At 45.7% G+C, this 57,671-nt stretch carries 47 protein-coding genes, 2 tRNA genes, 3 rRNA genes and 1 pseudogene (1 of these 53 only partly in view); 4 read left to right on the forward strand and 49 right to left on the reverse strand.

The window, feature by feature from the left end; genetic code table 11:
- From HMPREF9960_RS08620 to HMPREF9960_RS08685, 15 genes are all read right to left on the reverse strand, one after another.
- On the reverse strand, nucleotides 1-972 hold the 5' portion of the coding sequence (locus tag HMPREF9960_RS08620; RefSeq protein WP_005591239.1) for a hypothetical protein. It extends 105 nt beyond the left edge of the window; only the first 972 of its 1,077 coding nucleotides appear in the window; it begins with the start codon at nucleotides 970-972; its stop codon lies beyond the left edge, outside the window.
- Nucleotides 959-3,442, reverse strand: coding sequence for a phosphoenolpyruvate synthase (locus HMPREF9960_RS08625; RefSeq protein ID WP_005591240.1), 2,484 nt, complete (start codon nucleotides 3,440-3,442; stop codon nucleotides 959-961). The genes HMPREF9960_RS08620 and HMPREF9960_RS08625 overlap by 14 nt, the downstream gene beginning before the upstream one ends.
- Nucleotides 3,442-4,341, reverse strand: a complete 900-nt coding sequence (locus HMPREF9960_RS08630; RefSeq protein WP_005591241.1) for a UbiA family prenyltransferase — start codon at nucleotides 4,339-4,341, stop codon at nucleotides 3,442-3,444. Before HMPREF9960_RS08630 ends, HMPREF9960_RS08625 begins: the two co-directional genes overlap by 1 nt.
- Entirely contained in the window at nucleotides 4,326-5,198 is an 873-nt protein-coding gene (locus HMPREF9960_RS08635; RefSeq protein WP_005591242.1) for a phosphatidylserine decarboxylase, read from the reverse strand. The genes HMPREF9960_RS08630 and HMPREF9960_RS08635 overlap by 16 nt, the downstream gene beginning before the upstream one ends.
- Nucleotides 5,191-5,823 carry a CDP-alcohol phosphatidyltransferase family protein gene (locus HMPREF9960_RS08640; RefSeq protein WP_005591243.1) on the reverse strand — a complete coding sequence of 211 codons (633 nt, stop codon included), beginning with the start codon at nucleotides 5,821-5,823 and terminating at the stop codon, nucleotides 5,191-5,193. The genes HMPREF9960_RS08635 and HMPREF9960_RS08640 overlap by 8 nt, the downstream gene beginning before the upstream one ends.
- Nucleotides 5,810-8,305, reverse strand: coding sequence for a PEP/pyruvate-binding domain-containing protein (locus HMPREF9960_RS08645; RefSeq protein WP_005592447.1), 2,496 nt, complete (start codon nucleotides 8,303-8,305; stop codon nucleotides 5,810-5,812). The genes HMPREF9960_RS08640 and HMPREF9960_RS08645 overlap by 14 nt, the downstream gene beginning before the upstream one ends.
- A gap of 14 nt (nucleotides 8,306-8,319) precedes the next feature.
- Nucleotides 8,320-8,910, reverse strand: a complete 591-nt coding sequence (locus tag HMPREF9960_RS08650; protein ID WP_005592451.1) for a CDP-archaeol synthase — start codon at nucleotides 8,908-8,910, stop codon at nucleotides 8,320-8,322.
- 357 nt (nucleotides 8,911-9,267) lie between these two features.
- On the reverse strand, nucleotides 9,268-9,711 hold the full coding sequence (dtd, locus tag HMPREF9960_RS08655) for a D-aminoacyl-tRNA deacylase (RefSeq protein WP_005591246.1): 444 nt from the start codon (nucleotides 9,709-9,711) through the stop codon (nucleotides 9,268-9,270).
- A gap of 47 nt (nucleotides 9,712-9,758) precedes the next feature.
- Nucleotides 9,759-11,978 (reverse strand): RelA/SpoT family protein, encoded by a 2,220-nt coding sequence (locus HMPREF9960_RS08660; protein WP_005592469.1) that lies wholly within the window; start codon nucleotides 11,976-11,978, stop codon nucleotides 9,759-9,761.
- A 273-nt stretch (nucleotides 11,979-12,251) separates the two neighbouring features.
- A complete protein-coding gene (locus tag HMPREF9960_RS10685) occupies nucleotides 12,252-12,392 on the reverse strand; it encodes a hypothetical protein (protein ID WP_005591248.1) in 141 nt (46 codons plus the stop codon).
- Between the two features lie 293 nt (nucleotides 12,393-12,685).
- A complete protein-coding gene (locus HMPREF9960_RS08665; RefSeq protein WP_005591249.1) occupies nucleotides 12,686-13,081 on the reverse strand; it encodes a single-stranded DNA-binding protein in 396 nt (131 codons plus the stop codon).
- Nucleotides 13,082-13,158: 77 nt separating this feature from the next.
- The gene (locus tag HMPREF9960_RS08670) at nucleotides 13,159-13,920 is read right to left on the reverse strand and encodes an SDR family NAD(P)-dependent oxidoreductase (RefSeq protein WP_037586376.1); all 762 of its coding nucleotides are present in this window, start codon (nucleotides 13,918-13,920) and stop codon (nucleotides 13,159-13,161) included.
- A gap of 41 nt (nucleotides 13,921-13,961) precedes the next feature.
- A complete protein-coding gene (gene ytpR, locus HMPREF9960_RS08675; protein ID WP_005591251.1) occupies nucleotides 13,962-14,588 on the reverse strand; it encodes a YtpR family tRNA-binding protein in 627 nt (208 codons plus the stop codon).
- Nucleotides 14,589-14,618: 30 nt separating this feature from the next.
- Nucleotides 14,619-14,933 carry a thioredoxin family protein gene (locus HMPREF9960_RS08680; RefSeq protein ID WP_005591252.1) on the reverse strand — a complete coding sequence of 105 codons (315 nt, stop codon included), beginning with the start codon at nucleotides 14,931-14,933 and terminating at the stop codon, nucleotides 14,619-14,621.
- The gene (locus HMPREF9960_RS08685; protein WP_005591253.1) at nucleotides 14,933-15,217 is read right to left on the reverse strand and encodes a DUF4651 domain-containing protein; all 285 of its coding nucleotides are present in this window, start codon (nucleotides 15,215-15,217) and stop codon (nucleotides 14,933-14,935) included. The genes HMPREF9960_RS08680 and HMPREF9960_RS08685 overlap by 1 nt, the downstream gene beginning before the upstream one ends.
- A gap of 126 nt (nucleotides 15,218-15,343) precedes the next feature.
- On the opposite strand from HMPREF9960_RS08685, the gene pepA reads away from it, so the two are divergent.
- Together pepA and HMPREF9960_RS08695 are read left to right on the forward strand one after the other, a co-directional pair.
- Nucleotides 15,344-16,408 carry a glutamyl aminopeptidase gene (gene pepA, locus HMPREF9960_RS08690; protein WP_005591254.1) on the forward strand — a complete coding sequence of 355 codons (1,065 nt, stop codon included), beginning with the start codon at nucleotides 15,344-15,346 and terminating at the stop codon, nucleotides 16,406-16,408.
- A gap of 119 nt (nucleotides 16,409-16,527) precedes the next feature.
- Nucleotides 16,528-18,012, forward strand: a complete 1,485-nt coding sequence (locus HMPREF9960_RS08695) for a DUF1846 domain-containing protein (protein WP_005591255.1) — start codon at nucleotides 16,528-16,530, stop codon at nucleotides 18,010-18,012.
- A gap of 54 nt (nucleotides 18,013-18,066) precedes the next feature.
- Here the strand turns inward: HMPREF9960_RS08695 and HMPREF9960_RS08700 are convergent, their stop codons facing one another.
- From HMPREF9960_RS08700 to pbp1b, 18 genes and pseudogenes are all read right to left on the reverse strand, one after another.
- A complete protein-coding gene (locus tag HMPREF9960_RS08700) occupies nucleotides 18,067-18,501 on the reverse strand; it encodes a DUF2178 domain-containing protein (protein WP_005591256.1) in 435 nt (144 codons plus the stop codon).
- Between the two features lie 9 nt (nucleotides 18,502-18,510).
- Complete coding sequence (locus tag HMPREF9960_RS10615) at nucleotides 18,511-18,675, reverse strand: hypothetical protein (RefSeq protein WP_005591257.1); 165 nt, start codon at nucleotides 18,673-18,675, stop codon at nucleotides 18,511-18,513.
- Nucleotides 18,672-18,873, reverse strand: a pseudogene (locus HMPREF9960_RS08705) (helix-turn-helix transcriptional regulator). The gene HMPREF9960_RS10615 and the pseudogene HMPREF9960_RS08705 overlap by 4 nt, the downstream one beginning before the upstream one ends.
- Before the next feature lie 296 nt (nucleotides 18,874-19,169).
- A complete protein-coding gene (locus tag HMPREF9960_RS08710) occupies nucleotides 19,170-20,207 on the reverse strand; it encodes a sensor histidine kinase (RefSeq protein WP_005591259.1) in 1,038 nt (345 codons plus the stop codon).
- Nucleotides 20,174-20,872 carry a response regulator transcription factor gene (locus tag HMPREF9960_RS08715; RefSeq protein ID WP_005591260.1) on the reverse strand — a complete coding sequence of 233 codons (699 nt, stop codon included), beginning with the start codon at nucleotides 20,870-20,872 and terminating at the stop codon, nucleotides 20,174-20,176. Before HMPREF9960_RS08715 ends, HMPREF9960_RS08710 begins: the two co-directional genes overlap by 34 nt.
- 12 nt (nucleotides 20,873-20,884) lie before the next feature.
- The gene (locus tag HMPREF9960_RS08720) at nucleotides 20,885-21,607 is read right to left on the reverse strand and encodes a hypothetical protein (protein WP_005591261.1); all 723 of its coding nucleotides are present in this window, start codon (nucleotides 21,605-21,607) and stop codon (nucleotides 20,885-20,887) included.
- Nucleotides 21,607-22,395: a lantibiotic ABC transporter permease gene (locus HMPREF9960_RS08725; RefSeq protein ID WP_005591262.1), complete on the reverse strand. Its 789-nt coding sequence runs from the start codon at nucleotides 22,393-22,395 to the stop codon at nucleotides 21,607-21,609. Before HMPREF9960_RS08725 ends, HMPREF9960_RS08720 begins: the two co-directional genes overlap by 1 nt.
- A gap of 1 nt (nucleotide 22,396) precedes the next feature.
- Complete coding sequence (locus tag HMPREF9960_RS08730; RefSeq protein WP_005591263.1) at nucleotides 22,397-23,104, reverse strand: ABC transporter ATP-binding protein; 708 nt, start codon at nucleotides 23,102-23,104, stop codon at nucleotides 22,397-22,399.
- 93 nt (nucleotides 23,105-23,197) lie between these two features.
- A complete protein-coding gene (folK, locus tag HMPREF9960_RS08735; RefSeq protein WP_005591264.1) occupies nucleotides 23,198-24,010 on the reverse strand; it encodes a 2-amino-4-hydroxy-6-hydroxymethyldihydropteridine diphosphokinase in 813 nt (270 codons plus the stop codon).
- 87 nt (nucleotides 24,011-24,097) lie between these two features.
- The gene (gene folE, locus HMPREF9960_RS08740) at nucleotides 24,098-24,652 is read right to left on the reverse strand and encodes a GTP cyclohydrolase I FolE (RefSeq protein WP_005591265.1); all 555 of its coding nucleotides are present in this window, start codon (nucleotides 24,650-24,652) and stop codon (nucleotides 24,098-24,100) included.
- Nucleotides 24,633-25,976 carry a bifunctional folylpolyglutamate synthase/dihydrofolate synthase gene (locus tag HMPREF9960_RS08745; protein ID WP_005591266.1) on the reverse strand — a complete coding sequence of 448 codons (1,344 nt, stop codon included), beginning with the start codon at nucleotides 25,974-25,976 and terminating at the stop codon, nucleotides 24,633-24,635. The genes folE and HMPREF9960_RS08745 overlap by 20 nt, the downstream gene beginning before the upstream one ends.
- Before the next feature lie 2 nt (nucleotides 25,977-25,978).
- Nucleotides 25,979-26,929 carry a dihydropteroate synthase gene (gene folP / locus HMPREF9960_RS08750; RefSeq protein ID WP_037586379.1) on the reverse strand — a complete coding sequence of 317 codons (951 nt, stop codon included), beginning with the start codon at nucleotides 26,927-26,929 and terminating at the stop codon, nucleotides 25,979-25,981.
- A 186-nt stretch (nucleotides 26,930-27,115) separates the two neighbouring features.
- Nucleotides 27,116-27,745, reverse strand: coding sequence for a hypothetical protein (locus HMPREF9960_RS08755; protein ID WP_005591268.1), 630 nt, complete (start codon nucleotides 27,743-27,745; stop codon nucleotides 27,116-27,118).
- Nucleotides 27,746-27,891: 146 nt separating this feature from the next.
- Nucleotides 27,892-28,266, reverse strand: coding sequence for a CPBP family intramembrane glutamic endopeptidase (locus HMPREF9960_RS10875; RefSeq protein ID WP_005592459.1), 375 nt, complete (start codon nucleotides 28,264-28,266; stop codon nucleotides 27,892-27,894).
- A gap of 68 nt (nucleotides 28,267-28,334) precedes the next feature.
- Complete coding sequence (locus tag HMPREF9960_RS10880; RefSeq protein WP_005592454.1) at nucleotides 28,335-28,562, reverse strand: hypothetical protein; 228 nt, start codon at nucleotides 28,560-28,562, stop codon at nucleotides 28,335-28,337.
- Between the two features lie 254 nt (nucleotides 28,563-28,816).
- Nucleotides 28,817-32,461: a DNA-directed RNA polymerase subunit beta' gene (rpoC, locus tag HMPREF9960_RS08765; RefSeq protein ID WP_015604273.1), complete on the reverse strand. Its 3,645-nt coding sequence runs from the start codon at nucleotides 32,459-32,461 to the stop codon at nucleotides 28,817-28,819.
- A 38-nt stretch (nucleotides 32,462-32,499) separates the two neighbouring features.
- Entirely contained in the window at nucleotides 32,500-36,072 is a 3,573-nt protein-coding gene (gene rpoB, locus HMPREF9960_RS08770; protein ID WP_005591272.1) for a DNA-directed RNA polymerase subunit beta, read from the reverse strand.
- A 415-nt stretch (nucleotides 36,073-36,487) separates the two neighbouring features.
- On the reverse strand, nucleotides 36,488-38,908 hold the full coding sequence (gene pbp1b, locus HMPREF9960_RS08775) for a penicillin-binding protein PBP1B (protein WP_005591273.1): 2,421 nt from the start codon (nucleotides 38,906-38,908) through the stop codon (nucleotides 36,488-36,490).
- 196 nt (nucleotides 38,909-39,104) lie between these two features.
- Here pbp1b and tyrS point away from each other — a divergent pair, with 196 nt between their 5' ends.
- Nucleotides 39,105-40,361: a tyrosine--tRNA ligase gene (gene tyrS / locus HMPREF9960_RS08780; protein ID WP_005591274.1), complete on the forward strand. Its 1,257-nt coding sequence runs from the start codon at nucleotides 39,105-39,107 to the stop codon at nucleotides 40,359-40,361.
- A gap of 73 nt (nucleotides 40,362-40,434) precedes the next feature.
- Here tyrS and HMPREF9960_RS08785 read toward each other — a convergent pair whose 3' ends face one another.
- Together HMPREF9960_RS08785 and HMPREF9960_RS08790 are read right to left on the reverse strand one after the other, a co-directional pair.
- Complete coding sequence (locus HMPREF9960_RS08785; RefSeq protein ID WP_005591275.1) at nucleotides 40,435-42,513, reverse strand: heavy metal translocating P-type ATPase; 2,079 nt, start codon at nucleotides 42,511-42,513, stop codon at nucleotides 40,435-40,437.
- A 1-nt stretch (nucleotide 42,514) separates the two neighbouring features.
- Nucleotides 42,515-42,793, reverse strand: a complete 279-nt coding sequence (locus HMPREF9960_RS08790; protein WP_000910910.1) for a DUF6110 family protein — start codon at nucleotides 42,791-42,793, stop codon at nucleotides 42,515-42,517.
- A 151-nt stretch (nucleotides 42,794-42,944) separates the two neighbouring features.
- Here HMPREF9960_RS08790 and HMPREF9960_RS08795 point away from each other — a divergent pair, with 151 nt between their 5' ends.
- Nucleotides 42,945-43,793, forward strand: a complete 849-nt coding sequence (locus tag HMPREF9960_RS08795) for a methyltransferase domain-containing protein (protein ID WP_005591276.1) — start codon at nucleotides 42,945-42,947, stop codon at nucleotides 43,791-43,793.
- Nucleotides 43,794-43,862: 69 nt separating this feature from the next.
- On the opposite strand, the gene HMPREF9960_RS08800 is transcribed toward HMPREF9960_RS08795, so the two are convergent.
- From HMPREF9960_RS08800 to HMPREF9960_RS08865, 14 genes are all read right to left on the reverse strand, one after another.
- Entirely contained in the window at nucleotides 43,863-44,993 is a 1,131-nt protein-coding gene (locus HMPREF9960_RS08800) for an ABC transporter ATP-binding protein (RefSeq protein ID WP_005591277.1), read from the reverse strand.
- Between the two features lie 198 nt (nucleotides 44,994-45,191).
- The gene (locus HMPREF9960_RS08805) at nucleotides 45,192-45,758 is read right to left on the reverse strand and encodes a DUF6287 domain-containing protein (RefSeq protein WP_005592462.1); all 567 of its coding nucleotides are present in this window, start codon (nucleotides 45,756-45,758) and stop codon (nucleotides 45,192-45,194) included.
- Between the two features lie 68 nt (nucleotides 45,759-45,826).
- Nucleotides 45,827-46,042: a heavy-metal-associated domain-containing protein gene (locus HMPREF9960_RS08810; RefSeq protein WP_005591279.1), complete on the reverse strand. Its 216-nt coding sequence runs from the start codon at nucleotides 46,040-46,042 to the stop codon at nucleotides 45,827-45,829.
- 29 nt (nucleotides 46,043-46,071) lie between these two features.
- Nucleotides 46,072-48,315 carry a heavy metal translocating P-type ATPase gene (locus HMPREF9960_RS08815; protein ID WP_005591280.1) on the reverse strand — a complete coding sequence of 748 codons (2,244 nt, stop codon included), beginning with the start codon at nucleotides 48,313-48,315 and terminating at the stop codon, nucleotides 46,072-46,074.
- Nucleotides 48,315-48,758 (reverse strand): CopY/TcrY family copper transport repressor, encoded by a 444-nt coding sequence (locus HMPREF9960_RS08820; protein ID WP_002923005.1) that lies wholly within the window; start codon nucleotides 48,756-48,758, stop codon nucleotides 48,315-48,317. The genes HMPREF9960_RS08815 and HMPREF9960_RS08820 overlap by 1 nt, the downstream gene beginning before the upstream one ends.
- Nucleotides 48,759-48,904: 146 nt before the next feature.
- Nucleotides 48,905-50,407 (reverse strand): zinc ABC transporter substrate-binding protein AdcA, encoded by a 1,503-nt coding sequence (locus HMPREF9960_RS08825; RefSeq protein WP_005591281.1) that lies wholly within the window; start codon nucleotides 50,405-50,407, stop codon nucleotides 48,905-48,907.
- Nucleotides 50,408-50,416: 9 nt separating this feature from the next.
- Complete coding sequence (locus HMPREF9960_RS08830) at nucleotides 50,417-51,223, reverse strand: metal ABC transporter permease (RefSeq protein WP_005591282.1); 807 nt, start codon at nucleotides 51,221-51,223, stop codon at nucleotides 50,417-50,419.
- Nucleotides 51,216-51,926 (reverse strand): metal ABC transporter ATP-binding protein, encoded by a 711-nt coding sequence (locus HMPREF9960_RS08835; RefSeq protein ID WP_005591283.1) that lies wholly within the window; start codon nucleotides 51,924-51,926, stop codon nucleotides 51,216-51,218. Before HMPREF9960_RS08835 ends, HMPREF9960_RS08830 begins: the two co-directional genes overlap by 8 nt.
- Nucleotides 51,923-52,366 carry a zinc-dependent MarR family transcriptional regulator gene (locus HMPREF9960_RS08840; RefSeq protein ID WP_005591284.1) on the reverse strand — a complete coding sequence of 148 codons (444 nt, stop codon included), beginning with the start codon at nucleotides 52,364-52,366 and terminating at the stop codon, nucleotides 51,923-51,925. Before HMPREF9960_RS08840 ends, HMPREF9960_RS08835 begins: the two co-directional genes overlap by 4 nt.
- Nucleotides 52,367-52,534: 168 nt before the next feature.
- Nucleotides 52,535-52,608: transfer RNA gene (locus tag HMPREF9960_RS08845), tRNA-Asn, on the reverse strand.
- A 5-nt stretch (nucleotides 52,609-52,613) separates the two neighbouring features.
- Nucleotides 52,614-52,729 (reverse strand): 5S ribosomal RNA (gene rrf, locus HMPREF9960_RS08850).
- Between the two features lie 100 nt (nucleotides 52,730-52,829).
- A 23S ribosomal RNA gene (locus HMPREF9960_RS08855) occupies nucleotides 52,830-55,725 on the reverse strand.
- A gap of 126 nt (nucleotides 55,726-55,851) precedes the next feature.
- A tRNA-Ala gene (locus HMPREF9960_RS08860) sits at nucleotides 55,852-55,924 on the reverse strand.
- A 53-nt stretch (nucleotides 55,925-55,977) separates the two neighbouring features.
- Nucleotides 55,978-57,524: ribosomal RNA gene (locus HMPREF9960_RS08865) — 16S ribosomal RNA — on the reverse strand.
- Together the 16S, 23S and 5S rRNA genes with 2 tRNA genes alongside form the textbook arrangement of a ribosomal RNA operon.
- Nucleotides 57,525-57,671 lie beyond the last annotated feature (147 nt).

Genomic DNA, 57,671 nt, shown 5'->3' on the forward strand with positions numbered 1-57,671 from the left:
AATAGCTGAAGCCTGTCGCTTCTGTGCTTCTTTAAAAATCGGATAGGCCAAGGCAGAGCCCAAGCCCAAGAATTGTTCATCTACTCCTAGATACATAATCGTATAACGTTTGGGAAAACGCTTGGTCCAAAAAAGCTTGGCTAGGTTAAAAGGGGTCAGCCTTTGATAGACCAGAGAGCCATAGTCTGGCATGGCAATCAGAAAACCTGCTAGCTTGCTCTCCTTATAGGCCAGCTTAACCATTGAAAAATCAAGAATATACTGGTATTTTTGAAAAATCTGACTGAACTGCTGACTGGAAATTGATCGATAAATCGGAAAATCTTGATAGAGGCGATTGAGGAGCTCAAAAACCTGCAGCGAAGCTTTTTCCCACTCCTGCTTCTTTGGAGAGCAAATAGTGAATCCCGCTTCTTCAAAAGACTCAAAGCGATGAGCCAACTTGTCCTGATGAGTTTGATTGCTTACCTTGGGATAAAAATTGGACAGATAGCGCTCCTTGAGCTCAAAACCTGCAGCCTGCCATAGCTCAGAATAATAGGCTGGATTATGAGGTTCTCCAGTAAAAGGAAACTCCTCTGTTCCAGTCAGCTGCATTCGATAGCCCAGCCAAAAACTTGCCTGTACGGGACCGATTATCTTAATCGCTCCGAGACTGCGGGCGAAACCTGCTAAATGCTCGATAAAAGCAGATGCAAGCTGTTGGTCATGGATTGACTCGAAAAATCCCAAGTAAGCAGCCTCATCACCTGGATAGAAGGTCAGAAGTCCGCGAATACAAGGTCGACTGTCCTTATAGCCAACAAAGGCATAGGTTTCTAGGTCAGAACTCAGCGGGTGACTGCCTTCAATCAAAGCCTGCTCTTCCTCTTCCGACTGCATGAGGTGGTCTGGCTGGTAAATCTGCTTGGGCAGAGCTAGAAAATCGGCCAGCTCTGCAGTATTGGGTTTGACAGGTTTAATTTGCAGCATGGTCTTCCTCCTTGATCAGTCGAATCTTGCCAGTAAGGCCATCCATCTCAATCCAGTCGCCATTCCGCAGCTGACTGCAGGCGCCTCTGACATTGACAATGGAGGGAATCCCCAACTCGCGGGAAATAATAGCTGTGTGAGAGAGCAGAGACCCCTGCTCTGCAATGACTCCCTTGGCTTGGGTCAAAAGATAGACCCAGCCCGGATCGGTCATCTTGGTCACGATAATCCGGTCCTGAGCAGACTCAATTTCCTGCACATCCTCCACGACCAAAACCTGAGCCTTGACGCAGCCAGGCGAGCAGCCAATCCCTTGTAAGGCTTGATTACCCGTATTATGACTGCTGGTGCGGTTTTGCGGTTTCAGATATTTCTCAAAGACCTGTCCAACAAAAACATAGCGACTAAAGGTTGGCAGTTCTTTATCAGCCTCCAACTTCTCTCGACGCTCGTCTATCAAGCCACTAACATCTCTGGGCGTTCTGGTCAGCTCAAACAATTCTTCCTTTGTCAGATAAAAAACATCATCTGTTGCACCCAGCAGCCCTTGCTCGACTAATTGCTGCCCAAGCGTTCGAAAAATCTGCCGCATCATGCCATAGATCCGTGTACGGTTTAAGCGGGAACTTTCCCGATATTTAACACCCGTCATGGCTCGCTTGCGAAGAAAATTCGTCCACCAGCCTGATTTTTGCTCAGCTTCTTCAAATTTCCGAGGAGCCAGCTTCTTCTCCTCTTGCTGGCACATTTGCAACAGGAGCTTGAGCAGACGCTCTGGGTGCGTTCGGAAGGTTGGTGTTTCTAACTTCAACTCTTCCGGAGCTCGATCACCAAATTCATGGATAAAATGGGCAATTTCTTGGACCAAAGGGTGCTGGCGACTTAGAAAGACTGCTGGACTTTCACTTGCCATGGCCTGTCTAATCTCTGCATTTTCTTCTGCTTTCAGCTGAACTGTTAAAGCCTGCAGAGCCAAAGCCGGCCTCATACTTTCAATCTGCTCAATTCCCGCAATCTCAGCCTGAACAGCCCCACCTCGGCGCGACTTCTTTAAGAGACCAGTATAGACAAAAGCATAGAGGTCATTAACCAGCGTAATGTCCCAGTTAGCCAGAATATCCTCTTTCAGCTTACTGACCAAGCCAATCAAAGTCTCTGCATCTGCGTCGGGAGAAAAGCTCGCTTCGTATTCGCGCTGAATCTGGGCAAACTGCTCTTCCAATTGCCGCATTTGCTTGGGTGCCGTCCAAAACTCTCGGATGATTCGAAGCATGATTTGCAGACGTTTGAAAGTAGACAAGTGCACTGGCATCTGAGGCACCTCTGTCTCTCTCACTCCCAGCATATCCTGCCAGATAGGAATGATTTTCTTCGAAAAAGGCAAAAGCTGCAAGAGCTGATACCAACTCTGAATCTGGTAATAAACCCGGCTATTGACCGGCTGCAGCATATTTTGAAAAGTGTCTTCATAGGCAGCTAACTCAGGGGCATCCTTGCCAACCAAGCGCTGGGCAAGACTGCGGAAAATGCTGGCATAAGCCTCTTGAATAAAGCTAGTAGTCAGAGGGCTGGAAACGCCAGGATAGCTCTCGACAATGTTGCTGTTATCCAGAATAATCCGCTGTCCTTCAGGCAAGGTGGTAATAGGTCGTGCCTGCAAGAGATAGAGCTGCCCATTTGCGAAGGTAAACTCCATATCCATGTAAGGTCCGAAAAGCTGACTTACTTGACCAGCCATGGCCTGTAAGTCCTCAAGTAGTTCCTGCGATAAGTCTGGCGAGTCCTCCGTCTGCTCTGTATAAAAGAGCTGGTCCTTGGGATGGAGCGTCACCATGGTTGTAGGAATCTTATCCTCAACAACCTTGTTGCCCAAGCCCCGACCGATGACAATGATGTGCTCGTTCAGAATGCCCTTGGGATTAGCTGTGAAGTAAATCCCAGACAAGTCTCCCTCCTGCATGACCTGCACAAGGCAAATCATCTGTGCCTGCTTCAAAGATAGGCCTTGCTCAAACAGATAACTAAGAGCCGACTCCTGATAAAGAGAGAGCAAGGTCGCTTGGATGGCTTCTTTAAGTCCTTCTGGCTTCACATTGAGCTGACTCTCAAACTGACCGGCAAATGATGAAGCCTTCCCATCCTCAATGGTTGCTGATGAGCGGACTGCAAAGCGACAGTCTTTCTGAAAAAACTCCTGCCGAATCCAGTTTTCTGCCGCTGTCAAATCTTCTTGAACAAACTGTTCTTTAGCCCAGTCCTGAAGTTGCTGACTGAGCTGGGACAAGTCCAACTCTCCAGACCGATAGGCTGCTTCCATCCGCTCCAAGTCAGCAGAGCTAGCAGATTTTTGAAAAAAGTCAAAAGCAAACACTGCAAAGTCAGGAATCGGCAAGCCAGCAGCCTGCATTTTCAGCAAATGATAGGCCTTGCCTCCGACCTGGTCAAGCCCTGTCTGCTTGATTCTTTTCATCAAAGTACCCCCATCAAGAGATAAACAGCAACGGACAGAACCATGGTCGTCTCCGTGATATAGGTATAGCGTTCCACCCGCTCTCGGATATTAAAGCGAGTCGGATCCTTGATAAACTGCTCAAACTGGATGGTCATCCAGATGACATTCAGCACCAAGACCACTACTCCGACATGGGAAATATTCCAGAGAAGGGCGAAATTGGTCAAGATATCCAGCAGAGTCACCACCTCGATAAAGCGAGTGGCTTTTTTGTAACCAAAAAGCTTAGAATAGGTCACATACTCTGTCTCGTCTTTTGGCGCCCGAATCTTGCGGCAGACTTCCCAGATCAGACTTGGGAAATACATGGTAAAGGCCAGCAAGACAGTCGGCAAGGACAAGAGAGGCAGATTGTACTTGTAGCAGACAAAAGAAATGGTATAGAGATTCAAAATCATCATGACTGGATTATGGGTCACTAGAGCCAGTGGCAGAGAATTTTGAATTTTATCACGCTTGAAGAACCAGAAGGACATGAGAGTTCCGTAGATATAGAGAAAGAGGAACCAGCCGATATTGTTCATAAAGAGAACATTGAGAAGTACAGACACAGCTACGATAAAGCTGAGGGCAATAGCCAAGTCCTTCTTTTTCACCCGGCCAGATGGCAGAGCCCGATGAGGAAAGAGCCGTCTATCGGTCTCGTAGTCCTTGAAATCATCTGCGATCCGCAGAATCATCAGAAAGACGAAAATGGTAAAAATTCCGATCAACTCCTGATGGTCAAAGTGAAAGGTGGTCACTCCGTCATTGAGCAGAAGGACAAAATAAATCTCAAAAAACATGATGGCAGCCACAAAAAAGCGCGGTAGCAAAGGAAACATTTCCTTATAATAAACAGCTAATCGTTTAAACATAGCTTTTCTCCAATCTTTTCCCCCATTTGAATCTGGGTTTCTATTCCGAGGTCTGAGTAAGTCAGGATATCCTGATCCAAGCGAATCGTGCCTGCTGGATAGAGGACAAGAATGGTTGAGCCACCCAGACCAAAGCAACCCTTCTCCTGCCCCCTGACCAAATGGTCCTGACTGTGATTGTATATTCTTCCGACCAAAAGAGCCCCTACTTCCATCTGCAGGACAGGTCCTAGGTCGGTATCTAAAAGACAGTATTCTCTTTTATTTTCTTTGTAAATGAGGCGCCACTTCTGGGCTACCTGTCTGACCGTATGCAGGCGTCCCTTGATTTTTCGTCTTTGGGTAATGCTGCCGGATTCAGCAGCCAGATAGCGGTGCAGGTCTTCCACTCCCAGTCGATAAACCAGCGCTGTTCCGCCACTAAACAGCTGAGCTAACTCTTCATCCAGCAGTAAGTCAGCTAGCCTGTATGTCTGACCCTTAATTGTCAGCCGTAAGTCCTGACTAATGGTAAAAGCCTCTAGCTTGGCATCTGCCACTGCCAATACTTGACTGTCAGGACAGATTGGACGCAAATCAGGCTTGATTTTCCGCTGAAAAAAAGCGGCAAAGCTAGAATAAGGGCCATCCTCATAGTCAGCCAGATCCAGCTGATAATTTTCTACAAAAGTTGCTATTTTCTTGCGAGAAAAAGGAGTGTAGTCTTTCAAAGTCAGAAGATAAGACAGGCTAGGTCGGGTCAAGAAAGGCAATAGGAATCGACCCCAGGCAGTACCATAAAGCTTGTCTAACAGACCCGCCTTGTATTCAATCGGTTCCAATACTTGGCTAGTCTTTCTTTGATAGACCTTAACCATACGGGAGAACCCCCAGACCAATCAGACTTGCAACTGCTAGAATCGCAAAGGCCAGATAGGCCAGCTTATTGGGCTTGGGAATACGGCAGTTGTAGACAAATAGAAAGGTCAGCAAAAGAGACAGGCCCAGCCACACCCAAGCAAAGAAACCAGGCGCCAGCCATTGACAGACCAGATAGGTCAGAGGAAAAAAGAGGGCGCTGTAGGTCACGGGCAAGCCGATAAAATACGAGCCAGATCCTTCATCATGCTTGGCCAAGCGGTTAAAATGCGCCAAGCGAGTAACTGCAGCCAAGACATAGAGGACAGCCAAGATAATATTGGCCGCTCCCAAGGGCAGCTGAGTCATGAGGAGCACCGCCGGAAGAGCCGCAAAGCTAATCATGTCGCAGAGCGAATCAATCTCAATGCCGAAGCGCTTCTGACTTTCAGTCCGCTTCATCCGTCGCGCAACCACACCGTCAAAGAGGTCACAGATACCACTAACGATAAAGGACATCATAGCTAACCGCAGCTGAGACTGAATGACGGCATAGACTGCCAACAGTGCAAAAGCAGCGCCCATATAGGTCAGGATAACAGATTTATCGTATTCACCGATAAACAAAGGTTCATTCTTCTTCATGAATTCTTATTTCTCCTCTTCTTCCATCTAAGGTTACCAGCATGCCAGTTTCTAGCAGCTGAGTTGCATTCTTGGCACAGACCAGAGCTGGAATCCCGCATTCCCGAGCGACAATGGATGCATGGCAGAGAACTCCACCGTACTCTGTCACAAGACCGCCCAGAATACCAAAAACATAACTCCAGCCCGTATCTGTATAGCGAGTAACAAGGATTTCTCCCGGCTCAATCGTCTCAATATCCGCCAAATCCAAGAGGACTCGAACCCGACCGGTCACCTGACCGCTGCTGGCTGGCATTCCCGTCAGCAGGGCCTGACTGTCATGGGCTACCTTTTCCAAGCTCATCTCTTTATTAGTCAAATCACCCGCTGGCTCAAAATTCTGATAGGCTTGGCAGTAATGCTGATTATCAGCTGCTTCTTCTTGGAGCTGGTCAGCAGTCTTTTGCCCTTCCATAAAGGCAGTCAGGCTTTCTTTCTTAATGTAAAAGATATCTTGTTCATTTTTCAGAAAGCCTCGCTTTTCATAGGTTCGGCCGAGTTTGAGGCTAATCTGGCGAATGAGGTGGTAATAGCGCGTGGAAATATCCTTGAACTCCTCCCGCCACCAGAGCAAGTTCCTCAAGTCTTGACTGATTTTTTCTATCTTTTTCTGCTTGGCTCGAGATAGATGAGCAAGATCAAGTTCAGACTCTGAGACAAGACTGAGCGAAGCTCTAGCCGCTTGGTAATACGCTGAATCAGCAACCAACTGTTGGACCGCTGTCAGGACCTGATGAGCATCTTCTTCGTAACTGGCTACTCGCAAGTCCAGCTCCCGAGCCGAGTGGTAGCCAAAGTCCTTTTGGAAATCCTGAATCTTGATAAAATCAGCTCGCTCAGGATATTGTGCAGCCAGTTCCTGCAACTTTTCCACCGATAGCTTCAACCAATCGTCTGTCAGTTTCTCGTCTGCCAAAATAAGATCCGCAGCTTCCAGCATCCGAGCCAAAGGCTTGGTATGCGAAACATTTCCTAACTTAGCTATCAGTTGGAAAAATTCATCGACTGTCAGCCATTTGAGGAGACTGGTCTTTTTCATAGACAGCTGGACCGTATTGATGTAGGCCTGCCAGAAATAAGTTCCCTCACTGTCTAAATAAACCTGATTTAGCACTAACTGCCAAAGATTCTCGACCTGCTGCAGCGGGCTTTGGTCGTTCAGTTCTCGTATTTCTTGATTCAGGTGGGTAAATTGCTGACGCAGCTCTTGCAGCTTGTCTGGTGCCTGATGCAGAAAATTCTTAGTTACTTTTTGCGTTTTCAAGGCTACCCGCAGGAAATTCAAGAGCAAGGCTGGACTTAATTTGCTGGTAAAACCTTGACCTTGGTAGTCTTTATTGACTCCCAGCTCATCATCAAAGTCTCGCTCAATATAACCCGGAATCTGCTCCATACCTTGCTTGACCACGCCTAAGTTCCAGAAAGGCCGAGCATAATGGAGACGCATCAGCGGAGGCATAACTCCTTCAGGCTCTAGGCCAATTGCCAGCAAAAAGCTAGAGAGTGCCTCTTGCCAAGAATGGCGATAAAGGCTCCACATCAGGTTGGGACAGGGCTGAGCCGCCACGCCTCCATCTCGAAAATTTGCTGTTGTCCAGCGGCCACTGTCTATTTTAGTTGGTACTGTTGTAATGGGCCGAGCCTGCAGCAGATAGACTTGCTCTTGGACAGCACACCACTCAATATCCATTGGCTGACCAAAATACGCCACAATCTGTAAAACTTGCTCGTGCAGCTTCTGCAAGACTGCCCGAGGCATTTCAACTTTTTCAAACTGGCTCCAGGTCGGATTGTACCAAGGAAGAGTCAGCTGCTCAGGATTAACTTGGCCACTAACCAAGCTATCAGCCGAGCCTTTTACATACTCCAACAGCATGGTCTGGTCCTGATTAGTTGCCACATCAAGGGAAAAGCAGACGCCACTGAAGTCAGGCTCTATCTGCTCCTGAATCAGCACTGCCATGGCAAAATCCTGCTCAGGCAGCCCTTGACGCTGCCAGTAGGCCAAGGCTTCTGGATTAAAAAGAGAAAGCAGACAAGAGCGAATGCCCTGCTCAATTTCTGACAATGTCCAGCAGTCGCCAATCGAGTCATATTGACCGGCAAATGACATGGCCTGCCCGTCTTCTAAGATGGCACTGCTGCGAACTATATATGCTTGATTTTCCTGACAAAAGGATGCTAACTCCTGTAGCCAAGCTGACTCCAAGGGATATTGCTGCAAACGCTCCGCAATTTCCTCCTTGCCCAAATGAATTAACTCTTTAAGTCCCTCTTTTGAATATTCTGGCAGAGCCGCTCTTAGCCAAGCCATTACTTGGTCCGCTGGCAAAATCAACCCCTTAGGAACCGAAAACCCCAGCTGACAGAGGTTGATTAACTGATTGATTTTACCGCCATAGACGGCCGAAGGCTCTTTTTCCAGCCATAGTTCTTTCATCAAAAACTCCCATCTCACATACGATTTTTTCTAAGCTTAGCCCAGTAGAGCAGGCGGTTGACTCCTAGATGCGTGCCCGCCCCTAGGATTAGAATGCCCAGCATCTGCTGCCAAGACAGAGGGATATAGAAAAGTAAGAAAATAATACAGCCAATCAAGGAATCAATCTGGTCTATCCAGATAAAGGTCCATTTCCAGCCATTCTCCGCCGTCTTGCCCTCTCTGATTTCCAAACGGCGCTTGATAAAGCTATTGGGCAACTCAAACAAAACATAGGCCAGCCCCAAAAGAGCCCCAAGCACTAGATTAAAGAGCACGGTATTTTCGTAGAAGGCATAGACCAAGTGCAGCTTCTCTAGAGTGGGAATACTCTTTAAGAGCAATCCCCAGAGAATCTGAGCCAAAGCTCCCCAGACAATCATGCCAAAGAAACCTTTCCAGGTCTTGTTAGCCCCAAACAGCCTCTTCCCATCCTTTAAAACCAGCCCACCATCCATGGGCCGATAAGTTGCCTCTAGCAGTGAAGACTTGCAAAAGATCATATTCAGTACTCCAGCCAGAATGACCGGCATCAGGGTGACGTACAAGGCAAGAATCGAGCGCATATTATTTCCTATTCTTTTTATGAAAATCAGTTTGAAAAGATTAAGAGACTTCTCAAACTTATATATATCATTATACCATAAGTCGTAAAGCCCTTTTCCAATAAGCCCTACACATCTGTCGCATCTGACAAGGAGCAACCCATGTCTTCCCTTCCGCCCTATCAACTCCAAATCCACCTGCTAGAATAATATCGCCTTTAAACCACACAAAAAGCCTCATAAGAACTTTTAAGGAAATCAGCATGGGCCATTAAAAGTTACTTATGAAGCCTATAAATATGAGTTTTATCTAGAAAAGAAGTAAACTATTTTTTGCTTGGTCTTAAACCACTAACCTTCAAAAGGCGCGCAATTCCTTCACCGATTTTTAGTGTCAAGCAGAATGGTCACTGGGCCATCATTTACCAATTCCACCTGCATATCTGCTCCGAACACGCCCGTCTTGACTGGCACTTGCTCAGCTAACAGCTGGTTAAACTTGTCATAAAAGGAACTAGCCATATCCGGCTTGGCTGCACCTGTAAAGGCTGGCCGATTTCCCTTTTTGGTATCTGCATGGAGCGTAAATTGGGAAATGGAAAGAATCTCCCCTCCGATATCTTGAACAGAAAGATTCATCTTATCCTCAGCATCGGAAAAAATCCGCATATTGACAATTTTCCTGACTGCATAGTCCATATCTTCCTGACTATCATCAGGCCCGACACCTACCAAAAGCAGGAGACCTTGTTCAATGCTGCTATGCAGCTGCTGGGCAATACTGACCTGAGCACGTTTGACACGCTGAATGACAATTTTCATATCTTTTCCTTTATTTCTGACTACTATCTACTCTGACAGGCTCGCACTTAGCCATTGGTTCGCTTGACCGAATACACCTCTGGCACACTCTTGATCTTGTCCACCACCGTCGTCAGCATGGACAGATTGGCAATGCCAAAAGAAACATGGATATTAGCAAATTTCATATCCTTAGTTGGCTGGGCATTAACCGTTGAGATGTTTTTGGTGGTATTAGACAGCACCTGCAACACATCGTTAAGGAGGCCAGACCGATTGAGACCATAAATATCAATGTGAGCCGTGTACTCTTTAGTCGAATTATTTTCTTCCCATTCCACATCAAGCAAGCGCTGTTCGTAATTTTCCTGAGCCTTGAGATTCATACAGTCTTGCCGATGGATGGCCACGCCGCGTCCTTTGGTAATGTAACCTACAATGTCGTCACCAGGCACAGGATTACAGCACTTAGCAATCCGAATGAGGAGACCAGACGCCCCCTGAATGACCACACCGCCTTCGTGCTTGACTTTAAGGGTGTCTTTTTTATTTTCGACCTTAACTTCACCGCCCTTGACCAATTCCTCTGCCTCTGCTTTAGCCTTGGCCCTCTCTTCCTCACGGCGCTCTTTTTCTGTCAAACGATTGAAAATACTAATGGCACCGATCTCACCGAAACCAATTGCCGCAAAAAGCGCTTCTTCAGTCTTATAGCTGGTCTTTTGGAGCACATCTTCCATGTGCTTCTTGTCCATGTACTTATTGGCTACATAACCATTCTCCTGAAATTGAGCCTGCAAGAGCTCTCGCCCTTTAGAAATAGACAGCTCCTTGTCTTGATTTTTAAAGAATTGACGGATTTTATTTCTAGCCTTGCTGGTCTTGACAAGATTAAGCCAGTCACGACTCGGTCCAAAGGAATTGGCATTGGTGATAATTTCCACCTGATCCCCAGTCTTCAGCTTGGTATTGAGCGGCACCATGCGGCCATTAACCTTGGCTCCTGTCGCCTTCTCCCCAACCTTAGTATGGATCTCATAGGCAAAATCAATGGGTCCTGAGTCCTTAGGCAAAGAACGCACTGCTCCATCCGGTGTGAAGACATAGATTTCCTCAGCTAGGTAGCTTTCCTTAACCGAATCAACAAATTCCTTAGCATCACCAGACTGATTCTGCAATTCCATCAATTCCTTGATCCAATTCATCCCGATGGCAGATTCCTTGCCGTCAACTTGACCCTTAATTCCTTTTTTATAGGCCCAGTGAGCCGCGACCCCGTATTCTGCGACTTCGTGCATTTCCTTGGTTCGAATCTGAAACTCAATCGGACCTTTAGGTCCATAAACGGTCGTATGGATGGACTGGTAGCCGTTGGCCTTGCGGTTGGCAATATAGTCCTTGAAACGCCCAGGCATGGGTTTCCAAAGCTCATGGATATAGCCCAGCATGGCATAGACATCACTGTGGGTGCTCAAAATGCAGCGAATAGCAATCAGATCATAAATCTCATCAAACCGCTTCTTCTTGTCCTGCATTTTGCGATAGATGGAGTAAATATGCTTGGGACGACCATAGATCTTCCCATGAAGATTGCGCTCTCCCGCATAGGTTTCAATCTTGTGGACAACTTCCTCTACCAGAGCTTCCCGCTCTCGACGCTTCTCCTTCATCATATGGGAGATTTTATAAAATTCCGTTGGATTGAGATAACGGAAAGATAAGTCTTCCAATTCCCACTTGACACTGGAAATCCCCAAACGATGGGCCAGAGGAGCATAGATTTCCATCGTTTCCTGCGAGATCCGCTCCTGCTTGTCTGGCCGTAAATGATTCAGAGTACGCATATTATGCAGACGGTCAGCCAACTTGACCAAGATCACTCGAAGGTCTTCTGACATGGCCATGAGCATCTTGCGATGATTTTCCGCCAACTGTTCTTCGTGAGACTTGTATTTGACTTTCCCAAGCTTGGTCACACCATCCACAATCACGCGCACATCATGGCCAAATTCCCGCTCCAGATCATCCAAGGTCGCCGCCGTATCCTCTACGACATCATGCAAAAAACCACAGGCTACTGAAACAGCATCCAACTTGAGCTTGGCTAAAATTCCCGCCACTTGAATCGGATGGACAATATAGGGCTCTCCCGACTTACGAGTTTGTCCGCTATGGCATTCCATCGCATAGATCAACGCTTTTTGAACAAAAGCCACATCCTCTGCAGCTAAATATTTTTTTGTTAGGGCTACAACCTGATTCCCCGTTAAATTTTCTTCTTTTGGCATGCATTCTCTCCGCTTTCTTGCCTACTATTTTAACATTTTTAAATCAATATGAAAACCAAGAGGACTAGAATATCAGGGAGGCTCTAGGATAGCACTAAAGTTTCAAACATCCAGCTTGGCTCCCTGTTGCTGAGCTCAGCATTAAAAGCTTTCCCAGACCTTACAAATATTCCTAGCCCCACGAGGTTGCTCGATAATCCATGGCTATTGGGCAAGCAGCTGCAACCTCAAGGATCTCTTTCTAATAAAAAGCGAGGCCGAGACACTTTTGTCTCAACCTCCGTGATGAAAATGATGTACTTTCTCCATATGAGCCACATCTTTTAGAAACTCATAATAGGCATAGATGAGGTAACCAGCAGAGGCCACACCCAAAATAGCTATTGATACTTCAAATAAGGTAGACAAAGACATGATAAACCTCCTCTCCTTATTTCAAACTACAATGTGCAAAGCGACCATCAGCGGCTGTTTCGTTTCCGATTTTTTCCTTTCTAGCCTGCCTCTGGATTCACCTTTATTATACCAAATTTAAGATAGGAAAACAATAAAAATTCCTTTATAAAATACTTTTTCAGGCCTGATGAAGCAAATGATCTGCGTCAGTTGTCTATTTCTCCACCTGCCCTTTAATCAAAAAAAGCTAGGAGCACTTTCCTAACTTTCTTCTCTTTTATCATGAACACTCGAGACCAGAAAAACCACTTTTAAAAAGGGAGTTCCTCCTCTTCCAGCACCAAATCTGCTAGATCTGCTCCAGTATTATTCTCACGGAGTGCTCTCTGGGCTCGGCTTTCTAAAAGCTGAAAACCACTGCAAAGAACTTCTGTCACATAATGAGTGGTTCCATCCTTTTCATAGCGGCGGCTCCGCAATTCTCCGTCCAGAGAAATCAAACTCCCCTTACTAGCGTAACTTGCCAAGGTTTCAGCCAAGCGCCCCCAGACAACAAGGTTGATAAAATCCGCTTCACGCTCTCCATTTTGACTCTTATAACGGCGATTCACCGCCACTGTCGCACGCGCGACCGACTTGTCATTCGCTGTCTTGTGTAACTCTGGTGTAGCCGTCAACCGACCGATCAGAATAACTTTATTATACATATTTTCTTCCTCCTACTTATCTATTCGCAGGAAATCAAAAAAAGTTACAGAAATTTGTAACTTTTCGAAGAAATTTTTTATTTTTTATGCACCATGAAACCTGTCGCCTGTTGATTGGCCATAATGGTCATATCTGTAATCTGAACACGACGGGGCTGACTGGTCACATAAACAACCGTGTCTGCGATATCCTGAGCTTGCAAGGCCTCAATTCCCTGATAGACCGTCGCCGCCCTCTCTTTATCACCGTGGAAACGTACTCTAGAAAAATCTGTTTCGACAATTCCAGGCTGAATAGTTGTCACCTTGATGTCCGTTGCGATGGTATCAATTCGCAGTCCATCTGAAAAAGTCTTAACTGCTGCCTTTGTGGCTGAATAGACAGCTGCACCTGCATAGGCATAGATTCCTGCGGTTGATCCCATGTTGATAATATGACCTTGATTGGCTGCTACCATAGAAGGCAAGAAACAGCGAGTGACTGCCATCAAACCTTTGACATTGGTATCCAACATGGTCAGCATATCCAATTCTTCATAGTCTTGATAGGGAGCCAAGCCAAGAGCTAGTCCAGCGTTATTGACCAAAATATCAATCTGCCTTATCGTTTCCAAAATATCGGAGCAGACAGTCTTGACCATAGCCATATCCGTGACATCCAGTGGAAAAGTCCAAACTGTTTGATTTGGATAGGTTACTGCAAACTCTGATTTGAGGGCTTCCAGTCTGTCTGTCCGTCGCCCTGTTAGAACGACATTCTCCCCCTGCTCCAGATAAGCTCGCGCAATGGCTTCACCGATTCCAGATGTCGCTCCTGTAATCACTACATTTTTTGCCATCTTATCCCCCTCTATCTGGTCTATCAAATACTGACAATTTCCTAGGCAGTCCAGTGTTTGGCTGGGTCAAATGGAGTTCCGACAACTTGGTCTTCTGATAATTCAATAACCCCACGTTTTTGCGGCGCATTTGGCAACTGGAGCTCCCGTGGGCTGCACATCATACCAAAACTCTTTTCGCCGCGGAGTTCTCCTGGAAAGATGAGATTGCCCTTCGGCATCATAGCACCAGGCAAAGCCACGATCGTCTTAAGACCGACACGAGCATTCGGAGCACCAGCCACGATTTGAACGGTCTGATCAGCTGCCACCTGCACTTGGCAGATATTGAGGTGGTCACTATCTGGATGGGCTACCATCTCAAGGATTTCCCCCACAACAAACTTAGGTTCACGATCATTAACCAGCTCGGCTTGGAAGCCTTCTTTGGTCAATTCTTGATTGAGAGTCGCAACCTGCTCATCCGTCAGCTGAACTTGTCCGCGCTCTGTAATTTCAAAAAGATCTGACAGTTCAAAAATGTTCCAAGCTACTGTCTGTACATTATCTTCGCGGTAAACACGCGCAACATTTCCTTTGCGCTCAGCAGCCAACTTAGCTCCCTGATCATCAGCAGCGATGACCATGAGAACATCTCCAACATGCTCTTTGTTATATGTAAAAATCATTTCTTCCTCCAAAAATACTTTTAAAACTTCTTACAAATTTGCTAAAAAATCATTGATTTGACTCTTGGTCTTGCGGTCACGATTGACATAGCGACCAATCTCTCGTCCATCTTCCACGACAACCAGACTAGGTATCCCATAAACATCCCATTTTTGGGCCACAGCCATACACCGATCCCGATCCACCTCGATAAAGATGAAGTCAGGATTTTCAGCTTCTATCTCTGGCAGAAAAGGCTTGATGAAGCGACAGTCTCCGCACCAATCTGCTGTAAAAAAGAAGACAGTCTTCCCCTTATGATCCACATAAGAAGCTAGCTCTTCCATACTTTGCGGCCGAATCATCACTCTTCCTCATAGGTCAGCTGACCATTTTCATATACGAAGGTGAAATGACGGTCGTCTTCTAGGACAACTCCTCCAACAGTGCGGCTGTCGCTTGATTCATAAAGTTCCACATAGACCGTTGCAATCGGTCCCTGGCTGGCAAAAAATTCCCGCACGACCCGAACAATCTCTTCTCTACTGCGCAGTCTTTTCTGTTCCTGTACGACTTTGGCTGCCCCAAAGGCCAGCGCTCCAGCCCCCAAAAGAGCTGTTGTTGTTAGAATGATTTTTTTAGCTTTCATGTAGAATATTTTAACACAAAAGCGCAGAGGCGACAAACAATATTACAGATTTCTCAGCTTCTTTTAGTTCATCCTGTTCTTCCCTCTAAAAAAGTGATAAAATAGAATCAGAAAGAAGGTAAACTTATGTCCGATTTATTTTCAAAAATCAAGGAAGTGACTGAGCTCTCAGCAATCTCCGGTCACGAGGCACCTGTCCGCAGCTATCTGCGCGAAAAAATCACTCCTCACGTTGATGAGGTCGTTACCGACGGCCTAGGCGGCATCTTCGGGGTTCGGCATTCCCAAGCTGAAAATGCTCCCCGCGTTCTGGTTGCGGCTCACATGGACGAGGTTGGCTTCATGGTCAGCGAGATCAAGCCCGACGGGACTTTCCGTGTAGTAGAAATCGGTGGCTGGAATCCATTGGTCGTGAGCAGTCAACGCTTCAAACTCTTTACCCGCGAAGGACGAGAAATCCCTGTCATCTCAGGCTCTGTCCCTCCTCATCTGACACGTGGCTCTGGCGGACCAGTTATGCCACAGATTGCGGACATTGTCTTTGACGGCGGCTTTGCGGACAAGGCAGAAGCTGAAAGCTACGGCATCCGTCCGGGAGATACCATCGTTCCAGACAGTTCTGCCATTCTCACAGCTAACGGTAAAAATGTCATCTCTAAAGCCTGGGACAACCGCTACGGCGTCCTTATGGTCGGCGAATTGGCTCAAGCCTTGTCTGGTCAAAAACTAGGCAGCCAACTCTATGTCGGTGCCAATGTTCAAGAAGAGGTTGGCCTGCGTGGTGCCCATGCTTCAACGACAAAATTCGCTCCTGAGGTCTTCCTGGCTGTTGACTGCTCCCCAGCAGGTGACATCTACGGCGGTCAAGGAGCCATCGGTGATGGAACGTTGATTCGCTTCTTTGACCCGGGTCATCTCATGCTGCCAGCTATGAAGGACTTCCTCTTGACAACTGCTGAGGAAGCCGGCATCAAGTATCAATATTACTGCGGCAAGGGCGGAACGGATGCTGGTGCTGCCCATCTCCAAAGCGGTGGCGTACCATCTACCACCATTGGTGTCTGCGCCCGCTACATTCATTCCCACCAAACTCTCTATGCCATGGACGATTTCCTGCAGGCCCAAGCCTTCCTGCAAGCGCTGGTCAAAAAGCTGGATCGCTCAACCGTGGACACGATTACCAACTACTAATTTCGAGAAGCAGTCCGTTCTTCATTCGGGCTGCTATCTATTTTATCTAATATAATCTCTTTTAATTTTCCAATTTGAAGAAAATTTTGTTATAATGCTTAGCAGAGGTGAAACTATACATGAAAAAAATTGCTTTTGATTCAGAAAAATACTTAAACCTGCAGCGCGACCATATCTTGGAGCGCATTAATCAATTTGAGGGCAAATTGTATATGGAATTCGGCGGTAAAATGCTGGAAGACTTCCATGCTGCCCGTGTCCTGCCAGGTTATGAACCGGACAATAAAATTAGACTGCTCAAAGAGCTCAAGGACCAAGTAGAGATTGTCATTGCTATCAATGCCAATAACATCGAACACTCTAAAGCACGTGGGGACTTGGGTATTTCCTATGACCAAGAAGTTCTGCGCCTAATCGATACCTTTAATGAGCTGGATATTTATGTAGGCTCAGTGGTCATTACCCAGTATTCTGGCCAGCCAGCAGCTGATCTCTTCCGCGCTCAGCTAGAAAAGAACGGAATCGACTCCTACATCCACTATCCAATCAAGGGCTATCCTACTGATATGGACCATATCATCTCACCTGAGGGAATGGGCAAGAACGACTATATTAAGACCAGTCGAAATCTGGTCGTAGTGACTGCGCCTGGTCCTGGTTCTGGTAAATTAGCTACTTGCTTATCCAATATGTACCACGACCAAATCAATGGCATCAAATCAGGCTACGCCAAGTTTGAAACCTTCCCCGTTTGGAATCTGCCCCTGCACCATCCGGTCAATTTGGCTTACGAGGCAGCGACGGCAGACCTCGACGATGTCAACATGATTGACCCTTTCCACCTGCAAACCTACGGCGAAACCACTGTCAACTACAACCGTGATATCGAAATTTTCCCAGTCCTCAAGCGTATGCTGGAGCGCATCCTTGGAAAATCACCTTATGCTTCTCCAACAGACATGGGCGTCAACATGGTCGGCTTTGCCATTGTAGATAATGATGCGGCTATCGAGGCTTCTCAACAGGAAATCATCCGTCGCTACTACCAGACGATTCTAGACTTCAAGGCAGAGCGCGTTTCAGAATCTGCTATCAAGAAAATCGAACTCTTGATGAACGACTTGGGCATCACACCGCTGGATCGTAAAGTAACCGTTGCTGCGCGTGCCAAGGCTGAAAGCACTGGTGAGCCAGCTCTGGCCTTAGAATTGCCAAATGGAGAAATCGTAACCGGTAAGACCTCTGAACTCTTTGGCCCTACGGCAGCTGTATTGATTAATGCCATTAAGAAATTAGCCAATATTGCCAAAGAGACCAAGCTGATCGAGCCTGAGTACGTTAAGCCAATCCAAGGTCTGAAAATCAATCATTTGGGCAGCCGTAATCCGCGCCTCCACTCAAACGAAATCTTGATGGCTCTGGCAATCACAGCCATGGAAAATCAAGACGCTGCCCAAGCCATGCAAGAGCTTGGAAATCTCAAGGGCAGCGAAGCTCATTCAACCGTAATGCTGACAGATGAAGACAAAAATGTCCTACGCAAACTCGGCATCCATGTAACTATGGATCCTGTTCATCAGTATGATCGACTTTATAGAAAATAAAAACAAGCTCTGTTAAAAGCTTGTTGAGAAAGCTGGCTCTGCCAGCTTTTTTTGTTAATAGCGCTTGGACAGGAGAAAACGCAAGAGATAGTAAAGGACCAAAACTAGGATAATGGTCAAGGTCAGAAACTGATTGAGATTTAAAATGATAGGAAAAATCATAGACAGAAGGCTTAGTCCTGCTGCCAGCAGCAAAAGGATGTCAAACAGCAGAGTGCGAGTCTTTTCGTCAATCATCCGATTGCGTTCATCCGTCACCTGAATGTAGAGCCTATTAAAAGCTTCCTCCCGTTTCAAGGCAAGATTATAACGCAGAACCATCAAGGAAAGCCCCAGAAGCAGACCAACCATAATGCCTTCCTCTAAATCATCCAGAGAATGAATGTAGCTCCATCCCAGCCCCAGCCAGAGGACTAGGATTAGGATGCGGCCTATGATAACCTTCCTTTGAAGTTTTTTCCGAAATTCTTGTTTAGTTACTATTTCCATGTCAGCCTCCTATTTTTCATACGCTTGAAAAGTTTTCAAGATCACCACAATCAAGATAAATCCCACAAAAGGCAGGATTTCCTTAGGGATAAAATTGGCTTGCAAATGCAGATAAGATAAGCCAACCACCACCAAAATAGCCAATATCCATTTACTCAAATAAGTCCATTTCATGATTCATCCTCCTCAAAGAGAAAAACTTCTTCAATCCTTAAATTGAAAAAGGATGCAATTTTATGAGCCAAAAGCAGCGAGGCATTGTAGCGGCCCTTTTCCAAAGAAATAATCGTTTGTCTCGTGACCTCTAGCTTTTCAGCCAGCTCCTCCTGGCTGATCTTTTTCTTTTCGTAATTCTTGAATTCGATTTTCCAAGGCTTCCTCCTTTTTATGATGTAAAACAAGCTTTACTTTTCAAGCATAGTATAGTCTCCTTTACATATTTTGTCAAGAAGAAAGCGGCAAAAAAGAGGCTGGGAGAAAAGTCCTAGCCTCTCAATTGTCTTTGGATTGTCGAGCAAGACGCAGTGGTTGAGTGGGCTCTACTACGCTGATTTCATCAGCTTTTACAGCCCTACTCAACTGTGCGGAGGTGGGACGACGAAATCGAATTCTAACGAATTACCGATTTCTGTCCCACTCTCTTTTATCATCTTGATTGATTTCCTTTGTTATTTGCTTTTTAAAGCCACAGTCAACTCGACACAGGCTCCTCCTTGGTCTGGATTGAGTAGAGTCAGACGACCACCATGCAAGAGAGCTACCTGCTTAGAAAAGGCTAAGCCGATACCATGATGGGGATTAGCTGAATTGCGGCTTTGGTCACTCTGGTAAAAGAGTTGATCTGCTCCTAGCAGCATCTCCTCTGAAAATGAAGGGCCGTTGTTCCAGATGGCAAAGACCAACTGGTCCTGCTGCACTGATACCGTTAGCTTGACTTCCTTTTGGTTCTGGTCAGCATGTTCAAGCGCATTCAGTAAAATATTGAGCAAAGCTCGCTTGAGATAGTCCAAATGAATGGACAATCTCAAGCTAAGATCACAATCTTCTTGGAGATAAAAACGATAGCTTTCCTGTTTGCTGAACAGTGCCCAGTCGTCCTGTAGATCAGCCAAAAAATCCTCCAAGGAAAGCTGGCTGAACTGATTAGAATCAATCTGAAAAGTCTTAGCATAATCAATCAAAGAGCCACAATACTCTTCCATCTTGTGACTAGCCTGCAAAATCTCAGCAGCATAGTCTGCCTGTGACTGGCTCAACTGCGCCAACTCCAAGAGCTCGGCATTCCCCTTAATCACAGTTAGGGGCGTCTTCAAATCGTGCGATGTCGCTGATAGCTGTAAAATCAACTCCTGATTATGCTGCTGCTCTCTTTCTAGAAGACGAGTATTTTCTTGGTGGCTGCTCCGTAAATCGCTGTAGACTTCTAGCATTTCCTCAATCCGAAAAAGTTGACTTTGATTTTCTTCTAAAAGCTTCTCGCTCTTTAGCATTTTTATTTCCCTGTCGATTTTTCGGAGCAATTTCAAAATATGATAAAAAGTAATCAGCAGCAAGCTCCCTGCCCAGAAGAACAAGGTGAAAAGGGCATAATCGCTGCCTTGTGTAAATTCATAGCCGATAAGCACAAAAATCAAAACATGGAAAAAGACGATTTTCAAGCTGGTTGTCCAGACTAGGCTTTTGAAATTTCGGGTTCTAATTGCCATCTATAGCCTACTCCTCTCACTGTTGCGATTGCTTGCAGCCCTTCTTGTTTGCATTTTTGACGAATCTGATACACATATTCTGAGATGGAGCGAAGCTGTGTTTCTGAGCTTTCTGGATAAAGCAAGGTATGCAGGCGTTCAGCTGAAAAGGTCTGCTTGGGATTGCTAGCTAGCAAATGCAGCAACTTAAACTCTCGCTCTGAAAATTTCAAGACTTTACCAAAACAGGCAACTTCATAGCGCTCTGGATAAAATTGACAAGAAGCAATTTCAGAATATCGCTCCTCACGTCTTTCCTCCCGCCGAAGATGAGCCCTGACACGCGCCAGCAATTCTTTGGTTCCAAAAGGCTTGACAATATAGTCATCTGCTCCGCGAAAGAGCCCTTCTACTTTGTCCTCCTCCAACTCCTTGGCCGTCAGAAAGATGATTGGACACGAAAAATGAGGACGAATGTAGGAACACAGCTCAAAACCATTAACAGGCTCCATCATCACATCCAGCAGAATCAAGTCATATCCGACAAAATGCGTCAGCTCTAGGTCTTCTATCCGATCAAGCGTCGTCACATCATAAGCGTCGAGCTCTAAGACGTTTTTCACCAACTTCAAAATGCTCTGGTCGTCATCAACCACCAAAATACGATACTGTCTCATGATTTCCATTATAGCATACCTCTAGCGAACATCTCGTTTCAAGGTTAAGAATATAGCAGAGCTCCAAACCAAAGCTAGCCAGAACAGCTGTACCCCCAGACCTGATAAATCTATTGAATGCTGAAGCCCTTCATACTCAAAAAGATTGAGCGTAGCCAGATCGGGCAGGTATTTTGCTTCCTTGATAAAAGTTGCCAATAAACGACTGAGACCAATCAAGAGAGGAAAGAGCACCGACACCGGCACAACCCAAGATTGAAATAGCAAAGCGAGTCCAGCTGTTAAAAAAGCCAGAAAAAGATTGCTGAGAAGACCAAAAGAGCTGTAATAAAGGAATTTCCCCAGTAAGGACCAGCTAAAGTCTAGGTCAAAACGAGCCAGCATAACAAGGAAACAGCTGCCTATCATGACACTGTAGAGAGCCAAGAGCAGCAAGGCCAGAAAAAGGAATTTCCCAGCCAACCAAGCCTTTCTATTTGATACGGTTAGAAAATTCGTTCGCATCCCTGATTTGACAAACTCCTGGGCAAAATATAGGGAAGTAAAGATGACGATGACAGGCTGCGCCAAATAGAGGGCGTGCAAAGCCTCGCTCAGAGCCTTCGTCTGGCCAACTGCTGTCTGACTGTAGTCAAGATTCATCAGAAAAAAAGGAACAACTACCAGAGCCACCAAGGCGGCACCAAGAGCGAGATAGTAAGAACGGAACTTAATCCATTCACTTCTAAGCAGAGCTTTGATCATCAGTAGCGTCCTCCTAAATCCGTCTTCAAAAAGCGCAGAGAGGTCATGCCGCCGATGACTAGCAACCATGCACCAAGTATCAACAGCCCTTGCAAGGGATTGTTGACATATTGGGAAGTTGGCGTTGCAGTGAACAACTCTCCTGCTGGCTGTGGCAAATAAGCTCCCCAACTCGTGTGAGCTGCCAGGTAGTTTCCCAGATTATAGATTTGGGGTACGAGAAAAAGCAGAGGAACTAGCATGGTCCGAGCCAATAAACCTAACAAAAACGAAAGGATTCCCAATAAGGTCAGAGATAAGGTTTTCCACAAAATCAGACTCCAAGCTGCCTGATTGAGCAGAATCGGATCAAGCCCTTCCTTTCCTAAAGCCAGATGCATGGCCATATAACTAAAGTAAATTGATAAAAAGCTACTGGCAAGAGAAAAGCAAGCAAAGGTCATAAGTTTCCCCACAAGTAGCTTCAGGCGGTTATTACAGGATAAAAGACTGGTTCTCAAGCTATGAGACTGAAATTCCATAGCCCCCAAAATTCCAGCTAAGATGACCAAAACCATGCCTGCCATAGAGGCTCCGTTGAGACCCAGATATTCCAGCGGATCAATGGCTTCTGCCAGACCGGGAACCGTCTCAGGTGTGGCATCCAAGCCAATAGACAAATACTGTCGGCCCTCCAGCCAGGATACGGCAGGCACCAATAGTAGCATGAAGGCCATACTCACTCTGAAAGCCTTGGTTGAGCGAATTTTCAACCATTCTGAATGCAATAAGGACATCGTTTCTTTCATCTTAAACCTCCTCTGTCAAATCAAAGAAGAGATCTTCTAGACTGTCTGAATCTTGCAGCACCTCTTCCAATCGTCCCTGCTCAATAATTCGCCCATGATGAATCAAGACCACATCATCTGTCACCATTTGCACCTCTGACAAGATATGGGAAGATAGAAGTACCGTTTTCCCTAAATCAGCCTGCTGACGGATAAACTTTCTAAACCACTTGATCCCACTTGGATCCAGTCCATTGGTCGGCTCATCTAATATAAGAAACTGAGGATCACCCAGCAAAGCTGCTGCCAAACCCAAGCGTTGACCTTCCCCCAGAGACAGGCTTGACAAGAGGTCCTTTCTCTTATGAGCGATTCCAGTCATCTCCAAAACCTCATCGATCCGAGACTTGGAAACGGCATTACTCGCCGCAATAATCCTCAGGTGGTCATAGACCTTTCGATTTGGCAGACCGCCAATGCCGTCAAAGGCTGCACCTACCGTTCTGAGCGGGTAGGTCATTGACTGATAGGTTTGCCCATCAAAAGTCGCCGTCCCAGATGTCGCTCGATCTAACCCCAAGAGAATCCTCAAGGTCGAACTTTTCCCTGCGCCATTTGGGCCTAGAAAAGCTGTAATCCGACCGCTTCTAGCTGTAAAAGAGATATCTTCTAAAATCTGCTTGCTGCCATGCTTCTTGCAGACTCCTTCTATTTTCACTATATGTTCCATACTGAACTCCTTTTGTTTTTTCTTTAGTATACAGGGGCAAGTTCAGAGAAAGTTCAGACAATAAAAAACTTGCCTTGCGACAAGCTTCTTTTCTCATTTTTCAACTGCATCCCAGAGCTGGCGGATGCTTTTTTTCTGCACGGGATCGACAAAGTGTGGGGCGATTTCTACCAGAGATTGCAAGACAAAAGCTCGCTCAGCCACATAAGGATGAGGAACAATCAAATCTGGACTATATATCTCCTCCTGCCCTATGTAAAGGATATCCAGATCAATCACACGAGGTCCCCATTTGATCTCCCGCACGCGCCCTAGATCCGCTTCGATAGCCAAGAGCGTCTGCATTAACTCCTCAGGATTGAGCCAAGTTTCAACTTCAACAACTTGATTGAGAAACGGATCCTGCTCAACCCCACCCCAAGGCTCCGTCTCGATACGACTTGATGCCTGCAAAATTCTTATATTTTGTTCTGCCATTTTTTCCAAAGCCGCATCCAGATTGGCAGCTGGGCTGCCTTGATTGCTTCCCAGAGCGATAAAGGCTTTCCGCTTTTGACGCACTAGCTTGACTGAGCAGGTCTCTAAAGGCAGCGGCACCGGTGCCCAAGGCTTCTTGACCTCCAAGCTGACCTTCTGTACCAAAGGGTGAATTAGAAAAATCCGATCAATCAGCTTGTAAGCCAGCGTCTCAATCAAGTCTTCCTTGCTCTCCTGACACCAGTGGGTCAAATCCTGAGCCAATTCTCCATAGTGGATAGAAGCTGTCAGGTCGCCTGTTTTAGCAGCCCGAGTCATATCATAGTCCAAAATCAGATCCAGCACAAAACGCTGGCCTAACTCCTTCTCCGCTCCAAACAGACCGTGATAAGCATACACTTCCAAATCCTTAATGCGCAGCTGATCCATTCTTTTATCCTTTCTGATTCAAGTTTCTGCATTTTATCCTTGATAAAACAATCTAGCCTTTCCCGACATGCTCCACCACTGATAAGATCAATGTCCCATCAGCTTGTAAGCTTCATTTTTTAGGTCCTTATCCGTCGCTAAAACGCCACGCGCCGCTGTAGTAACCGTTGCAGTGCCAGGCTTTCTGACTCCTCGCATATTCATACACATATGCTCAGCTTCCACCCAGACCAAGGCCCCTTGAGCACCCAGATAGTCCATCAAAGCCTCAGCAATTTCTACGGTCAATCGCTCTTGAATCTGCGGTTTCTTGGCATAGACCTCTACCGTTCGAGCCAGCTTGGACAGGCCTGCTACCCGACCATTAGGCACATAGGCGATATGAACCTTCCCGTAAAATGGCAGGAAGTGGTGCTCACACATGGAATGAAAGAAAATATCCTTTTCCACTACCATATTATTGTCAATAATTTCAAAAGACTTGGATAGATGCTCCTCAGCCGTCTCGCCCAGCCCAGCAAAAATTTCCTGATACATCTTGGCAATGCGCTGGGGCGTCTCCTGCAAGCCTTCGCGGCTTCCGTCTTCGCCAATCGCCTCAATAATCTGGGCAACAGCTGCTTCAATTTTCTTCGTGTCCATATTCACTCCTAGATTCTTTTTCTTTGTCAATGATATAGGCCCTGACCTGAGCCAAAAAATAAAGGGAGCCCGTAATCAGCAAGAGCTCATCGGTCCCATGCTCAGCTTTCAAATGAGCTTCTAAAAATCCCTGCCAATCAGCATAGTCCAAGCCCTGCTCACAGGCCAGCGCCTCCATTTTTTCTTTGGAAAAGCTCCGTGGATCTGCAAAATTGGTCAAAATTAGCTGACTCTTAGGCACCTGCTTGAGCTGACCCACCATTTCCTCCAGAGACTTGGTCTGGATACAGCTGAAAAGGATTTTCTTATCCAAGTCTGGATAATGCTGGCTCAAGGTCCTCGTCAATCTCTCCATGGCATGTGGATTGTGGGCGCCATCAAGCAAAATACGAGGCTGGTGCGAAATCTGCTCCATCCGACCCGGCCAGTTTGTAGCTACTAAAGCGGCGGCTATTTGCTCTTTTGTTAACAGCGGTAGTTGCTTGCTCTGACAATAGAGGTCACAGAGCTCAATCGCCAAACCAGCATTATCTACCTGATGCTGCCCCAACAGAGGCGTCTGGTAATGTTCCACCTCCCGATGGGCATTGGAAAAGCTAAAATGCTCTCCTGAGTCAGTCCCGCCCAAGCTCTGAACTTGATAAGACTGCCCATAAACATAGTGAGGCGCTTGCATTTGATGAGCCTTGCCCTCAATGACCGCTAGAGCTTCTGGCTCAATCCGTCCAGTCACCAAGGGCACATTTGGCTTGATAATCCCCGCCTTCTGCTCGGCAATTGCTGCCAGAGAATGCCCCAGCAGAGCCACATGATCTAAGCCAACAGTCGTAATAGCCGTCAAATCAGATCGGCAGACATTGGTGCTATCCAAGAGGCCACCCATGCCGACCTCCATAATGGCCACATCGACCCGCTCCTGAGCCAAATAATCATAGGCCAAAGCCGTCATGATTTCAAACTCAGTTACTCCCTGCAAAACCTCATCGTTCGCTTGCTCTTCAAAAAAAGCTCGATAAGTTTCTAAAAGGCGCTCTAAATCTTGATTAGAGATAGGCCGACCATTGATGGCGATTTGTTCATTGTAGCTGATCAGATAGGGGGAAGTAAAGATTCCTACACGCAGGCCTCGCATTTCCAATAGGTGACGCAGGTGGGCAATGGTTGAGCCCTTCCCGTTGGTCCCTCCTATATGAATCACTGACAGCTGCAAATGAGGATTTCCCCGCAGCGCCAGCATCCTCTCCATCCGCTCCAAGCCAAAATTAGGACTATCCGTCCGATAGGCTTCCAGCCAGCTTAAATCTGGCAATTCTTCTTTTATCATACTCACTTATACTGCCGTAAATTTAGATCTTCCATTTTCTGAGCCAGTCGAATAGCATCGCCAATCTCGGCTGCCATCCGGTGGGCTCCCACATCATGCACTCGGACAGCCTCAACACCCTGACTAGCTGCAATGCTGGTCAAATGAGCTGAAGCCAGGTCTCTGTTTTGAAAACCAGCTTCCGTCTCTGGGTTGGTCTCAAAACCACTTTCCTCCAAGATATTGACCAAAAAGCGCTTGCGAGAAACCCCCAGAAAAATGGGAAAGCCAGCCCGATGAATACTATTCAGTTCCTGTAAGAGCAAGAGATTTTCCCGCTTGGTCAAGCCAAAACCAATCCCTGGATCCAGCATGATTTGCTCCCGCTCCAACCCAGCTTGCTCAGCTCTTGCCAGTGTTTTTTCAAAAAATGCCCACATGAGCGCCTGAATATCCAGCTGCTCAAAATTTGCTAATTCTGACTCGGTAAAAGTAGGTCCAAAGCCGAAAGTCGGAAAGATTTTCGAGCTAGCATGTTGGGGCCGAGCCATGACTGGGTTGAACATGGCGATAACTGGTGCTCCAGTCTTGGCAGCCACAACTGCCATTCTCTCATCACCTAAGAGTCCTGTGATGTCATTGATGATATTAGCTCCAGCGGCCAAAGCTGCTTCTGCAACTGACGCCTTCCAAGTATCTACAGAAATGAGAATATCAGTCTCCCGACGAAGAGCCTCAATGACTGGTACCACACGCCCTATCTCTGCCTCAATATCCACAAAATGGCTGCCTGGACGAGTCGACTCGCCACCGATGTCTAGCAAATGAGCTCCCTGAGCTATCATCTTATGTGCCTGCTCCAGAGCCTTTTCCACCGTATCATATTTGCCCCCATCCGAAAAGGAATCTGGGGTAACATTGAGGATTCCACAAAGGGCCGTCTTGCCCTCTGGAGCAAGTTGTCTTAGATTCATCGTATTTCCTTTCCCCTTGCTGCTACTGCCTTTCAACAAAAAAGGCACACCCATCTAGTGTACCGCAAAGCCAACAGCAGATGCAGCATCAGTTTTACAAACTGCACTTGATCCTACAAGCAGTCCTCTCAGACTCTTGTTTCATTTATCATTTTACCACAATTCCGCTATTTAAGAAAACACTTTTTACAAACAGAAAGGCAAAAGGAGGATCAGAAGTAAATTCCGAAGAAGATGAGCCAGTAAGGACAATTCTAGAGAGCTAACCCAGGCTTTTAAGAGCTGGACAAAAGCCATACCTAAACTTAGATAAATTAGAAAGCAAGATGATTCTCCGGGATTTTTCAGGAAAGCAAAGAGAGCAAGTCCCAAGACAATACACCAACTCTTTCTGTATTTCATCTGCCTGTTTTGCTTAGCCTGTGATGACATTCCAAATAAATCCATGCCAAGTAGTAGCAAGGAGGAAGCGGAAAAACTGTTTGAGATAAGCTGCTGCAAAGGCGTTAGCTCAGAACTCGACTGCCCACAGAGGAGAACGAGACTCGCTGCATTGCTTGCAATCATCAAAAAATAAAAGCAACGTAAGTGCTGAAACCGCTTGGAAGCCCGTAGCTCTATCTTAAAATCCCGCCACTCATGAGAAAAGTAAGAGGCATACCCTAAGAGAATAAGCAAAAACAGAGAGATAAAAAGCAAGTTAGGCCTCGATAAAGCGAAACGATTGGTCATCGGATGAACCAAAAGCAGCAAGACCGATTGCATTAGCATAGCTACTAATAATATTTGGATAGATTTTTGAAATGTGAGCCTCATTTTTTACTCCTTAAAGCTAAGATACAATTCTCATTATAGAACAAAAGATTCGCTTTGCTAGCTCCATGTCCTCAAAAGTCACTTTTTATCCCTGAAATGTCAAAAAAGAGGTCAATCTGACCTCTTCATCCATGAATGATATCTAGTTAACTTTGTGAAATAATCATCACCAAAATAGCAATGGCATTCCGTAACATATGGGCTAAAATTCCCATTTCCAAACGCTTAGTCTGGTGAACCACCAAAGCTAGAACGCCCCCCATACCAGCATAAAGGACAAAACTACCGATGTTGGTCGGACCGTGGAAAAAACCAAAAAGGATAGAACCAACTATCAGACCAATCAACTCATGCTTTGGAAACAGCTTTTGGGGAATCAAACCACGGAAAATAATCTCTTCCAAAATTGGCGCTGAAAAAACAGCTCCCACAATAAGCAAAACAACGGGCGTACTCTGAAACAAGTTTTGCAAAGCAGTTTGATTGGCTGTCGTTCCTGAAAGTTGGCCCTCTAGAACCATAATAATCGCAGCAAAAATACTAACTCCGAAAGTTATCAGATAGGATAATACTAGCCAGATTACCGATTTTAAGTTAAAAAACTAAAATCAAGGGTCAGTAAGCCTTCTTTTTTAGCCATTCGCAGGGCATAAAAAATGATCAGCAAATAAATCATCAGGATAAGCAAGGTGTATCCCATTGAAAAACTTTGATCTCGACCTTTGTAAAACTGGATCAGTACAAAAGGAACTTGAGTCTGTACGGCTAAAAACAAAGCCAGTAAACTATATTCTACTTTTTGCAAAAAAATTTTCATTTCTTCCTCCTTTTACTTAGTATATCGAATTTTTCCCTTCCTGTACAGCTAATAGCCATATAAAATCAAAAAATGTGCCATCTGCTCACTAGGAAGCTCTTTTCTAAGCTGTTGATTCGATATAGCAACAAAATGGATCTCTGAAACCTCCAGTTGTATTCTAACCGCGCCTCCTCCGTCCAAGCTAGCAAAAAAGGAAGAGAATACAAGATTCTCTTCCTGATAGACTTTTATATGTAAACTCAAGCAAGTTTTTATGATTCTACGCTTGTTTCAACTTCTTCAGTCTCTGCTGTTTCCACAACTTCGTCAATGATTTCAACTTCATTGATTGCTTGTGGTTCCAAGTTACGGTAACGAGCCATACCAGTACCAGCTGGGATAATCTTACCGATGATAACATTTTCCTTAAGGCCAAGGAGATGATCTTTCTTACCACGGATAGCAGCATCTGTCAGGACACGAGTTGTTTCCTGGAAGGAAGCTGCAGACAAGAAGCTGTTTGTCTCAAGGGAAGCCTTGGTGATTCCCATGAGGACTGGACGAGCTGTCGCAGGCACACCGCCTGAGATAACCACATCACGGTTAGCATCTGTAAAGTCTGTGATATCCATGAGAGTTCCCATAAGAAGATCTGTGTCACCTGGATCCATGACGCGCACCTTGCGAATCATTTGACGAACCATTACCTCAATGTGTTTGTCGCCGATTTCTACCCCTTGGCTACGGTAAACTTTTTGTACCTCAGCAAGCAAGTAAGTTTCAACAGACAAGACATCACGGACAGCCAACAAGTGCTTAGGCTGGATAGAACCTTCGGTCAAGGCAGCGCCGCGAGAAACTTGGTCGCCCACTTCCACCTTCATACGGGCTGTAAATGGCACCACATATTCACCTTCGCCAGTTGCACCTTTTACAAAGACTTTCTTGGTACGAGTAGATGCATCTTCTTCGATGGCAGTAACTTCACCCTTGACTTCAGTGATGACCGCTTCCCCTTTCGGATTGCGGGCTTCAAAGATTTCTTGGACACGAGGAAGACCCTGAGTGATATCGGTATTAGAGGCAACCCCACCCGTGTGGAAGGTACGCATGGTCAACTGTGTACCTGGCTCCCCGATAGATTGGGCAGCGATGGTTCCGACTGCTTCACCGACTTCAACCGCATCACCAGTCGCCAAGTTGATACCGTAACAGTGACGGCAGACACCGTGGCGAGTGTTACATGTAAAGACGGAACGAATCGTCACTTCTTCAACACCAGCATTGACAATCTCACGCGCCTTGTCTTCGGTGATCAATTCATTTGGACCGATGATAACTGCGCCAGTTTCTGGATGTTTAACCGTCTTCTTAGTGTAACGACCATTGAGACGCTCTTCCAGAGACTCGATCATTTCCTTGCCTTCTGTAATAGAAGTGATAAGCAAGCCGCGGTCTGTACCACAGTCGTCCTCACGGATAATCACGTCTTGAGCAACGTCAACCAGACGACGAGTCAAGTAACCTGAGTCGGCTGTCTTGAGGGCCGTATCGGTCATACCTTTACGGGCACCGTGAGTAGAGAAGAACATTTCCAATACAGACAAACCTTCGCGGAAGTTTGAAAGAATTGGCAATTCCATGATACGTCCGTTCGGAGCCGCCATCAGACCACGCATACCGGCAAGCTGCGAGAAGTTCGAGATATTACCACGGGCTCCAGAGTCCATCATCATAACGATTGGGTTCTTCGGATCTTGGTTAGCAACCAAGCGTTTTTCCAATTTTTCACGGGCAGCACGCCATTCAGCAGTCACTGCATTGTAGCGCTCGTCATCAGTAATCATACCGCGACGGAATTGCTTGGTAATTTGTTCTACACGCTTGTGAGACTCTTCGATAATCTCTGCCTTGTCTTCTACGACTGGAATGTCAGCAATACCCACTGTCAAACCAGCCAGCGTAGAATGGTGGTAACCTAAGTCTTTCAAGCGGTCCAGCAGGGCAGATGTTTCTGTCGTGCGGAAGCGTTTGAAGATTTCAGCGATGATATTTCCTAGATTTTTCTTCTTGAACGGAATATTTAGCTCTAGGGCTTCAATAGCAGACTTGATGTCTTTACCTGGCTCCAAGAAGTATTTAGCTGGAACACCTTCTGTCAAGTTAGCATTCGTTGGCTCTTGCAGGTAAGGCAGCTCTTCTGGCATGATATCGTTGAAGAGAATCTTACCTACTGTGGTCATGAGGATCTTGTGTTTTTGATCTTCTGTCCATGGCTTGTTGAGGCTATCTGTCGCGATACCTACACGAGTATGCAAGTGGACATAGCCATTACGCAAGGCCATCACAGCTTCATCACGGTCTTTAAAGACCATGCCTTCGCCTTCACGACCTGCTTCTTCCATAGTCAGGTAGTAGTTACCCAAGACCATATCCTGAGACGGTGTTACAACTGGTTTTCCGTCTTTCGGATTCAAGATGTGCTCAGCAGCCAACATGAGGATACGAGCTTCAGCCTGCGCTTCTTCAGACAATGGAACGTGGATGGCCATTTGGTCACCGTCAAAGTCGGCATTGTAGGCTTCACAGACCAGTGGGTGCAAGCGAAGAGCTTTACCGTCGATTAGAACTGGCTCAAAGGCTTGGATACCTAAACGGTGAAGGGTCGGTGCGCGGTTAAGGAGCACTGGATGTTCTTTGATAACATCTTCCAAGACATCCCAGATACGCTCATCGCCACGCTCTACCATACGTTTAGCAGCTTTCACATTCTGTGCATAATCACGGGCAACAATTTCCCGCATAACAAACGGTTTGAAGAGCTCGATCGCCATTTCACGTGGCACACCACATTGATACATCTTCAATGTTGGACCAACGGCGATAACGGAACGGCCTGAGAAGTCAACCCGTTTACCCAGCAAGTTTTGACGGAAGCGCCCTTGTTTCCCTTTGAGCATGTGACTCAAAGACTTAAGCGGACGGCTACCTGGTCCTGTGATTGGACGACCACGACGACCATTGTCAATCAAAGCGTCAACCGCTTCTTGCAACATCCGCTTCTCATTTTGAACGATGATACCTGGTGCATTCAACTCAAGCAAACGAGCCAAACGGTTGTTCCGGTTGATAACACGGCGGTAGAGGTCGTTCAAGTCAGATGAGGCAAAGCGGCCACCGTCCAATTGGAGCATTGGACGTAGATCTGGTGGAATGACTGGCAGGATATTGAGAATCATCCATTCTGGCTTATTGCCAGAGCGGTAGAAAGCATCCAAAACGTCCAAACGACGAATGGCCTTGATTCGTTTTTGACCAGAAGCTGTTTTCAATTCTTCCTTGAGAGCTGCAATTTCTGTTTCCAAATCCACTTGTTTCAGCAAGTCTTGGATCGCTTCTGCTCCCATCTTGGCAACGAATGAACCTGCACCATATTCACGGAGGCGCTCACGATACTCGCGCTCCGTCATGATAGATTTGTGCTCCAGTGGTGTTTCCTTAGGATCAATCACCACATAAGCCGCAAAATAAATGACTTCTTCTAGGGCGCGCGGACTCATATCCAGAGTCAAGCCCATACGGCTTGGGATTCCCTTGAAATACCAAATGTGAGAAACCGGTGCTTTAAGCTCGATGTGCCCCATACGCTCACGGCGAACCTTAGTCCGTGTTACTTCAACACCACAGCGGTCACAAATAATCCCTTTGTAACGAATCCGTTTGTATTTACCGCAGGCACACTCCCAATCCTTGGTTGGCCCGAAGATCACCTCGTCAAAGAGGCCTTCACGTTCTGGCTTCAAGGTCCGGTAATTGATTGTCTCAGGCTTCTTCACTTCTCCGTAAGACCATGAACGGACCTTACTTGGAGAAGCTAGGGTGATTTGCATACTTTTAAATCGATTTACATCAACCACTATTTCTTACCTTTCTTATTTATCTAATCAGCGACGAATTATTTTTCTTCATTTCCTTCAGCATCAAAAGCTGCTTTAGCTTCTTGAGCCTGTTTTTGACGTGCTTTTTCCAGATCGTCCACATGGATTACATCTTCATCCATATCCTCATCCAAGTCACGAAGTTCTACTTCTTGGTCATCTTCGTCAAGGACACGCATGTCAAGACCAAGAGATTGCAATTCTTTCACAAGAACTCGGAAGGATTCTGGCACACCTGGTTTTGGAATTGGTTTTCCTTTGGTAATCGCTTCATAAGCTTTCAAACGTCCGTTGATATCGTCAGACTTGTAAGTCAAGATTTCTTGAAGTACGTTTGACGCACCGTAAGCCTCTAGGGCCCAAACTTCCATTTCCCCGAAACGTTGTCCACCAAACTGAGCTTTACCTCCGAGTGGCTGTTGGGTAACAGTTGAGTATGGACCAACTGAGCGGGCGTGGAGCTTATCGTCAACCATGTGGTGGAGCTTGATCATGTACATGACACCGACAGAAACACGGTTATCAAATGGCTCACCAGTACGTCCATCATAAAGAATTGTCTTAGCATCGCTATCCATACCAGCTTCACGAACTGTAGACCAGAGATCTTCTGAGCTTGCTCCGTCAAAGACTGGTGTCGCAATGTGGATGCCCAAGTTACGAGCTGCCATACCAAGGTGGAGTTCCATAACCTGGCCGATATTCATACGGGATGGTACCCCAAGTGGGTTCAACATGATATCAACTGGGGTTCCGTCTGGCAAGTATGGCATGTCTTCCACAGGAACGATACGGGATACAACCCCTTTGTTTCCGTGGCGTCCGGCCATCTTATCTCCGACCTTGATCTTACGTTTTTGAGCGATGTAGACACGCACCAGCATGTTAACACCGGATTGCAACTCATCACCGTTTGCACGAGTAAAGATCTTCACATCGCGAACGACACCATCGGCACCGTGTGGTACACGAAGCGAGGTATCACGTACTTCACGAGACTTATCACCAAAGATAGCATGCAAGAGGCGTTCTTCAGCTGAAAGATCTTTTTCACCCTTAGGGGTTACTTTACCTACAAGGATATCGCCTTCTTTAACTTCCGCACCGATACGGATAATCCCCATTTCGTCAAGGTCTTTAAGAGCATCTTCACCAACGTTTGGAATTTCACGAGTGATTTCTTCAGGCCCAAGCTTTGTATCACGTGTTTCTGATTCGTATTCTTCGAGGTGGACAGATGTATAGACATCGTCTTTGACCAGGCGCTCACTCATGATAACCGCATCCTCGAAGTTGTAACCTTCCCATGTCATGTAGGCAACGATTGGGTTTTGTCCAAGCGCCATTTCTCCATTTTCCATAGAAGGTCCGTCTGCGATAAAGTCGCCTTTTTCAACGACATCGCCAACTTTTACAAGAGTGCGTTGGTTGTAGGCAGTTCCTGAGTTTGAACGACGGAATTTTTGGATGTGGTAAACATCCAATGAACCATCTTCACGACGAACTTCTACCTTATCCGCATCCGCATAGGTAACCTTACCATCATACTGGGCAATGACCGCCGCACCAGAATCGTGGGCAGCTTGGTATTCCATACCAGTACCAACATAAGGCGCTTTTGGATCGATCAAAGGCACAGCCTGACGCTGCATGTTGGCACCCATGAGGGCACGGTTGGAGTCGTCGTTTTCCAAGAAAGGAATACATGCTGTCGCTACGGCAACTACCTGCTTAGGTGATACGTCCATGTAGTCTACTTGGTCTGAAGGGAATTCTTGGTTATTACCTTGGTGGCGTCCCATAACGATAGGCTCTGCAAAGCCACCTTTTTCATTCAGTTTAGAGTTGGCCTGCGCTACGATAAATTCATCTTCCTCATCAGCTGTCAGCCAAACAATTTCGTTGGTTACCACGCCAGCTTCACGATCTACCTTACGGTAAGGCGTTTGAATAAAGCCATATTTGTTAAGGTGTCCGTAAGAAGACAAGTTATTGATCAAACCGATGTTTGGTCCTTCAGGCGTTTCAATCGGACACATACGACCATAGTGAGTATAGTGCACGTCCCGCACTTCATAACCAGCGCGGTCACGTGTCAAACCACCAGGTCCTAAGGCAGATAGACGACGCTTGTGAGAAAGCTCAGATAGCGGATTGTGTTGGTCCATGAACTGTGACAACTGTGAAGAACCAAAGAATTCTTTAATAGCAGCAGTTACAGGACGGATGTTAATGATTTGTTGCGGTGTGAGAACCTCATTGTCCTGAACGCTCATCCGTTCGCGAACATTACGTTCCATCCGAGAAAGTCCCAGACGAACTTGGTTGGCCAAAAGCTCACCAACCGCACGAATACGACGGTTCCCCAAGTGGTCAATATCATCCACACGACCGATACCTTCTGCCAAGTTGAGGAAATAGCTCATTTCAGCCAAGATGTCAGCTGGTGTTACAGTACGAACCTTGTCAGAAGGATTTGCGTTACCAATCATGGTCACAACACGATCTGGATCGCTTGGTGCGACGACCTTGAACTTCTGCAATTCCACAGGCTCTGTCAAGACAGCTGAGTCGTTTGGAATATAAGTGATCTTGTTCAAACCATTGTCCAGTTGCTCTGCAATGCTGTCAATCACACTGCGAGTCATGACTGTACCAGCTTCGACAAGAATTTCACCTGTTTCAGCATCTACCAGATGTTCTGCCAATGTTTGATTGAGCAGACGGTTCTTGATGTTGAGCTTCTTGTTAATCTTGTAACGACCAACGGCTGCCAAGTCATAACGATGTGGATCAAAGAAACGAGCTACAAGCAGAGAACGAGAACTTTCAGCCGTCTTAGGCTCACCTGGACGAAGACGCTCATAGATTTCTTTCAGAGCTTCATCCGTACGAGAGTCCATTGGGTTCTTGTGAATATCTTTTTCAATGGTATTGCGCACCAAGTCGCTGTCACCAAAGATGTCTAAGATCTCATCATCACCTGAGAAACCAAGCGCACGAACCAAAGTAGTAAATGGAATTTTACGCGTCCGGTCAATACGAGTATAGGCGATATCTTTTGAGTCTGTTTCTAGCTCTAACCAAGCTCCGCGGTTAGGAATAACCGTTGAACCGTAGCCAACTTTTCCGTTTTTGTCAACTTTATCGTTGAAGTAAACCCCTGGCGAACGCACCAACTGAGACACGATAATCCGCTCACCACCGTTGATGATGAAGGTTCCCATTTCAGTCATGATTGGGAAGTCGCCAAAGAAGACTTCCTGCGTCTTGATTTCACCAGTTTCCTTATTAATCAGGCGGAAAGTCACAAAGATTGGCGCTGAGTAGCTAGCATCGTGGATACGAGCTTCTTCCAGCGTATATTTAGGCTCACGGATTTCATAGCCGACAAATTCCAGTTCCATGGTGTCGGTAAAGTTTGAAATAGGAAGCACATCCTCGAAGACTTCTTTCAAACCATGGTCCAAGAAATCTTTAAACGAGTCTGTTTGAATTTCAATCAAGTTTGGTAAATCAAGAACTTCTTTAATTCTTGAAAAACTACGACGGGTCCGATGTTTCCCGTATTGAACGTCATGTCCTGCCAAGTTTCTAACTCCTTTTTTATAAAGTACAGAGGGAGGGAATCGGAGAAAATTGAGATTTTCTGATTATTGGAATACTAACCATTTGCCTCTCATATCGTACTCTTCTTCACTCTTACCAAGGGGAGACCCCTTCTACGCCATTGACTCTCGTCAAAACAGCTACAATCAGTCCCTTTTGCTAAGTTTTTAGAATCTTTAAATTTGCGTTACAAATCCTAGAATTCTGAAAAATAGACACAAAAAGAGCAGCTAAATCTGACTTATAAAAAGTTTGATTTAACTGCTGCAAGCTTTAATCGGACAATATTTCAATTAAAGCACACGACAAATTATTGATACTATTATACCGTATTTATCTAGAAATTGCAAGGCTTTCCTCTTCTTTCTGAAAAGTTGAAAAGCCGTTTTTGATGTCCTAGTTTCCCTGCCGGTTACTGCTAGAATTAGTCCCATTATTGGAATTCGGATTAGAGCTAAAGTTAGAACCAGAATTAGAGGTATAGCCACCCAAGATAGCTCCCCAAGCTTTCTGATAATCCGCATCTGATGCGCCGATACCAAAGCGATAGCTCGTCGTTGGAGCGCCATTCTTAGCCCAGTAGCTAGGAACAGTCGGACCACTTAGATTGATAGAGCGACCGTTGATTGTGACGGTTCCTGGTCTTTCTCCAGTAGATTTGAGAACATCAGACTTGATGACGCTCGAATCAAGATTGAACTTCTCTCCGATTCCCCAGGCACTTGGATCCGCCTCATAAATGGCATTGGCTAGATAGGCCATATAGGCCGCATTATTATTGTAGCCTGTCAGGGCAGCCATAGAAGTATTGTCATCATGACCAATCCAGCCTCCAAGAGTCATACGAGGAGTAGAAAGCATGAGCCACATATCACCATTGCTGTTGGTTGTACCTGTCTTACCAATCCAGTCTGCGCCTGCCAAGGTACCATTGACTTGACCAATCCTTGATTTAAAGGTCGTAGTTGCACCAGAGTTGAGCACACCTCGCATCAAGCTTTGCATAATCGTTGCAGTAGCAGGCGAATACACCTGAACTGGTTTTGCCTTATGCTCATAAACCACCTTGCCGTCAGGAGCTGTGATCTTTTCAATCATATACTTTTCTTGATAAGAACCGTTATTAGCCAAGGTCTGGAAACCGTTGGTGTGCTGGGCAACCGAAACCTCGATTCCCCCACCCATTGGTAGACTTTCAATGTCATAGTTGTCAATATGATAGCCCATTTTTTCCATATAGCCTCGGACATTCACACCCTTCTCACGAAGTGCACGATAGGTCCAATAAGCTGGAATATTCCAAGAAGTATTGAGGGCTTCCTGCAGGTCCATCATGCCTGTCCCGCGACTATCCACGTGCATAATTGGCTCACCGCTAGAGAAGTTCGTTGGGTAATTGGAAAGGACACTCGCACTTCCCATTAGCCCTTGGTCAATGGCAATCCCATAAGCTAAAATCGGCTTGATAGTCGAACCAGGAGATCTTTCCGTATCAAAAGCATGGTTGTTTTGATTAGAACTATAGTCTCTACCACCGACAAAACCAATAATGGCTCCTGTTTTATTGTCCTGAAGGACATTTCCAACCTCGACCATTCCTGTCCCATCATCCAAGAGTCCACCGTAGTTGGCAACTGCGTTCTGCATCGCCTGATGAATCGAATGATTGATAGTGGTCGTGACCGTATAGCCGCCCTCGCTCAGCTCTTTTTGAGCTAACTCTTGATAGGCTTCAACCGTTGCATTATTTTTTAATTCTTGCTGGGATACATTGTCCCGCTGAATCAAATACTGGTACATGGCCGTCTGCGCTTCTGAAAAAGCTGTATGGTAGAGGTAACTATGCGAGCTTTTTTGAAGGCTCTCAGTCGGCTTGAAATCCTGCGTCAGATCATAGTCCTTGTACTGCTGATAGTCTGCTTCACTCAGTCGACCTGTACGGTACATATTATATAAAACATTCCGAGCCCGCTCTAGACCTAAAGCCATATCATCTGGACTCTTCATACTACCATCAGAGGCATAAGGCGAATAGACAATCGGACTCTGAGGCAATCCAGCAATAAACGCAGCCTGCGGGATACTCAAATCCTTGGCTGATACACCAAAAATCCCTTGAGCTGCTTCTTCCACTCCAGCAATATTTTGCCCCTTATTATTCCGGCCAAAAGGTGCCACATTCAAATAAGTAGTCAGAATGTCATCCTTAGACATATAGCGTTCCAAAGCCAAGGCATCAACAATCTCTACTGCCTTCCGCTTGAAAGTCGGAGCATCTCCCACGACCTGCTGCTTAATCAACTGCTGAGTTAAGGTCGAGCCCCCGCTGGATGAGCCAACTCCAACTACAGAACCCAAGGTTGCCCGCAGAACCGCCTTGGGCACAACACCATTGTGAGTTTCAAAATTCTCATCTTCCGTAGCAATGATAGCATTTTTGACATTATCCGAAATCGCATCGCTGGCAACTGGGATCCGCAACAAATCATTATCGATTTCAGAAATCAACTCTCCGTTAGCATAGGTCAGCTTCGAAATCCCAGAAATCTTATTGACCTGACTTACCAGCTCCTCCTGCTTCGGCACGGAGACATCACTAAAAAGGCTGGCGGCATAGCCCAATCCGAGTCCAGCCCCCAATACTATTCCAAAAAAGATAAATACAAAAGCGACATTTAAGAGTAGTTTTACTGTCCGAAAAATAACGGAAACAATATCAAGTACCGACCATGTCTCTCCTTTTGGCTTAGACGTCTTAGCAGGTGAGGGTCCCCCCTTACCAAACTGTTTTAACTTTTTTATAAATGGTTTCAACATAGATTCTCCTTATCGACTATTATAGCAAACATCAGCAGATTATATCAAGAAAGAGCTAATTCTAGCGCATTTACAGGAATTATTTTCTGGCTACTCATTGCTATTTGTCGGGTTTGTGATACAATAGAGGGATAAAACAAAAAAATACTTGAGCAAGGGCAAAATCCTTTGCTATCTTAGAAAAGGAGAGACAACTATGCACATTTTTGATGAGCTGCAAGAGCGTGGTTTGATTTTTCAAACGACTGATGAAGAAGCTTTGCGTAAAGCCTTAGAAGAAGGGCAGGTCTCTTATTATACTGGCTATGATCCAACAGCAGACAGTCTGCACTTAGGTCACTTGGTAGCTATTTTGACCAGCCGCCGCTTACAGTTAGCTGGTCACAAACCTTACGCCCTCGTCGGTGGTGCAACAGGTTTGATTGGTGACCCATCCTTTAAAGATGCGGAGCGTAGCCTGCAAACCAAGGAAACCGTTGATGGCTGGGTTCAGTCTATCCAAGGCCAACTGTCACGCTTTCTTGACTTTGAAAATGGCGAAAACAAAGCTGTCATGGTCAACAACTACGACTGGTTTGGCAGCATCAGCTTCATTGACTTCCTCCGTGATGTTGGTAAATACTTCACTGTCAACTACATGATGAGCAAAGAATCCGTGAAAAAACGGATTGAAACAGGGATTTCTTATACAGAGTTTGCTTACCAAATCATGCAAGGTTACGACTTCTTTGTCCTTAACAAAGAACATAACGTAACGCTGCAAATCGGTGGTTCTGACCAGTGGGGAAATATGACTGCCGGTACAGAATTGCTTCGTCGTAAAGCTGACAAGACTGGCCACGTTATCACTGTTCCACTTATCACTGATGCAACTGGTAAGAAATTTGGTAAGTCAGAAGGCAACGCAGTCTGGCTCAATCCTGAAAAGACTTCTCCATACGAAATGTACCAATTCTGGATGAATGTCATGGATGCTGACGCTATTCGCTTCTTGAAGATCTTTACTTTCTTGTCACTCGATGAGATTGAAGACATTCGCAAACAGTTTGAAGCAGCTCCACACGAACGCTTGGCTCAAAAAATCCTCGCTCGTGAAGTTGTAACTCTTGTCCATGGCGAAGAAGCCTACAAAGAAGCCCTTAACATTACCGAGCAACTCTTTGCTGGAAATATCAAAAACCTTTCTGTCAAAGAACTCAAACAAGGACTTCGTGGCGTGCCAAATTATCAGGTACAAGCCGACGAAAACCTTAACATCGTGGAAATCCTCGTGTCATCTGGTGTGGTCAACTCAAAACGCCAAGCCCGAGAAGATGTACAAAATGGAGCCATCTATGTCAATGGCGACCGCATCCAAGACCTGGACTATGTTTTGGGTGACGCAGACAAGTTAGAGAACGAACTCACCGTTATCCGCCGTGGTAAGAAGAAATACTTCGTCCTTACATACTAAAACATTCAAAACTTATCCACACAAACAAAAGGAGTTACTCTTCCCTGAGATAACTCCTTTTGCTTATGGTTGATTAAAATCTTCTTACATATCTATTCTTAACAGAAAGACTACGAAGTACAATTCGCAAAGTTGTGAGGTTATGTAAGATAGAAAGATTGGAAGGACTAAGCCAGTTAAATAAACCAAAGCCAATCAAACTACTGTTTACGACGATAGTTTCTTGGATATTCTTCTGAATCAGTTTTTGCAAAGACGATGAAAGAGAGTCTAATTCTTCAAAAAAATCCAAGCGATTATCTAATAATAATATATCGCTCATTTGCTTAGAAATATCTGCACTTTCATTCATCACAACACCAATATCCGCAAGGGTTAGAGCTGCCGAGTCATTCAGGCCGTCTCCGACCATTAAGACAGCATGACCAGATTGCTGTAACTCCTGCACCAATTCAAATTTTCCATCAGGTTTCAAATCTGTATAAACTTGATCAAACGGCAAATCTTTTACAAGTTCTTCCGTTCTAACCAAGGTATCACCTGTTGCTAAAATCAGTTTCTTTCCTTGAGCTTTGAGCTTTTCTAAGGCAACTTTTGCTTCTTTTCTCAAAGGAGTATGGATACAGAACATCCCAATAAGATCATTGCGATAGCCCAAGAACAGTAGATTGTAGTGATTCTTATATTCTTCGATCAGGGCATTTTGTTCAGGACTAATATTGATTTGCTCGTCTTGCATCAGGACAAAATTTCCGATGACAACCGATTCACCATCAATATGGGACTTAATTCCCTTGCTTGCAATATATTGGAGTTTCCCATGCATTTCCTCATGTTCAATTCCCTCTATCTCAGCTTGCTTGACAATGGCATTAGCGATAGGATGATAGATGTGCTCCTCAAGACAGGCACTGATTCTGAGAATATCTTCCTCACTATAGTCTCCAAAAGGTAACACCTTTTCAACTATAGGATAGCTAGTTGTGATTGTCCCCGTCTTATCAAATAAGAAGGTATCGACTTCCAGATATTTCTCCAGAACATCCCCATCCTTAATCACCATTTCACGATTCAAACCCTCCTTGATAGCCGTTAAATAAGCTACAGGAGTAGAGATTTTCAAAGCGCAGGAGAAATCGACCAATAAGAAAGAAATAGCCTTAGAAAAAGAACCTGTTAATAGGTAAGTCAGACCAGCACCCAAGAAATTATATTTGACGACCTTATCCGCCATCTTGATGAAATAGCGTTGTTTCGTTTTCTTGTTTTCTTCAGATTTCTTCATCAACTCAATTAGCTGTAAAATACGGCTGTTCATCTGATTATCGGTTACACGAATGCGTAACTCTCCAGTTTCTAATACTGTATTTGCACAAACCAAATCAGACTCTCTTTTTTCAACTGGAAAACTCTCTCCTGTCAAGGAGCTTTCGTTGACCATACCTAAACCTGAAACTACTTGTCCATCAAACAGAATTTCATTTCCTTGAGATAGGACCAAGACATCTCCTATTTGAACATCGGAACTCTTGATACTAACAACCGTATCCCCCTGTACTAGAAATACATCGCTCTCTTTTGCAAGAAGGCTTTGTTCTAAATCTGTTGCAGTTTTTTTCAAGGACCACTGATCTAAATGATTCCCCAAATCAAGCATAAACATGATATTGCTAGCCGTCTTAGATTGGTTCATAAACAAGGACAATAAAATCGCCGAACAGTCCAGGACCTCCATCGTTAGTTCCTTGCGCGCTAGTGTTTGATAAGCTTCTCTAATATAGCCAAAAGCCTGATAACAATTCCATATATAGCGAATAGGATACGGCACAAAACTACGAAAAAGTATACGCTTAATCGCTGCACCTGAAACAATAGAATAAGCACTCTCTTCTCTACGAATGGGAAGAGTCATCAACTCAGAAACTTTCCCTTTATCAATTCTTTTTAAAAAGGCTTCTGCATTGTCTAATACAGAGAAGCCTTCTTTTATACGTAGAGTAAAGTGCTGTTGATCCATGTAAAACTGGATGGACTCAATCCCCTTTTCATCTCTCGCCAAGGAACGAAGATAGTCTTGAATATCCAAGGTGAGTGAAAAAGAAGATGATAGTCGGATATGTTGGTATCCTCTATGTAGCACTTTAAAAGACATATTATTCCCCTATAAGGCTATCTAATTGCTCTTCTTTTTTCTCTTGCTCGTACAAATATTTGGCATCTTGCAAGACATCGTCTCCATGTTGTTTCACAACAGAAACAGATGCATCTAGCCCGTCTTTCAACTTGTAAGCCTTAGCCAAAGCTTTAGAATAACCTTTTTTAGCTTCCTTACTTGCTAAGATTTTCAAGCCAAGGGTACCAAATGCGACACCACCCAAAAATAGTGAAGATTTTTTCGCAACTTTTGCAACGGTTAATACTTCTTTTAACATACTTATTTCCTCCTTATCATTATTATATAGAAATTTAGATATAAAAGCAATTTCATTTTATAAATTGGAGAATTAGTTTTATTTCTACTGAATCTCCCATCTACTTACTCCTAAAGTTGCTTTCACTTGTCTCTTTTGATACACTTAAACTATGAATACAAACCTCAAACCCAAACTCCAGCGTTTTGCCACAGCGACCGCTTTTGCCTGTCCCATCTGCAAGGAAGAGCTGCAGCTGATGGATAGCAGCCTTAAATGCCAACATCGGCATTCTTATGACTTGGCTAAGTTTGGCTATGTAAATCTAGCACCTCAAATCAAGCAGCCCAAAGACTACGATAAGGCCAGTTTTCAAAATCGGCAGTTGATCTTAGAAGCAGGATTCTACCAAGCTATCTTAGAGGCTGTCTCAAACTTGCTTGCAAGCTCAGAATCTGCTAAAACAGTCTTAGATATTGGATGCGGTGAGGGCTTCTACTCTCGTAAACTCCAAGAAACCCATCCCCAAAAAACCTTCTATGCTTTCGATATTTCAAAAGATTCCATTCAGTTGGCGGCCAAGAGCGACAGCAGTTTCGCAGTCAATTGGTTCGTCGGTGATTTGGCCAAGCTACCGCTACAAGATGCCAGCATGGACATCATTTTAGACATCTTTTCTCCAGCCAATTATCAGGAATTTCGGCGAGTCATGTCTGACAATGCCCTCCTCATCAAGGTCATCCCCACCGAGCGCCATCTTCAAGAAATTCGCCAAAAAGCCGCTAGACAGCTCAGCAACAAGGATTACTCTAACCAAGAAGTCATCCAGCATTTCCGAGAGCACTTCGATATAATCTCTGAAATCAATGTTGAGTCTAGCCACTCCTTGACTGCCGAAAGTAGAGCCGCTCTTTTAGCGATGACACCACTCCTCTTTCACGTTGAGCAAGACCAGATCGACTGGACTGACCTCACCCAAGTAACTATTGCCGCTACCATTCTTATCGGAAAAGCAAAATAAAGAAAAGATAGTCCGCAGACCAAATGCATTCCGTTTGGCTTGCTGACTATCTTTTTTATAACTCATATTTTAATAAACTGTTTTCTCTGTTTCGAAATCAAAGAAATGCGCCTTGTTCAGGTCAAAACCAAGGTCAATACCTGCACCTGTTTCTGAGTAGTCACGAGCATCTACCCGTGCGATAAACTCGCTATCACCAACTTGGCAGTAAAGGTGAGACTCAGAACCCAAAAGCTCAGAGACAGAGATGGTCGCATGAACCACAGAATCTGGGAAGGTCTCTAAGAAGGCAGGTTCTGTATTGATGTCTTCTGGACGAATACCGAAGATCAATTTCTTGCCGTCATAACCCTTCTCACGCAGAACTTTCAGCGTTCCTTCTGGCACTGTCAAACGCAAGCCATCGGCAACGATTTCATTCCCCTCAAGTGTCACAGTGATAAAGTTCATCGCTGGGCTGCCAATGAATCCCGCCACAAACTTGTTGACTGGATTTCTGTAGACTTCCTGTGGACTACCGATCTGCTCTACTCGACCAATCGTTCCAGTTCCAGCAGGGTTCTTGGTCGCTGACATGATAACAATCCGGTCTGCAAGCGTCATCGCTTCTGTCTGGTCGTGGGTAACGTAAATGGTTGTTGCTCCGATACGGCGGTGGATTTTGGCAATCTCAGCACGCATGGAAACACGCAGCTTCGCATCCAAGTTTGACAAAGGCTCGTCCATTAGGAAAACCTTTGCATCACGCACGATGGCACGACCCATAGCAACACGCTGACGTTGACCACCTGACAAGTCCGCTGGCTTGCGATCCAAGAATTCTTTCAAACCAAGAATTTCAGCTGCTTCTTGCACCCGTTTATCGATATCTTCCTTGCTATACTTGCGCAGTTTGAGCCCGAAAGCCATGTTGTCGTAGACTGTCATGTGTGGATAGAGGGCATAGTTCTGGAAGACCATAGCGATATCGCGGTCTTTCGGTGCCACATCATTGACCACTTTACCGTCGATTGACGCTGTTCCTTCTGTGATATCCTCAAGACCTGCAATCATACGCAACGTTGTGGATTTCCCGCATCCTGATGGACCGACGAAAACGATAAATTCCTTGTCCTTAATGTCCAAATTAAAGTCTTCAACAGAATAGTGCTCACTATTTGGATACTTCTTATAAATATTTTTCAGATTTAACTCAACCATAAGTTCCCCTTTACTTTATGTGAAAATAGTTGCCTTTGAAACCCCTAAAAATTTCAAAGCGCTTTCATAAAAATATTATATCCTTTTTTAATTATTATTTCAAGCATTTATTCAAACGTTTGCACAATTTTTTATCATATTTTAACTAACTACTCTTTTAAAACAAAAAATAGGATAGAAAATTTCTATCCTACACGACTAGTTAGTAACACGATAATAAAATTGACCTTGTTCATCAAAGCTATTCATCCCAACTCCCGTCCACAGACGATCTTGGCTGGCATCTGAGCTATCTTGGAAATTTTCTTTATTCGCAAGCTTGACACCTTTTGGAATGAACTCTAGCAAGAAACCACCACTTTCACCGCCGTATACACCGCCAGAAGCAGTGCCATAGTCTGTCAGAGATGCTCCGTACAGCTCATAGCTATCGGAAACCAACCCTTTGTCATTGAACACCAGCTGATGACCAGCAGCATTTTGCCAGGTTCCTTTCACACTAGAGTAGTCTCCATTGGCCAAGGCCGAAATATCCATTGCTTTTTTCTCCTCTTGCGTCTTTTCCGAACTAGCTTCTGCTGAGCTTTGACTGCTTGCAGCAGAAGAAGACGACGACTCTGTAACCTTCTGGCTGGAAGCTACTTGAGAAGATCCCTGAGTAGTACTCGAACTTGTCTGAGTAGAATTAACTGCCTTACTAGAGCAGGCTGCCAAAGTCGATAGTGCTAAGCAACATAACAAAGGATAGACTATTTTCTGCTTCATGGCTTTCTCCTTATCCAATAAATGATTACTAATATTATAGACTTTTTCAGCCTATTTTACAAGTTAGCTCAGCTATCCTGCACCGCTAAGACCTTATAGATGGTTTTGCTCAAAGCCGCCTGATAATCCTCTGCACTCAAGGATCTATCCGCAATAATCTCTGCTGTCTTCTTGTCCAGATCTACTGTCACATCTGACACTCCCTCCATAGATAGGAAGTGCTGGGTAACGTGTTTAACACAGTTTTGACAAGATAAGTTTTCTAATTGAACTGTTTGTTTCATAGATTTATTCCTCCGTATATTCCTTCATTTTAAAATTTAAAGCGTCCTAGACGCAGAGCATTGGCCACAACTGACACTGAGCTTAAGCTCATGGCCAGACCAGCCAACATAGGATTGAGCAAGGGGCCGCCAAAAAGATGCAGCAGACCCATAGCAATCGGGATGCCTAGTGTATTGTAGGCAAAAGCCCAGAAGAGATTTTCTTTGATATTGCGGATGGTCGCCTGGCTGAGCTTGATAGCCTTGACTACATCCTGCAAATCACTATGCATGAGCACTACATCTGCGGACTCAATAGCTACATCAGCGCCTGATCCGATGGCAATTCCAACATCTGCCTGTACCAGAGCTGGTGCATCATTGATACCGTCTCCGACCATGGCTAGTTTTTTGCCAGCTTCCTGCAAGTCCTTGATAGCAGCGGCCTTACCATCTGGCAATACACCTGCGATAACTTTTTGGATGCCAGCTTTCTGGGCAATAGCTGTTGCTGTTTCCTCACGATCTCCTGTCAGCATGATGACTTCCAGCCCCATAGACTGGAGCTCCTGCACTGCCTTCAGGCTGCTAGACTTCATCTCATCTGCTACCGCTAAAATACCAGCTAGCTGTCCATCTACTGCGACAAACATGGCTGTCTTCCCTTCTTGGGAAAGCTCCAACAACTGTTCTTGAAAGACACTGCTGTCAATGTTCTTGTCTTTCATCAATGACTCATTTCCCACCAGAAGCTGTCTGCCCTCAATCTGAGCTGACAAACCTCGTCCAATTACGGCCTCAAAATGACTGACAGGCAGCAAGTCAAGTCCCTCCTCTTTAGCAGCTTCTAAGATAGCCTGAGCCAAAGGATGTTCAGAATGCTGCTCAGCACTGGCTATTAGCCGCAACAAGTCAGAGCGATTAAAATCACTCAAAGGCAATAAATCCGTCAGGCTAGGCTTACCAACCGTAATCGTCCCCGTCTTATCCAGAACAATAGTATCCAGCTGATAAGCCGCTTCCAAAGCTTGACCAGACTTAATCAGAATTCCATTTTCAGCCCCTTTACCAGTCCCAACCATGATGGCTGTCGGAGTTGCTAACCCCAGCGCACAAGGGCAGGCAATGACCAGAACTGCGATAAAGATTGACAGGGAAAAGCTAAGACTCTCACCAGCTAGAAAATACCAGCCCAGCGCAGACAAAGTAGCCAAGCTTAGCACGATTGGGACAAAATAAAGCGAAATCTTATCAGCCAAAGCCGCTATCGGAGCCTTAGACCCCTGGGCTTCTTCCACCAATCTAACAATCTGAGCTAAGGTCGTATCCGAACCCACCCTAGTTGCTTGGTAGTCAATACTACCATTTTGATTGATTGTTGCACTGGTAATGGTATCACCGACCTTCTTTTCAATCGGGACGCTCTCACCAGTCATCATGGACTCATCCACAAAGGTCTGCCCCTCCGTCACAAAGCCATCTACCGGCATACGCTCTCCTGGCTTGATACGGATAATGTCTCCAACTCGAATATCCTCTGTATCAATGGTCACAGCCTCACCATAGCGAATCACTGTCGCCTGACTAGGCACTAGCTCAAGCAGAGACTGAATTGCCTGAGAAGTTCGACCCTTGGCTGAACTCTCCAGATATTTACCCAGAAGAACCAAGGTAATAATCACTGCAACAGACTCAAAATAAAGCTGATGAACAAAGGCATGATGACCTAGAAAAACCTGACTAACCGAGTAGAGACTGTAGAAAAATGCTGCGCTGGTCCCCACCGCAATCAAACTATCCATATTGGGATGGCGCTTGATAAGATTGCGAAATCCTCTCTGATAGAAGCCGCGCCCAATCCACACAGTAGGCAGAGTCAAAAGAAGTTGTGACAGAACGAAGACCAAAGGGTGCGCCATATGGTCCAAGAAGCTAGGCAGAGGAAGACCAATCATACTTCCCATAGAAATATAAAGTAAGGGCAGTGTCGTAACCAAAAGAATCAATAGTTCTTGTTTCTTTTTTCGCAATTCCTGCGCTTTAATTGCAGCCTCTTCGTTCACATCGGACGGTCTATCTTTTCCTTTTTCTTCTGCCTGATAACCAGCCTCAGCTACTGCATCTAATACTTGCTGGCTGTCAAATCCCTCCTTAGGAACCAAACTGAGGCGTTCTGTCGCCAGATTGACACTGACATCCTCAACCGTTTCTAAATCTTTGACCGCCATCTCTACCGTCATAGCACAAGATGCACAGGTCATTCCTGATAGCTTGTATTCTTTTTTCTCACTCATCAATGCGTCTCCTTTCCGTGCCCGCACCGACACTGACCTTGCGGACAGTGGCATTTAATTTCCAGCGGAGCCGAAGCTCTTTTCTTATCAATGACTTGGCTGAGCCGCTCCAAGTCCCTTTGACTGAACTGACTTCTCTCAATCATCGAAATCAAAAGATCTCCGTGTTTAGTATTACAGATATTGTCAAAAAGCGCCTGCCAAGTACTTTCCAGATGATCCTCTTCTAAAATCCGAGCATCGTAGTAAAACTTGCCCTCTATCTTTTCCATAGCGATAAATTCTTTTGTCTTCAGACGATTCAAAAGAGTCTTGATGGTTGCCGGCTTCCAGGAAAAATCAGCTTCCAAACGAGCTATAATCTCTGTACTGCGACTGTGTGGATAGGCCCACAACACACGCATCACTTGCCATTCTGCTTGGCTAATATTTTGCTGTTCCATTGTTTAACACTCCCTTATCATTTACATTTGTAATCCAACTCTTTATTAGTTTACATTTGTAATCGCAATTTGTCAAGTATTTTTATTGTCATTTCCTGATATACAAAAAAGAAGGCGGGATAGTCCCGTCTTCTTACTTTATTCTATTAGTGCGCCAACATCTCTTGGGCAATTTCTTGACCGGTCAACTTACTTGGATAGTAGGTAGGCCAGTTTTCCAGCTCATTAAAGAGTGCTTCCTGGCTTTCGCCACCATAGAAGATATGGAAATGAGCCGCCTTAGTCGGTGCAATATTATGGTCGCTAAACTGAACATACTTGTACTGGCCTGCATCCGCATCTGTCGCTTCAAACATAAAGCGTACTCCTCGATTTCCCTTAGAGTAGGTCAGAGTGTGCTTACCAACGTATTTATAAGTATATTTCTTGGATTTTCCATCTACCACAAATTCCATGGTCTTGTCTGTGATATTGATATTGGAAACATCTGTCTTGTAGCCCTTGTCATAGTAGTCCTTGTATTCAGCTGCCGTCATTTTGCCAGTCAGCTTAGCCTTGTAGTCAAAGACCTGGTCCAAGGTGCCATCTTTCAGATAAGGGTAAACAGACTGCCACTCACCAGCATAGTCAGACAAAGTACGATCCTTGACGGCACTGTCTTCAAAGTAGCCGTTTTGGACTGTCTTATCGTCTTCTTCTTTCTCAGCTGCAATCTCCGCTCCCTCTTGGTCAGTTGTCTTCTTAAGAGCCTTTAGATTGGCCTGCATGATAGAAACATAGTCTGCCCCATCCTTGGTCTGCTCCTCGGTCAAGCTTTCCAGAGGATTCAAGACATCAAGTTCTACTCCTGTTTCCTTAGCCAGAGTAGAAGCCAGAGCCTGAGAGGCATTCTCTTCAAAGTAAATATACTTGATTTTATTTTTCTTGATGTACTCGGTCAATTCAGCCAAGCGTGAAGCGGATGGCTCACTGTCTGGTGAAAGTCCAGAAATTGGCACCTGCTTCAAGCCATAGTCCAATGCCAGATAGTTAAAGGCAGCGTGCTGAGTGACGAAGCTCTTTTGCTTAGCGTTGGCCAAACCAGCTTCAAATTCTTTGTCCAAAGCCTCTAGCTTCTTGATATAAGCCGCTGCATTTTTCTCAAAGGCAGCTTTCTTGTCAGGATAGACCTTGCTCAGACTATCTCGAATGTGCTCCACCATTTTAATAGCTCGCTTCGGAGACAGCCAAACATGGGGGTCGTATTCATGATGATGCCCCCCTTCACCATGGTCGTGATCTTCTTCCTCTTCACCACCAGGCAGCAAAAGCATATTTCCAGTCGCTTTGATAACCTTTTCTTCCTTATTTTTCAAGGTTTTTAGCAAATCAGGAACCCAAGTCTCCATGTTTTCATTTTCATAGACAAAGGCATCTGCATCCTGAATGGTAGCAACTGCCTTAGCTGAAGGCTCATAATCATGCGGCTCTGTACCAGCCCCGATTAGAAGTTCAACACTCGCCTCATCTCCAGCCACCTGCTTAGTAAACTCGTAAACCGGATAAAAAGTTGTGACAATATTGAGCTTGCCATCTGCATTTTTTTGATTGGAACAAGCTACTAAGAAAATACTCAGTAAACCTGCTAATAGTAAGCTAATTTTTTTCATTTTCTGCTCCTATTTCATAAATTTTTTGACCAGATTGACCAGTAAGAACAAGCTGACGAAGATAATCGTAATGCTGGCACTAGCTGGCGTCTCTGCATAGTAAGAAATATAAAGTCCAGCAATCATACCAAAGAAACCAATGGCATTTGCCAGCAAAATGACCGACTTGAAATTTTTCCCAATCCGCAGGGCAATACTAGCCGGCAAGACCATGATGGTCGAAACAAGCAAGGCTCCCGCAGCTGGAATCATGAGGGCAATCGCAACACCCGTCACAATATTAAAGAGGATAGACATGGTCCGCACTGGCAGCCCGTCCACGAAGGCCGTATCCTCATCAAAGGTCAAGATGTACATGGGCCGAATGAAGAGGAAGGTCAAGACAAGCACCACAGCAGCAATGACAAAGAGAGAAACCACCTGCTCCCTACTGATAGTCACAATGGAGCCAAATAGATACTGGTCCAGACTCATCGAGCTAGAACTCTTACCCTTACTCATAACAATCAAGGAAATAGCTAATCCAGTTGACATGAGAATGGCCGTCCCGATTTCCATGAAATTCTTATAGATTGTGCGCAGGTACTCTAAGAAGACTGCTGCGATTATAACTACCACTACTGTTGTGAAGGTCGGTGACAAACCTAGAACCAAACCAAAGGCCACACCTGCCAGTGAAACGTGACTAAGCGTGTCACTCATGAGGCTCTGACGACGTAAAATAAGGAAAGTACCTAAAATCGGCGAGAAGAGGCTCATGGCAATAACTGCTAAAAAGGCTCGCTGCATAAAATCATAGGAAAATAGATTAAGCATGACTCACCTCCTGTCCGTTGTCGCTTTCATGCACATTGAAACAGCGCCAAGGTGAGTCCTGATTACGGACCAGATGAATGTTGCGATCAGCATATTTGCGAACTTCCTCTGGATCGTGTGTAATCATCAAGACCGCTTTTCCATGCTTGTGAGCACTATGGTGCATGAGCTTGTAAAATTCATCCTTGCTGCCTGCATCCATCCCTGTTGTCGGCTCATCTAGGACAAAAATATCCGGATCCGAAGCAAACATACGAGCAATCACAGCCCGCTGCTTTTGACCACCAGAGAGAGAACCAATCCTCTTGTCCCGATGTTCCCACATTCCAACCGACTCCAAACTGGCCTTGATATGTTCCTCATCATGTTCATTTAAACGTCGAAACCAACCCTTGCGCGGATAGCGGCCAGACTTAACAAACTCGTAAACCGTGCTAGGAAAACCTGCATTAAAACTAGCAATCTGCTGCGGAAGATAAGCAATTCTCAATTTCTTGCCTCTCTCATTGGTCTTGGAAATCTTGACCTCGCCATGCTTAGGCTGCAGAATCCCCAGACTAGCCTTGACAAGTGTCGTCTTAGCAGCCCCATTCTCCCCTGTCAAGGTTACAAACTCGCCACTATCCAAAAAGTAATGAATATACTCCAACACAGGTTCCTTGTCATAGTAAAAGGACAGATTTTCCACTGTGATATATCTCATTTCCCAATTTCTCCAATCAAACCATCCAAAAACTTCACAATCACTTCTTGCTCATCAGAAGAAAATTGCTCTGCCAATCTCTGGTAAGTCTCCAAAGTATGAACATGATGATGTTGATGCTCTTCCGCAATCGGTCGTGCCAAATCAGTCAATCGGTAAAAAGTCACACGAGCATCCTTCTTATCCTTGAATGTTTCCAACATCTTTTGCTCCACCAAAGCCTTAACAGCTTTAGTTACAGCAGCCTGGCTAACATTCAGTCTTTTAGCTAGATCAGAATTCGTCAAAGACTCCTGAGACAAGAGCATTAAGATATGTTCCTGCGTGTTCGTTAGCTGCACATCGCTCGTACAAGAGCCGACCAAGATTTCATGTTGATTCTCAGCTGTCAATATAACCTCATTCAAAAAATGATTAATTTTCTCTGCTAAATGCCCCATCCTTCGCTTCCTTTCTTAACCGGTTAAAACTTTACCGGTTAATTATACCACAAAAAAGAAAAGAGTCAAGCTCCAACTATAGTAACACTCTGATTCTAAAACAATGCAAAAGCATCGATAGAGAGAAAGAAAAAAGAGCTAAGTGCTCTTTTCTCATATGCTCATTTACTCCGCCAGTAGGACTCGAACCTACGACATCATGATTAACAGTCATGCGCTACTACCAACTGAGCTATGGCGGATAATAGCTAAGCGACTACCATATCTCACAGGGGGCAACCCCCAACTACTTCCGGCGTTCTAGGGCTTAACTTCTGTGTTCGGCATGGGTACAGGTGTATCTCCTAGGCTATCGTCACTTAACTTGCTGAATTAACTTACAATATCTTATTGCCTTGTCAACTCAAAATTGAATAACTACTCAAAGCTCACAATACTTGCCAAAAGCTGCGCTCAATGAAAATTGGATAAGTCCTCGAGCTATTAGTATTAGTCCGCTACATGTGTCGCCACACTTCCACTCCTAACCTATCTACCTGATCTTCTCTCAGGGCTCTTACTAACTTGCGTTATGGGAAATCTCATCTTGAGGTGGGTTTCACACTTAGATGCTTTCAGCGTTTATCCCTTCCCTACATAGCTACCCAGCGATGCCTCTGGCGAGACAACTGGTACACCAGCGGTAAGTCCACTCTGGTCCTCTCGTACTAGGAGCAGATCCTCTCAAATTTCCTACGCCCGCGACGGATAGGGACCGAACTGTCTCACGACGTTCTGAACCCAGCTCGCGTGCCGCTTTAATGGGCGAACAGCCCAACCCTTGGGACCGACTACAGCCCCAGGATGCGACGAGCCGACATCGAGGTGCCAAACCTCCCCGTCGATGTGAACCCTTGGGGGAGATAAGCCTGTTATCCCCAGGGTAGCTTTTATCCGTTGAGCGATGGCCCTTCCATGCGGAACCACCGGATCACTAAGCCCGACTTTCGTCCCTGCTCGAGTTGTAGCTCTCGCAGTCAAGCTCCCTTATACCTTTACACTCTGCGACTGATTTCCAACCAGTCTGAGGGAACCTTTGGGCGCCTCCGTTACCTTTTAGGAGGCGACCGCCCCAGTCAAACTGCCCGTCAGACACTGTCTCCGATAGGGATCACCTATCCGGGTTAGAGTGGCCATAACACAAGGGTAGTATCCCAACAACGCCTCCATCGAAACTGGCGTCCCGATCTCATAGGCTCCTACCTATCCTGTACATGTGGCACAGACACTCAATATCAAACTGCAGTAAAGCTCCATGGGGTCTTTCCGTCCTGTCGCGGGTAACCTGCATCTTCACAGGTACTAAAATTTCACCGAGTCTCTCGTTGAGACAGTGCCCAAATCATTACGCCTTTCGTGCGGGTCGGAACTTACCCGACAAGGAATTTCGCTACCTTAGGACCGTTATAGTACGGCCGCCGTTTACTGGGGCTTCAATTCATACCTTCGCGTTTCCGCTAAGCACTCCTCTTAACCTTCCAGCACCGGGCAGGCGTCACCCCCTATACATCATCTTACGATTTAGCAGAGAGCTGTGTTTTTGATAAACAGTTGCTTGGGCCTATTCACTGCGGCTGACCTATGTCAGCACCCCTTCTCCCGAAGTTACGGGGTCATTTTGCCGAGTTCCTTAACGAGAGTTCTCTCGCTCACCTGAGGCTACTCGCCTCGACTACCTGTGTCGGTTTGCGGTACGGGTAGAGTATGATACAACGCTAGAAGCTTTTCTTGGCAGTGTGACATCACTCACTCGCTACTAAACTTCGCTCCCCATCACAGCTCAACGTTACAGGTATAAGCATTTGACTCATACCACGCCTCACTGCTTAGACGTACATCCATTCGTACGCACGAGTTAGCCTACTGCGTCCCTCCATCACTTCATACTCTAGTACAGGAATATCAACCTGTTGTCCATCGGATACACCTTTCGGTCTCTCCTTAGGTCCCGACTAACCCAGGGCGGACGAGCCTTCCCCTGGAAACCTTAGTCTTACGGTGGATGGGATTCTCACCCATCTTTCGCTACTCATACCGGCATTCTCACTTCTATGCGTTCCAGCGCTCCTCACGGTACACCTTCTCCACACATAGAACGCTCTCCTACCATACCTATAAAGGTATCCACAGCTTCGGTAAATTGTTTTAGCCCCGGTACATTTTCGGCGCAGGGTCACTCGACTAGTGAGCTATTACGCACTCTTTGAATGAATAGCTGCTTCTAAGCTAACATCCTAGTTGTCTGTGCAACCCCACATCCTTTTCCACTTAACAATTATTTTGGGACCTTAGCTGGTGGTCTGGGCTGTTTCCCTTTCGACTACGGATCTTAGCACTCGCAGTCTGACTGCCGACCATAATTCATTGGCATTCGGAGTTTATCTGAGATTGGTAATCCGGGATGGACCCCTCACCCAAACAGTGCTCTACCTCCAAGAATCTCTATGTCGACGCTAGCCCTAAAGCTATTTCGGAGAGAACCAGCTATCTCCAAGTTCGTTTGGAATTTCTCCGCTACCCACAAGTCATCCAAGCACTTTTCAACGTGCCCTGGTTCGGTCCTCCAGTGCGTTTTACCGCACCTTCAACCTGCTCATGGGTAGGTCACATGGTTTCGGGTCTACATCATGATACTAATTCGCCCTATTCAGACTCGGTTTCCCTACGGCTCCGTCTCTTCAACTTAACCTCGCATCATAACGTAACTCGCCGGTTCATTCTACAAAAGGCACGCTCTCACCCATTAACGGGCTCGAACTTGTTGTAGGCACACGGTTTCAGGTTCTATTTCACTCCCCTTCCGGGGTACTTTTCACCTTTCCCTCACGGTACTGGTTCACTATCGGTCACTAGGGAGTATTTAGGGTTGGGAGATGGTCCTCCCAGATTCCGACGGGATTTCGCGTGTCCCGCCGTACTCAGGATTCTGCTAGGTACAGATTCTATTTAAAATACGAGGCTCTTACTCTCTTTGGCTGACCTTCCCATGTCATTCTTCTATAAAATCTGAGTCCACATTGCAGTCCTACAACCCCGAAGAGTAAACTCTTCGGTTTGCCCTCCTGCCGTTTCGCTCGCCGCTACTAAGGCAATCGCTTTTGCTTTCTCTTCCTGCAGCTACTTAGATGTTTCAGTTCACTGCGTCTCCCTCCTCATCTCCTTAACAGAGATGGGTAACAGGTAGTACCTGTTGGGTTCCCCCATTCGGACATCCCCGGATCTGCGCTTACTTACAGCTCCCCGAGGCATTTCGTCGTTTGTCACGTCCTTCATCGGCTCCTAGTGCCAAGGCATCCACCGTGCGCCTTACTAACTTAACCTTATTTTTGACCTTTCAGTCTTAATCTCATTAATATTCACAGCGTTTCGGTTTATTTTCTTGTTACTATTTGATATAGTTATTCAATTTTCAATGGACAAGTTTAGAATAGTTTCCACTATCCTAATGGAGCCTAGCGGGATCGAACCGCTGACCTCCTGCGTGCAAAGCAGGCGCTCTCCCAGCTGAGCTAAGGCCCCACAAGACCTCTCAAAACTAAACATGACGACCAATGGCTTCCGTTTTTCCTTAGAAAGGAGGTGATCCAGCCGCACCTTCCGATACGGCTACCTTGTTACGACTTCACCCCAATCATCTATCCCACCTTAGGCGGCTGGCTCCTAAAAGGTTACCTCACCGACTTCGGGTGTTACAAACTCTCGTGGTGTGACGGGCGGTGTGTACAAGGCCCGGGAACGTATTCACCGCGGCGTGCTGATCCGCGATTACTAGCGATTCCGACTTCATGTAGGCGAGTTGCAGCCTACAATCCGAACTGAGACTGGCTTTAAGAGATTAGCTTGCCGTCACCGACTTGCGACTCGTTGTACCAGCCATTGTAGCACGTGTGTAGCCCAGGTCATAAGGGGCATGATGATTTGACGTCATCCCCACCTTCCTCCGGTTTATTACCGGCAGTCTCGCTAGAGTGCCCAACTAAATGATGGCAACTAACAATAAGGGTTGCGCTCGTTGCGGGACTTAACCCAACATCTCACGACACGAGCTGACGACAACCATGCACCACCTGTCACCGGTGTGCCGAAGCAAAATCCTATCTCTAGGACGGGCACCGGGATGTCAAGACCTGGTAAGGTTCTTCGCGTTGCTTCGAATTAAACCACATGCTCCACCGCTTGTGCGGGCCCCCGTCAATTCCTTTGAGTTTCAACCTTGCGGTCGTACTCCCCAGGCGGAGTGCTTAATGCGTTAGCTGCGGCACTGAGTCCCGGAAAGGACCCAACACCTAGCACTCATCGTTTACGGCGTGGACTACCAGGGTATCTAATCCTGTTTGCTCCCCACGCTTTCGAGCCTCAGCGTCAGTTACAGACCAGAGAGCCGCTTTCGCCACCGGTGTTCCTCCATATATCTACGCATTTCACCGCTACACATGGAATTCCACTCTCCCCTTCTGCACTCAAGTTAAACAGTTTCCAAAGCGTACTATGGTTAAGCCACAGCCTTTAACTTCAGACTTATCTAACCGCCTGCGCTCGCTTTACGCCCAATAAATCCGGACAACGCTCGGGACCTACGTATTACCGCGGCTGCTGGCACGTAGTTAGCCGTCCCTTTCTGGTAAGATACCGTCACAGTGTGAACTTTCCACTCTCACACTCGTTCTTCTCTTACAACAGAGCTTTACGATCCGAAAACCTTCTTCACTCACGCGGCGTTGCTCGGTCAGACTTCCGTCCATTGCCGAAGATTCCCTACTGCTGCCTCCCGTAGGAGTCTGGGCCGTGTCTCAGTCCCAGTGTGGCCGATCACCCTCTCAGGTCGGCTATGTATCGTCGCCTTGGTGAGCCGTTACCCCACCAACTAGCTAATACAACGCAGGTCCATCTGGTAGTGGTGCATTTGCACCTTTTAATTGACTATCATGCAATAGTCAATATTATGCGGTATTAGCTATCGTTTCCAATAGTTATCCCCCGCTACCAGGTAGGTTACCTACGCGTTACTCACCCGTTCGCAACTCATCCAGAAGAGCAAGCTCCTCCTTCAGCGTTCTACTTGCATGTATTAGGCACGCCGCCAGCGTTCGTCCTGAGCCAGGATCAAACTCTCATTAAAAGTTTGAGTTCTCACTCATTTCTGTCACTGACAGATTTATTGTTTTTTCTTTGTTCAGTACTACAACATATGTTGTAGCGCCCTGCACATTGGTTCGTCTTGTTCAGTTTTCAAAGGTCTCTTTATCGTCTCTCTCAAGTCGACAAC

It is taken from the genome of Streptococcus cristatus ATCC 51100 (assembly GCF_000222765.1).
In the GTDB taxonomy this organism is placed as follows: domain Bacteria; phylum Bacillota; class Bacilli; order Lactobacillales; family Streptococcaceae; genus Streptococcus; species Streptococcus cristatus.

Bases quoted from the DNA above. Each gene is read 5' to 3' on its own strand.
- HMPREF9960_RS08670 (WP_037586376.1), bottom strand. From the start codon at position 13,920: ATGGCAAAAAATGTAGTGATTACAGGAGCGACATCTGGAATCGGTGAA.
- HMPREF9960_RS08685 (WP_005591253.1), bottom strand. From the start codon at position 15,217: ATGAAAGCTAAAAAAATCATTCTAACAACAACAGCTCTTTTGGGGGCT.
- HMPREF9960_RS08805 (WP_005592462.1), bottom strand. From the start codon at position 45,758: ATGAAGCAGAAAATAGTCTATCCTTTGTTATGTTGCTTAGCACTATCG.
- HMPREF9960_RS08815 (WP_005591280.1), bottom strand. From the start codon at position 48,315: ATGAGTGAGAAAAAAGAATACAAGCTATCAGGAATGACCTGTGCATCT.
- dtd (WP_005591246.1), bottom strand. From the start codon at position 9,711: ATGAAAATTGTCATTCAGCGTGTCAAACGTGCTCAGGTCAGTATTGCC.
- HMPREF9960_RS10875 (WP_005592459.1), bottom strand. From the start codon at position 28,266: ATGGTTCTAGAGGGCCAACTTTCAGGAACGACAGCCAATCAAACTGCT.
- HMPREF9960_RS08800 (WP_005591277.1), bottom strand. From the start codon at position 44,993: ATGGTTGAGTTAAATCTGAAAAATATTTATAAGAAGTATCCAAATAGT.
- tyrS (WP_005591274.1), top strand. From the start codon at position 39,105: ATGCACATTTTTGATGAGCTGCAAGAGCGTGGTTTGATTTTTCAAACG.
- pbp1b (WP_005591273.1), bottom strand. From the start codon at position 38,908: ATGTTGAAACCATTTATAAAAAAGTTAAAACAGTTTGGTAAGGGGGGA.
- HMPREF9960_RS08650 (WP_005592451.1), bottom strand. From the start codon at position 8,910: ATGCGCTCGATTCTTGCCTTGTACGTCACCCTGATGCCGGTCATTCTG.
- folK (WP_005591264.1), bottom strand. From the start codon at position 24,010: ATGGATCAGCTGCGCATTAAGGATTTGGAAGTGTATGCTTATCACGGT.
- HMPREF9960_RS08790 (WP_000910910.1), bottom strand. From the start codon at position 42,793: ATGTTAAAAGAAGTATTAACCGTTGCAAAAGTTGCGAAAAAATCTTCA.
- HMPREF9960_RS08830 (WP_005591282.1), bottom strand. From the start codon at position 51,223: ATGCTTAATCTATTTTCCTATGATTTTATGCAGCGAGCCTTTTTAGCA.
- HMPREF9960_RS10685 (WP_005591248.1), bottom strand. From the start codon at position 12,392: ATGTCTTTGTCTACCTTATTTGAAGTATCAATAGCTATTTTGGGTGTG.
- HMPREF9960_RS10880 (WP_005592454.1), bottom strand. From the start codon at position 28,562: ATGAAAATTTTTTTGCAAAAAGTAGAATATAGTTTACTGGCTTTGTTT.
- HMPREF9960_RS08720 (WP_005591261.1), bottom strand. From the start codon at position 21,607: ATGATCAAAGCTCTGCTTAGAAGTGAATGGATTAAGTTCCGTTCTTAC.
- HMPREF9960_RS08745 (WP_005591266.1), bottom strand. From the start codon at position 25,976: ATGATAAAAGAAGAATTGCCAGATTTAAGCTGGCTGGAAGCCTATCGG.
- HMPREF9960_RS08645 (WP_005592447.1), bottom strand. From the start codon at position 8,305: ATGAAAGAACTATGGCTGGAAAAAGAGCCTTCGGCCGTCTATGGCGGT.
- HMPREF9960_RS08660 (WP_005592469.1), bottom strand. From the start codon at position 11,978: ATGCCAAAAGAAGAAAATTTAACGGGGAATCAGGTTGTAGCCCTAACA.
- HMPREF9960_RS08785 (WP_005591275.1), bottom strand. From the start codon at position 42,513: ATGTCTTTTAAAGTGCTACATAGAGGATACCAACATATCCGACTATCA.
- HMPREF9960_RS08665 (WP_005591249.1), bottom strand. From the start codon at position 13,081: ATGTATAATAAAGTTATTCTGATCGGTCGGTTGACGGCTACACCAGAG.
- ytpR (WP_005591251.1), bottom strand. From the start codon at position 14,588: ATGATTTTTACATATAACAAAGAGCATGTTGGAGATGTTCTCATGGTC.
- HMPREF9960_RS08820 (WP_002923005.1), bottom strand. From the start codon at position 48,758: ATGGAACAGCAAAATATTAGCCAAGCAGAATGGCAAGTGATGCGTGTG.
- HMPREF9960_RS08640 (WP_005591243.1), bottom strand. From the start codon at position 5,823: ATGAAGAAGAATGAACCTTTGTTTATCGGTGAATACGATAAATCTGTT.
- HMPREF9960_RS08710 (WP_005591259.1), bottom strand. From the start codon at position 20,207: ATGGCAATTAGAACCCGAAATTTCAAAAGCCTAGTCTGGACAACCAGC.
- HMPREF9960_RS08635 (WP_005591242.1), bottom strand. From the start codon at position 5,198: ATGGTTAAGGTCTATCAAAGAAAGACTAGCCAAGTATTGGAACCGATT.
- folP (WP_037586379.1), bottom strand. From the start codon at position 26,929: ATGAATCTAAGACAACTTGCTCCAGAGGGCAAGACGGCCCTTTGTGGA.
- HMPREF9960_RS08840 (WP_005591284.1), bottom strand. From the start codon at position 52,366: ATGGGGCATTTAGCAGAGAAAATTAATCATTTTTTGAATGAGGTTATA.
- HMPREF9960_RS08725 (WP_005591262.1), bottom strand. From the start codon at position 22,395: ATGAAAGAAACGATGTCCTTATTGCATTCAGAATGGTTGAAAATTCGC.
- HMPREF9960_RS08700 (WP_005591256.1), bottom strand. From the start codon at position 18,501: ATGGAAATAGTAACTAAACAAGAATTTCGGAAAAAACTTCAAAGGAAG.
- HMPREF9960_RS08825 (WP_005591281.1), bottom strand. From the start codon at position 50,407: ATGAAAAAAATTAGCTTACTATTAGCAGGTTTACTGAGTATTTTCTTA.
- folE (WP_005591265.1), bottom strand. From the start codon at position 24,652: ATGGACACGAAGAAAATTGAAGCAGCTGTTGCCCAGATTATTGAGGCG.
- pepA (WP_005591254.1), top strand. From the start codon at position 15,344: ATGTCCGATTTATTTTCAAAAATCAAGGAAGTGACTGAGCTCTCAGCA.
- HMPREF9960_RS08715 (WP_005591260.1), bottom strand. From the start codon at position 20,872: ATGGAAATCATGAGACAGTATCGTATTTTGGTGGTTGATGACGACCAG.
- HMPREF9960_RS08625 (WP_005591240.1), bottom strand. From the start codon at position 3,442: ATGAAAAGAATCAAGCAGACAGGGCTTGACCAGGTCGGAGGCAAGGCC.
- HMPREF9960_RS10615 (WP_005591257.1), bottom strand. From the start codon at position 18,675: ATGAAATGGACTTATTTGAGTAAATGGATATTGGCTATTTTGGTGGTG.
- HMPREF9960_RS08835 (WP_005591283.1), bottom strand. From the start codon at position 51,926: ATGAGATATATCACAGTGGAAAATCTGTCCTTTTACTATGACAAGGAA.
- HMPREF9960_RS08630 (WP_005591241.1), bottom strand. From the start codon at position 4,341: ATGTTTAAACGATTAGCTGTTTATTATAAGGAAATGTTTCCTTTGCTA.
- HMPREF9960_RS08795 (WP_005591276.1), top strand. From the start codon at position 42,945: ATGAATACAAACCTCAAACCCAAACTCCAGCGTTTTGCCACAGCGACC.
- HMPREF9960_RS08730 (WP_005591263.1), bottom strand. From the start codon at position 23,104: ATGGAACATATAGTGAAAATAGAAGGAGTCTGCAAGAAGCATGGCAGC.
- HMPREF9960_RS08695 (WP_005591255.1), top strand. From the start codon at position 16,528: ATGAAAAAAATTGCTTTTGATTCAGAAAAATACTTAAACCTGCAGCGC.
- HMPREF9960_RS08755 (WP_005591268.1), bottom strand. From the start codon at position 27,745: ATGAGGCTCACATTTCAAAAATCTATCCAAATATTATTAGTAGCTATG.
- HMPREF9960_RS08810 (WP_005591279.1), bottom strand. From the start codon at position 46,042: ATGAAACAAACAGTTCAATTAGAAAACTTATCTTGTCAAAACTGTGTT.
- HMPREF9960_RS08680 (WP_005591252.1), bottom strand. From the start codon at position 14,933: ATGATTCGGCCGCAAAGTATGGAAGAGCTAGCTTCTTATGTGGATCAT.